The sequence below is a fragment of the Lutibacter sp. genome, assembly GCF_041562875.1.
Lineage (GTDB): Bacteria > Bacteroidota > Bacteroidia > Flavobacteriales > Flavobacteriaceae > Lutibacter.
In genome coordinates, this window is the sequence record NZ_JBFFOE010000016.1 from 1 (window position 1) to 41891 (window position 41891).

The 41891-nt window shown below is 29.9% G+C and carries 32 protein-coding genes, 3 tRNA genes and 1 pseudogene; 21 read left to right on the forward strand and 15 right to left on the reverse strand.

Annotation, left to right across the window (positions count from 1 at the left end; translation table 11 throughout):
• Nucleotides 1-48: 48 nt before the first annotated feature.
• Nucleotides 49-819 (reverse strand): 5'-nucleotidase C-terminal domain-containing protein, encoded by a 771-nt coding sequence (locus tag ABY863_RS03865; protein WP_372792951.1) that lies wholly within the window; start codon nt 817-819, stop codon nt 49-51.
• A 34-nt stretch (nt 820-853) separates the two neighbouring features.
• Here ABY863_RS03865 and ABY863_RS03870 point away from each other — a divergent pair, with 34 nt between their 5' ends.
• The 13 genes from ABY863_RS03870 (at nt 854) to ABY863_RS03930 (ending at nt 13770) form a co-directional block, all read left to right on the forward strand.
• Nucleotides 854-1375 (forward strand): hypothetical protein, encoded by a 522-nt coding sequence (locus ABY863_RS03870; protein WP_372792952.1) that lies wholly within the window; start codon nt 854-856, stop codon nt 1373-1375.
• Complete coding sequence (dapA, locus tag ABY863_RS03875; RefSeq protein WP_372792953.1) at nt 1375-2250, forward strand: 4-hydroxy-tetrahydrodipicolinate synthase; 876 nt, start codon at nt 1375-1377, stop codon at nt 2248-2250. The genes ABY863_RS03870 and dapA overlap by 1 nt, the downstream gene beginning before the upstream one ends.
• Nucleotides 2251-2305: 55 nt before the next feature.
• Nucleotides 2306-2821, forward strand: coding sequence for a ferritin (locus ABY863_RS03880; RefSeq protein ID WP_372792954.1), 516 nt, complete (start codon nt 2306-2308; stop codon nt 2819-2821).
• A 118-nt stretch (nt 2822-2939) separates the two neighbouring features.
• The gene (locus ABY863_RS03885; protein ID WP_372792955.1) at nt 2940-3767 is read left to right on the forward strand and encodes an outer membrane protein assembly factor BamD; all 828 of its coding nucleotides are present in this window, start codon (nt 2940-2942) and stop codon (nt 3765-3767) included.
• Nucleotides 3757-4083 carry a DNA-directed RNA polymerase subunit omega gene (locus ABY863_RS03890; RefSeq protein ID WP_372792956.1) on the forward strand — a complete coding sequence of 109 codons (327 nt, stop codon included), beginning with the start codon at nt 3757-3759 and terminating at the stop codon, nt 4081-4083. The genes ABY863_RS03885 and ABY863_RS03890 overlap by 11 nt, the downstream gene beginning before the upstream one ends.
• Entirely contained in the window at nt 4084-5298 is a 1215-nt protein-coding gene (gene coaBC / locus ABY863_RS03895) for a bifunctional phosphopantothenoylcysteine decarboxylase/phosphopantothenate--cysteine ligase CoaBC (RefSeq protein ID WP_372792957.1), read from the forward strand.
• The gene (locus ABY863_RS03900) at nt 5291-6178 is read left to right on the forward strand and encodes a DUF4835 family protein (RefSeq protein ID WP_372792958.1); all 888 of its coding nucleotides are present in this window, start codon (nt 5291-5293) and stop codon (nt 6176-6178) included. The genes coaBC and ABY863_RS03900 overlap by 8 nt, the downstream gene beginning before the upstream one ends.
• 24 nt (nt 6179-6202) lie before the next feature.
• Complete coding sequence (gene recN, locus ABY863_RS03905; RefSeq protein WP_372792959.1) at nt 6203-7855, forward strand: DNA repair protein RecN; 1653 nt, start codon at nt 6203-6205, stop codon at nt 7853-7855.
• Between the two features lie 50 nt (nt 7856-7905).
• Nucleotides 7906-8769: an enoyl-ACP reductase gene (locus ABY863_RS03910; RefSeq protein WP_372792982.1), complete on the forward strand. Its 864-nt coding sequence runs from the start codon at nt 7906-7908 to the stop codon at nt 8767-8769.
• A gap of 181 nt (nt 8770-8950) precedes the next feature.
• Complete coding sequence (locus ABY863_RS03915) at nt 8951-9826, forward strand: electron transfer flavoprotein subunit beta (RefSeq protein WP_372792960.1); 876 nt, start codon at nt 8951-8953, stop codon at nt 9824-9826.
• A gap of 27 nt (nt 9827-9853) precedes the next feature.
• Nucleotides 9854-10873 carry an electron transfer flavoprotein subunit alpha/FixB family protein gene (locus ABY863_RS03920; protein ID WP_372792961.1) on the forward strand — a complete coding sequence of 340 codons (1020 nt, stop codon included), beginning with the start codon at nt 9854-9856 and terminating at the stop codon, nt 10871-10873.
• A gap of 73 nt (nt 10874-10946) precedes the next feature.
• Nucleotides 10947-12695, forward strand: coding sequence for an acyl-CoA dehydrogenase family protein (locus ABY863_RS03925; RefSeq protein WP_372792962.1), 1749 nt, complete (start codon nt 10947-10949; stop codon nt 12693-12695).
• 121 nt (nt 12696-12816) lie between these two features.
• A complete protein-coding gene (locus ABY863_RS03930; protein ID WP_372792963.1) occupies nt 12817-13770 on the forward strand; it encodes a glycosyltransferase family 2 protein in 954 nt (317 codons plus the stop codon).
• 18 nt (nt 13771-13788) lie between these two features.
• Here the strand turns inward: ABY863_RS03930 and ABY863_RS03935 are convergent, their stop codons facing one another.
• Nucleotides 13789-16323 (reverse strand): ATP-dependent Clp protease ATP-binding subunit, encoded by a 2535-nt coding sequence (locus ABY863_RS03935; RefSeq protein ID WP_372792964.1) that lies wholly within the window; start codon nt 16321-16323, stop codon nt 13789-13791.
• A gap of 257 nt (nt 16324-16580) precedes the next feature.
• On the opposite strand from ABY863_RS03935, the gene gyrA reads away from it, so the two are divergent.
• Complete coding sequence (gene gyrA / locus ABY863_RS03940; RefSeq protein WP_372792965.1) at nt 16581-19112, forward strand: DNA gyrase subunit A; 2532 nt, start codon at nt 16581-16583, stop codon at nt 19110-19112.
• A 10-nt stretch (nt 19113-19122) separates the two neighbouring features.
• On the forward strand, nt 19123-20403 hold the full coding sequence (locus ABY863_RS03945) for a tetratricopeptide repeat protein (RefSeq protein ID WP_372792966.1): 1281 nt from the start codon (nt 19123-19125) through the stop codon (nt 20401-20403).
• A gap of 49 nt (nt 20404-20452) precedes the next feature.
• On the opposite strand, the gene ABY863_RS03950 is transcribed toward ABY863_RS03945, so the two are convergent.
• A complete protein-coding gene (locus tag ABY863_RS03950; RefSeq protein ID WP_372792967.1) occupies nt 20453-21223 on the reverse strand; it encodes an NlpC/P60 family protein in 771 nt (256 codons plus the stop codon).
• A gap of 7 nt (nt 21224-21230) precedes the next feature.
• Nucleotides 21231-22406 carry an acetyl-CoA C-acyltransferase gene (locus tag ABY863_RS03955; RefSeq protein WP_372792968.1) on the reverse strand — a complete coding sequence of 392 codons (1176 nt, stop codon included), beginning with the start codon at nt 22404-22406 and terminating at the stop codon, nt 21231-21233.
• A gap of 263 nt (nt 22407-22669) precedes the next feature.
• Between ABY863_RS03955 and ABY863_RS03960 the strand changes: the two genes are divergently transcribed.
• From ABY863_RS03960 to ABY863_RS03975, 4 genes are all read left to right on the forward strand, one after another.
• Nucleotides 22670-24724: an HD family phosphohydrolase gene (locus ABY863_RS03960; protein WP_372792969.1), complete on the forward strand. Its 2055-nt coding sequence runs from the start codon at nt 22670-22672 to the stop codon at nt 24722-24724.
• 101 nt (nt 24725-24825) lie between these two features.
• A tRNA-Ser gene (locus tag ABY863_RS03965) sits at nt 24826-24909 on the forward strand.
• Nucleotides 24910-24931: 22 nt separating this feature from the next.
• A tRNA-Pro gene (locus tag ABY863_RS03970) sits at nt 24932-25006 on the forward strand.
• A 15-nt stretch (nt 25007-25021) separates the two neighbouring features.
• A tRNA-Arg gene (locus ABY863_RS03975) sits at nt 25022-25095 on the forward strand.
• 352 nt (nt 25096-25447) lie between these two features.
• Here the strand turns inward: ABY863_RS03975 and ABY863_RS03980 are convergent.
• From ABY863_RS03980 to dnaN, 11 genes are all read right to left on the reverse strand, one after another.
• Nucleotides 25448-25924 (reverse strand): hypothetical protein, encoded by a 477-nt coding sequence (locus ABY863_RS03980; RefSeq protein WP_372792970.1) that lies wholly within the window; start codon nt 25922-25924, stop codon nt 25448-25450.
• A 123-nt stretch (nt 25925-26047) separates the two neighbouring features.
• Complete coding sequence (locus ABY863_RS03985) at nt 26048-26179, reverse strand: hypothetical protein (protein WP_372792971.1); 132 nt, start codon at nt 26177-26179, stop codon at nt 26048-26050.
• A 401-nt stretch (nt 26180-26580) separates the two neighbouring features.
• Nucleotides 26581-27357 carry a formate dehydrogenase accessory sulfurtransferase FdhD gene (fdhD, locus tag ABY863_RS03990; RefSeq protein WP_372792972.1) on the reverse strand — a complete coding sequence of 259 codons (777 nt, stop codon included), beginning with the start codon at nt 27355-27357 and terminating at the stop codon, nt 26581-26583.
• The gene (gene fdhF, locus ABY863_RS03995; protein ID WP_372792973.1) at nt 27358-30075 is read right to left on the reverse strand and encodes a formate dehydrogenase subunit alpha; all 2718 of its coding nucleotides are present in this window, start codon (nt 30073-30075) and stop codon (nt 27358-27360) included. It abuts the gene before it with no gap.
• 6 nt (nt 30076-30081) lie between these two features.
• On the reverse strand, nt 30082-31716 hold the full coding sequence (locus ABY863_RS04000; RefSeq protein WP_372792974.1) for an NADH-ubiquinone oxidoreductase-F iron-sulfur binding region domain-containing protein: 1635 nt from the start codon (nt 31714-31716) through the stop codon (nt 30082-30084).
• Nucleotides 31717-31772: 56 nt separating this feature from the next.
• Nucleotides 31773-32948, reverse strand: a complete 1176-nt coding sequence (locus tag ABY863_RS04005) for a class I SAM-dependent methyltransferase (protein ID WP_372792975.1) — start codon at nt 32946-32948, stop codon at nt 31773-31775.
• Entirely contained in the window at nt 32949-33491 is a 543-nt protein-coding gene (locus ABY863_RS04010; protein WP_372792976.1) for a DUF1697 domain-containing protein, read from the reverse strand.
• Entirely contained in the window at nt 33492-34574 is a 1083-nt protein-coding gene (locus ABY863_RS04015) for an AI-2E family transporter (RefSeq protein WP_372792977.1), read from the reverse strand.
• 57 nt (nt 34575-34631) lie between these two features.
• Nucleotides 34632-36335: a gamma-glutamyltransferase gene (gene ggt / locus ABY863_RS04020; RefSeq protein WP_372792978.1), complete on the reverse strand. Its 1704-nt coding sequence runs from the start codon at nt 36333-36335 to the stop codon at nt 34632-34634.
• A complete protein-coding gene (locus ABY863_RS04025) occupies nt 36332-36925 on the reverse strand; it encodes an ACP phosphodiesterase (RefSeq protein WP_372792979.1) in 594 nt (197 codons plus the stop codon). The genes ggt and ABY863_RS04025 overlap by 4 nt, the downstream gene beginning before the upstream one ends.
• 73 nt (nt 36926-36998) lie before the next feature.
• Nucleotides 36999-38114: a DNA polymerase III subunit beta gene (gene dnaN / locus ABY863_RS04030; RefSeq protein WP_372792980.1), complete on the reverse strand. Its 1116-nt coding sequence runs from the start codon at nt 38112-38114 to the stop codon at nt 36999-37001.
• Nucleotides 38115-38342: 228 nt separating this feature from the next.
• Between dnaN and ABY863_RS04035 the strand changes: the two genes are divergently transcribed.
• Nucleotides 38343-40859 (forward strand): PIG-L family deacetylase, encoded by a 2517-nt coding sequence (locus ABY863_RS04035; RefSeq protein ID WP_372792981.1) that lies wholly within the window; start codon nt 38343-38345, stop codon nt 40857-40859.
• A gap of 110 nt (nt 40860-40969) precedes the next feature.
• Nucleotides 40970-41891: pseudogene (locus ABY863_RS04040) on the forward strand (sodium:solute symporter); the annotation flags it as partial.

The following is a 41891-nucleotide window of genomic DNA, read 5'->3' on the forward strand; positions in this document are numbered from 1 at the left end:
GCGGATGCTACAGTTGTTTTTTTTATAAAATTTCTTCTTTTCATTCCTTTATTTTTCAATTCTAAATCTTCCGTCTAAATTCACCTTAATTGTATCTGTTTCTTTAAGATAATCAATAATTGCACTTCTTATTTTATAGTCAATAGGATATAAATTTATTGGATCTTTGAAAAAATTCATGTGATCTCCTCCATTTTGTAAATAATCTGAAGTAAGCACAAAATAAGTTTTATTTTTATCAAGTAATTGGTTTTTTATTTTTAATGTATAACCACTTTTTGTAATAACCAATTGAACATGTTTAGAAATGGGATTTGCTTTATTTTCTTTAATTAAGTATTGAACCAATTCTTCTATTTTTTGTGAAGATAATTCAACAACAACTAAATTATTTTCAAAAGGCATTAAATTAAAGGCGTTTTGAGTTGTGATGTTTCCTTGAGTAATTCCGGCTCTAATTCCGCCATAATTAAATAGTGCAAAATCAATATTTTTCCCATTTCTACTTTTAAATATTGGATTTGCTTTTTCAAAACATAAATCGGCCATTAAATTTCCTAAAGAACTTTCCAATTCTCCATCTGTTCTAACTAAATTGGAAGTTGTATAACTTATTATAGTGTTCATTTCTTTATCAACACTTTCTTTATAAGGTTTTATAAAATCTTCAATTTCTTTTTTGGAGTTAATTCCTTCAGTTACTGGAAGTTGTTTTCCTTCAATTTTAGTTAAGAAATAAGGCTCATTTTTACAGCTTAATACTAGTAAAAGTATAAAAAAGTAAAGAATAAATTTTTTCATTGCTGAAATACTAATCATTTTAATTATTTTTGTGAATCAATCGTAAATATAGATGATTTTTACAGGATTTAAACGAAAAAGCAATCAATTTTTTTTTAACAGAAGGTTAGAAGATTTGCTTAAAAAGGCAACAGCTATTTCTTCAAAAGAAATAAAGCATGTAATTGTATTTTTAGATGCTATTTCAGAAAAAGATAAGATTAAAAAAGATGTTTTGTCTCTGTTAAATATTGCTGAAAGTGATCTGAAAATGGTTGTTTTTCAACAGAAAATTGATAAAGAAGGCAATTCAGAAGATAGTATAACACCCAAAGATTTTGGTTGGTATGGGAAAATTAATTCCGAAAAATTAAAAACCATTTTAACAAAAAAATACGATTTGTTAATTAATTATAGTAAAGTTGATAATTTATACAGCAACTTACTATTATTGCAATGTAAAATAGGTTTTAGAGCGGGGTTTAAACATTTAGACAATCGTTTTTATGATTTATTAATTGACTGCAAACCAACAGATTTAGGTCTGTTTAATAAAGAATTACTAAAGTTTTTAAAAATATTAAAAAAAATATGATGCAAGAATTGATAGGAACAGGAGTCGCATTAGTGACACCTTTTAATGAAGACAAATCAGTAGATTTTGAAGGTTTAAAACGTTTGGTAAACTATCAAATAGACAATGGAGTAAATTATTTAGTTATTTTAGGAACTACTGGAGAACCAGCAACTTTAACTTCAGAAGAAAAAGAGTTAATTAAAGCAACTATTATTAAAGAAAATAATGGAAGATTGCCATTAGTAATTGGTGTTGGAGGAAATAATACGATGGCAATAGTTGAAGAATTAAAATTGACTGATTTGTCTGATTATTGCGCTATACTTTCAGTTTCACCTTATTATAACAAACCTACACAAGAAGGAATTTATCAGCATTTTAAAGCAATTTCAGAAGCTAGTCCACTACCAATAATCTTATATAATGTACCAAGTAGAACGGGTGTTAATGTTTTGCCAAGTACTGTAATTAGAATTGCAAATGATTTTAAAAATATAGTAGCTATAAAAGAAGCGGCGGGAGATATGATTCAGGTTCAGCGTTTAATACAAAACAAACCAGCTGATTTTATGGTAATTTCAGGGGATGATATGATTGCTTTACCTATGGTATTAGCAGGTGGAGTTGGTGTAATTTCTGTAATAGGTCAAGGTTTGCCTAAAGATTTTTCAGAAATGATTCAACTAGGATTAAAAGGCAATGTAAGTGAAGCGAATGCTATACATTATAAAATAATGGAAAGTATAGATTATATTTTTGAAGAAGGGAATCCGGCTGGGATAAAAGCATTATTAAAAACGTTAAATATTTGTACAGAAAATGTTCGTTTACCTTTAGTGAATGCTTCTTATGATTTACAAGAAAAAATAAATACCTTTGCAGCCAACTATTAGAGTTTTTTCTGATAGTTTTTTAATCGTAAATTAACAACATTAAATATAAAATACTATGTTATCAGAAAAAATGCAATCCGTTTTAAATAAGCAAATAAGAATTGAAGCTGAATCTTCTCAAATATATTTGGCAATGGCTTCTTGGGCTGAACAAAAAGGATTAGAAGGTACTTCACAATTTATGTATGGACAATCAGATGAAGAAAGAATGCATATGCTTAAATTATTTAAGTATATAAATGAACGTGGTGGACATGCACAAGTTACTGAGTTAAATGCCCCTTCACTAGAATTTGGTTCTATAAAAGAAATGTTTGAAACCTTATTTAAACATGAAGTATTTGTATCGCAAAGCATCAATGAATTAGTACATATTTCTTTACAAGAAAAAGATTACGCTACTCATAATTTCTTACAATGGTATGTAGCTGAGCAAATAGAAGAAGAAGCACAAGCAAGAACTATTTTAGATAAAATAAATTTAATTGGTGATGATAAAGGTGGTTTATACTTGTTTGATAATGATATTAAGCAACTTACAATTGTAAGCTCTGTTGCTCCAACAGCTTAATTATTAACAAACAATTAAGATTTTTAAGCAATATTTATTCAAAAACAGAGTTATTTTTGTGGTTTAATCAAGTAAAAAATCATTTTAATAATCCATTTTAAATAACTAATTTTGCCAAATGCAAAAAATTAAAATTTATATTTTCATTTTATTGATAGCTGTTGGTGTTTCATCTTGTAGTGAATATCAAAAAGTATTAAATAAAGGTACTGCTGAAAAGCAGTATGAAATGGCTACAAAACTGTATGAATCTCAGAAATACAACAAAGCTATACAATTATTTGAAAAAATCACACCAAGTTATAGAGGGAAACCTCAAATGGAGCGTATTCAATATATGGTTGCGCAAGCGCACTATAACACAAAGCAATACACGTTAGCGGCATATTATTTTGATAAGTTTGTAAAAAACTATCCGAAAAGTTCAAAAATAGAGGAAGCAGCATATTTATCAGCTCATAGTTATTATTCCGCTTCACCTTTATTTAGCTTAGATCAAAAAGACACCTATGAAGCTATTACAGCTTTGCAAAATTTTATTTTTAAATACCCAAATTCGCCTAATATTGCAGATGCAAATAAATATGTAAAGGAGCTAACAGGTAAATTAGAAAAAAAATCATTTGAGATTGCCAGACAATATTATCATACAATGGATTATATTGCTGCAATTGTTGCATTTGATAATTTACTGTCAGATTATTTAGGTACATCCTTTAAAGAAGAAGCATTATATTTCAAATTTAAATCAGCTTATGAATTAGCTATAAAAAGTTATTTCACAAAAAAAGAAGAAAGGCTTAATGAAGCTGTTAAAATGCATGAAAGATTAAAACGAAGCTTCCCAAACTCAAAGTATTTAGAGGAAACTGAAAAATTACTAACAAACGCAACTGAAGAATTAAATTCTTTAACAACATTAAAAACAGAAACTAATGGATTATAAAAACTCAAAAGCTGCAACTACAACTGTAACTTACGACAAAAATGAAATTGAAGCTCCAACTGAAAATATTTATGAAGCTATTACAATTATGGCTAAAAGAGCAGAGCAAATTAGTGTTGATTTAAAAAATGAACTAGTTGAAAAATTAGAAGAATTTGCAACTTACACAGATAGCTTAGATGAGGTTTTTGAAAATAAAGAACAAATTGAAGTTTCTAAATTTTACGAAAAATTACCTAAAGCAACTTCAATTGCCGTTCAAGAGTGGGTTGAAGGTAAAATTTACCACAGAAATCCAGAAAAAATACAAGAGTAAATGTCAGTTTTAAGCGGTAAAAATATACTTTTAGGTGTAACCGCCGGTATTGCTGCTTATAAAACAGCACATTTAGTTCGACTTTTTATTAAAGCAGGTGCACACGTTAAAGTTGTTATGACACCTGCTTCTAAAGATTTTGTAACTCCTCTTACATTATCAACACTTTCCCAAAATCCGGTATATTCAACTTTTTTTGATAAAAGTGATGAAGAAAACGAAGAATGGAACAGTCATGTTGAATTAGGCCTTTGGGCCGATTTTATGATTGTTGCTCCTGCAACTGCAAATACATTGTCTAAAATGGCAAATGGTGTTTGTGATAATTTATTATTAGCTGTATATCTATCTGCAAAATGTAACGTGTATTTTGCACCTACAATGGATTTAGATATGTATAAACATCCAACTACAAAAGCGAATATAAAGAAATTAAAAACCTTTGGAAACGTATTTATAGCACCGTCAAGTGGGTTTTTAGCAAGTGGGTTAGAAGGAGAGGGTAGAATGGAAGAACCTGAAAATATTGTGTCATTTATTGAAAATGATATTGTAAAAGGTTTGCCATTGTACAATAAAAGTGTTTTAATAACAGCAGGTCCAACATACGAAGCAATTGATCCAGTTCGTTTTATAGGAAACCATTCTTCGGGAAAGATGGGATTTGAATTAGCCAAAATGGCGGCTAACTTAGGAGCACAAGTTTATTTAATTTCAGGACCTTCTAATGAAAAAGTTTCACATTCGTTAATTGAGAGAATTGATGTAACCACTGCTGAAGAAATGTATACTGAAGTTCATAAAATATATCCATCAACAACTATTGCAATTCTTTCTGCGGCTGTTGCAGATTACAAACCTAAAGTAGTTTCTGAAAACAAAATAAAAAAATCAGCCAATACAATGACTATTGAATTGGTGAAAACACATGATATATTAGCTTCATTAGGTGAAATTAAAAAAGACCAATTTTTAGTAGGTTTTGCCCTTGAAACTAATAATGAAATTGAAAATGCTACTGCTAAACTGGAGAAGAAGAATTTAGATTTAATTGTATTAAATTCATTACAAGATAAAGGCGCTGGATTTAAAAATGAAACAAATAAAGTAACTATTATTGATAAATTCGAAAAAATTTCAGAATTTAGTCTTAAATCTAAAGCAGATGTTGCCGAAGATATTTTTAATGAAATTTTAAATAGAATTTATGCGTAAAACACTTCAAATACTAGTTATTCTTTTTACTGTTGTTCAATTAAAATCTCAAGAGTTAAATTGCACTATAACAGTAAATTCAGATAAAATACCAGGCTCTAATAAGCAAATATTCACAACGTTAGAAAATTCATTAAATGAATTTGTGAATCAAACTCGTTGGACAAACTCTAATTATAAAGCCCAAGAGCGAATAGAATGTAATTTAACAATAACCATTTTAGAACAAAGTGTAAACGATTTTAAAGGTCATATTCAAATACAATCATCTCGTCCTGTTTATAATTCATCTTATTTAACACCAGTTTTTAATTTTAAAGATGATGATTTCTCGTTTAAATATGTTGAGTTTGAACCATTACAATTTAATGAAAATTCATTTGAGTCTAATTTAGTGTCTATTGTTTCATATTATGTATACACAATTTTAGGTTTTGATGCTGATACATTTTCTTTAAATGGAGGGACACCTTTTTTTACAAAAGCACAAGATATATTGGTTCAGGCACAACAAAGCGGTTATGCTGGGTGGAATCAAAATGATGGAACTGGAACACGTTTTACGTTAATTGATAATTTATTATCACCTACTTATAGCTCGTTTCATACTTCTTTATATGAATATCACTTAAAGGGATTAGATGTTATGGCTGAAGATCAAATTAAAGCAAAGAATAAAATTGCAGAATCAATAGATGGTTTAAAATTAATTTTTGATGCACGGCCAAATGCTTTTTTATTACGTGTTTTTATGGACTCAAAAGCGAGTGAAATAGTAAGTGTATTTTCTGATGGTCCTAGATTTGATACTTTTAAATTAAAAGAAGACTTGCTAAAAATTTCTCCCATTAACGCTGCAAAGTGGAGTGAAATAGAGTAATTTTTTTAAAATTAAATTACAAGAATGCTTACAAACCTTTCTATAAAAAATTATGCTTTAATTGATAGTTTATCTGTTAATTTTAAAGATAAATTATCCATTATTACTGGAGAAACAGGAGCAGGTAAATCTATTCTATTAGGAGCGCTTGGCCTAGTATTAGGGAATAGGGCTGATTCATCAACTTTGAAAGACACAGAGAATAAATGTATTATCGAGGCTCAGTTTTCTATTTCAAATTATTTATTAGAATCATTTTTTAAAGAGAATGCATTAGATTTTGAAAGTGAAACTATTATAAGAAGAGAAATTCTTCCAAGTGGAAAATCGAGAGCATTTATTAATGATACGCCTACAACATTACAAGTTTTACAAGCATTAAGTGAAAAATTAATTGATGTTCATTCACAACATCAAACTTTACAATTATCTAACAGTACTTTTCAATTTGAAATTATTGATGCAATAGCCAATAATTTTGCAAAAATAGAATCCTATAAAAGAGGTTTGGTATTGTTTAATCAGCTTAAAAAAGAATTAAATCAACTAAAAGCTACTCAAGAAAAAGCAAAAGAGCAGTATGAATATAATTTGCATTTGTTTGATGAGTTAAATAAAGCAGTATTAAAAGTTGATGAGCAAGAGGAAATAGAAGAATCATTAGATAAATTAAATAATATTGAAGAGATAAAATTAAATTTATCGGAAGCCCAATCAATTGGATTAAATGACGAAATAGGCCTGCAAACTTTATTAATTTCTTTTACTAATAATTTAAATAAAATTTCAGGGTTTTCAAAAGAATACAAAGAATTATTTGATAGAGCTTTTAGTTTAAAAGTTGAATTTGATGATATTGCAGCTGAAGTTGAAAATTTAAATGAAACGATTGATTTTGATCCTTCGGAATTGGTAAAATTAAATGACAGGTTGCAATTAATTTACAATTTACAAAAGAAACATGGGGTGAAATCAATTGCTGAATTGTTAGTTATTCAGGAAGAACTTTCAGTAAAAGTTGATGCAGTAGAAAATTCTTCAGGAATAATTGCTAAAAAAGAAAATGAAGTTAAAAGTGTTGCAGAAAAAATTGATGAGCTTGCAAAAACAATATTTCAGCAAAGAGAAAAAGCAATCCCAGTTTTAGTTAAGAAATTAGAAAAGAGCTTATCTAATTTAGGAATGGAAAATACGCGCTTTCAATTTAAGTTAACGCATTCTAACCAGTATTTTGTGAATGGTAAAGATGAGTTACAGTTATTGATTTCGGCAAATAAAGGAGTTAATTTTGGGGAACTTAAGAAAATAGCTTCTGGTGGTGAAATGTCTCGAATTATGTTGTCGGTAAAAGCAATTCTTTCAGAATATTTAAAATTGCCAACTATTATTTTTGATGAAATTGATACTGGAGTTTCAGGTGATATTTCTCAAAAAATGGCTGAAATTATGCAGCAAATGAGTGAGAATATGCAAGTAATTTCAATTACACATTTACCACAAATTGCAGCAAAAGGAAAACAACATTATAAAGTTTATAAACAAGATATTGCTAATAATATAGTAACTAAATTAATTGAGCTAACGGAGGATGAGCGTATCAACGAAATTGCAGAAATGTTAGGTGGTAAAAATATCACAACAACAGCTATTGAGCATGCAAAAGAGTTGTTAAGTTAAGAATTTACTATATTTGCAAACTATTTAAAAATAAATCAAATAAAAATACAATTATGTATAATTTACTAAAAGGGAAAAGAGGAATTATTTTAGGAGCTTTAGACTCTAAATCAATTGCTTGGAAGGTTGCAGAAAGAGCACACGAAGAAGGTGCAATATTTGTTTTATCAAATGCACCAGTTGCATTAAGACTTGGAACTATTGCAGAATTGGCTGAGAAAACAGGTTCAGAAGTAATTGCTGCAGATGCTACATCTATTATGGATTTGGAAGATTTAGTAGATGGTGCAGTGAAAATTTTAGGTGGTAAAATTGATTTCGTTTTGCATTCAATAGGAATGTCGGTAAATGTACGTAGAGGAAATCATTATACACATCAAGATTATAACTTTACTAAAACTGGTTTTGATGTTTCAGCTTTGTCTTTTCATAGATTAATGAGCGTTTTATACCAACGAGACGCCATGAACGAATGGGGAAGTATTGTTGCTTTATCATATATGGCAGCACAGCGTGTGTTTCCTGATTATAATGATATGGCCGATAATAAAGCTTATTTAGAATCTGTAGCTCGTAGTTTTGGTTATTTCTTTGGACGTGATAAAAAAGTACGTGTAAATACTATTTCACAATCACCAACACCAACAACTGCTGGAAGTGGTGTAAAAGGTTTCGATGGATTTATTGCATATGCTGAACAAATGTCTCCACTTGGAAATGCAACAGCATTAGAATGTGCAGATTATACAATTAGTTTATTCTCTGACTTAACAAAGAAAGTGACGTTACAAAATTTATTTCACGATGGTGGTTTCTCAAATATGGGAGTAAGCAATGCTATTATGGATAATTTCATGAAAGATTTTCAGCCTGAAGAAACTAAAGTTGTTGAAGAACCTAAGAAAACTAAATAATAATAGTATTTATATAAATATTGAAAAGCGATGATTGAAAAATCATCGCTTTTTTTTGTGCCTAATCTAATTTTTTTTACCATAATTAAGTTAATTTATTCTATTGTATGAGTAATGTCATGTTTTACATGAATTTAAAAATCTATTTTTGGTAGAATTAAACATAAACAAGAATTTTTTTATGAGACCACTTAAAATTATAGTACTAGCAAAGCAAGTGCCAGACACCAGACACGTTGGTCCTGACGCAATGAAGCCAGATGGTACAGTAAATAGAGGTAAACTTTCAACCGTATTCAATCCAGATGATTTACATGCGCTGGAATTGGCATTAAATATAAAAGATAGAGTTCCTGGAACAACAGTAACCATTTTAACCATGGGACCACCAAAAGCAGCAGATATAATTAGAGAAGGTTATTATCGTGGTGTTGATAATGGTATTATGATTTCTGATAGGCGTTTTGGTGGAGCAGATACATTAGCTACAAGTTATACTTTAGTTCAAGGGATTAAAAAATTAGCGCCTTACGATTTAATTTTGGGAGGAAGACAAGCTATTGATGGTGATACAGCTCAGGTTGGACCACAATGTGCCGATAAGCTACAAATTCCGCAGGTAACTTATGTGGAAGAAATTTTAGAAATAAAGGATGATGAAATTATAGCAAGAAGACGTTTAGAAAAAGGTGTTGAAACTGTTTCAGCTCCATATCCTTGCTTAATGACTGTTCATGGATCTTCACCTAAATGCAGATCTAGACACGCTAAAAATGTGATGAAATACAAATATGCCAGATCTAAAACAGAATTAAGATCAGCAGATGAAATGTTGCTTTCATTACATGAAAAGCGCTCATACTTAACTATTCCAGAATGGAGTGTTGAAGATATTGATGCAGATGTAACTAAAATTGGTTTAGCTGGTTCACCAACCAAAGTTAAAAGTGTTGAAAGTATTGTTTTAACAGCAAGTGAAGCAAAAATTTTAACAAGTTCAGATATCGATATTGAAGGAATGATTAAAGAATTAATTGAACATCATACCATTGGGTAATTTATATAAAATTTAAAAGTATTAAGTATGAAAAGTGTAATGGTATATTGCGAAGTTGAAAATCAAATGGTCGCAGATATAAGTCAGGAATTATTATCAGCAGGAAAACGCTTAGCTGAAAAGTTAGGATGCCCGTTAGATGCGATGGTTTTTGGTTCAAGTTTAAACGGAATTGAAAGTCAAATTGCGCCTTTTGGTGTAGATAGATTATTTATAGGAAATAGTATGAGGTTAGAACCTTATAGAACATTGCCTCACGCAGCCTTGGCTTCAAAAATATTAAAAGATGAAGATCCTCAAATTGTGTTGTTTGGGGCAACTTCAGTTGGAAGAGATTTAGCACCAAGATTAGCATCACAGTTAAATTGTGGGTTAACAGCTGATTGTACAATATTAGATATTGGTGATCATTTTGTGAAGAAAGAAAAGAAAGAATATAAAGATTTACTATATGCTATTCGTCCTGCTTTTGGGGGGAGTATTATGGCTAACATTATTAATTGGGATATGCATCCACAAATGGCAACAGTACGTGAAGGTGTCATGAAAAAAGAAATTTTTGATGAACATTATAGTACTGAAGTTATTGAAATTGATGTTAATTCAATTTTAAAAGAAGAAGATTTTTTGGTTAATATTATTGAACGTCATATTCAAAAATCAGGAGTGAACTTAAAAGATGCTCCAATTATTGTTTCAGGAGGTTATGGTGTTGGCTCAAAAGAAAATTTTGATCATTTAATTGAACTAGCAAAATTATTAGGAGGTGAAGTTGGAGGATCAAGAGCTGCTGTTGATGCTGGGTATATTGATCATGATCGTCAAATTGGCCAAACTGGAACTACCGTTCGCCCAAAATTATATATTGCTGCAGGAATTTCAGGTGCAATTCAGCATACTGCCGGTATGCAAGATGCTTCTATGATTATTTCAATAAACAACGATCCAGATGCACCAATTAATAAAATTGCAGATTATGTAATTAATGGAGATGTAGGTGTTGTGGTTCCTAAAATGATTGAATTTTACAAAAAGAACGCAAAATAAAATAGTAATAAAAACAAGTGAATTTTGGTTTGAAATTTTAATTCAAAATTCAAAAATATAAAAAAAGTATAAAATGGATAATTTTTTCAAAGATACTCCAGATTTTAAATTTCATTTGGAACATCCAATCGTTCAAAAAATTGTAAAATTAAAAGAACGCAATTTTGAGGAATCTGAACACTATGATTATGCTCCTTTAAATCATGAAGACGCTATAGACAACTACGGAAAAATATTAGAAATTGTTGGTGAAATTTGTGCCGAGACAATTTCAGTAAATGCAGAGGGTGTTGATATTGAAGGACCTCATATAGAAAATAATGAAGTGGTTTATGCAAAAGGAACTACTGCAGATTATAAAGCATTGTATGATGCAGGTTTAATAGGTATGGGATTACCAAGAAAGTACGGAGGTTTAAATTTTCCGCTACTACCTTATGTAATGGCTGCTGAAATGGTGGCAAGAGCTGATGCTGGTTTTGCCAATATTTGGGGATTGCAAGATTGTGCAGAAACCATTTATGAATTTGGTTCAGAAGAACAACGCGAAAAATATTTACCACGTTTTAATCGAGATGGAGTAACTGCAGCAATGGTTTTAACAGAGCCAGATGCGGGATCTGATTTACAGGCTGTAAAATTAAAAGCCACTTTTGATGAAGATGACCAAACTTGGAAGTTAAACGGTGTAAAACGTTTTATTACTAATGGTGATGCTGATATTTCACTAGTTTTAGCAAGATCTGAAGAAAATACAACAGATGCCAGAGGTTTATCAATGTTTATATATGATAGAAGTGCTCATGCAGTTGAGGTTCGTCATTTAGAGAAAAAATTAGGAATTAAAGGTTCGCCAACGTGTGAATTGGTATTTAAAAATGCACCAGCCGAATTGGTTGGAAAAGAACGTTTTGGATTGATTAAATATGTAATGGCATTGATGAATTCTGCACGATTAGGTGTTGGAGCTCAGTCAGTTGGAATTGCAGATGCGGCTTATAGAGAAGCATTGAAATATGCTGAAGAAAGAGCGCAGTTTGGAAAATATATTTTAAATTTCCCAGCGGTTTATGAAATGCTAACAAATATGAAAATTAAGATTGATGCTTTACGCTCACTCTTATATGAAACCACTAGTTTTGTTGATATTTCAAAAGCATATGAAGATGTAATGAGTGAACGAAAGTTGGAAAGTGAAGAGCGAAATGAAATGAAACATTATATGAAATTGGCGAATGTTTTTACACCGTTAATTAAAATGACAGCAAGTGAAGCGTGTAATAAAATTGCCTATGATTCTCTACAAATTCATGGTGGTACAGGTTTTATGTCTGATTTCCCAATAGAACGTATTTATAGAGATGCTCGTATTACTTCAATTTATGAAGGTACAACACAATTACAAACCATCGCAGCAATAAAAGGTGTTACCACTGGAGTTTTTTTAGAACAAATGAAAGTTTATGAAAGTGAAATTTCTGAAGAAAATGTTATATTAAAAAAATCACTTCAAGAAATGACCGCTGATTTTGAAACCATTTCTAAAAAAGTAATTGATGAGAGTAATATACCTTTATTAGATTTTCATTCAAGACGTTTGGTTGAAATGGCTGGAAATATTATTATGGGATATTTATTGGTTTTAAACAATCAAAGAGATGCTAAATTTACTAAATCGGCAAAATTATATGTGAATTTAGTAAAATCAGAAAACAAAGAAAAATACGATTATATAGCTAATTTTGAAGTTGAAAATTTAGAATTGTATAAAGTAACTGAGGCTCAAATAAATGTTGAAGTTGAAGTAACTGAAGAGGTATAAATAGTTTTAGTTAAAATAGTGTTCAGCCTACTTTGTTTCTTTTCAAAGTAGGTTTTTTTATTGATTATTCGGTATTTGTATTTAGTTAAAATACATTAAATTTGAATTCGCAAAATAATGTATGGAGTTACAATTTTCTATTATCATTCCTGTTTATAATCGTCCTCAAGAAATTGAAGAATTGTTAGCTAGTTTAACAAAACAAAGTTATTCTAAAAACTTTGAAGTTGTTGTAGTTGAAGATGGTTCAGAGAATAGTTCAAAGGAAATAGTTGATAATTATTCGAAGGAGTTAAATCTTAACTATTTTTTTAAAGAAAACAGTGGAGCAGGAGCAAGCAGAAATTTCGGGATGGAAAGAGCTTCTGGAAATTATTTTATCATTTTTGATTCAGATTGTATTATTCCTTCAAATTATTTGGTTGAAGTTGAAAAAGCTTTGATTAAAAAATACACAGATGCTTTTGGTGGAGCAGATGCTGCACATGAATCTTTCACTATCATCCAAAAAGCTATAAATTATAGCATGACTTCCTTTTTAACTACAGGAGGAATCAGAGGAAATAAAAAATCAGTTGATAAGTTTCAACCAAGAAGTTTTAATTTGGGAATTTCAAAAAAAGCATTTGAAAAAACAAAAGGTTTTAGTAAAATGAAAATAGGAGAGGATATTGATTTGACGTTTCGTTTATGGGAAAATAATTTTGAAACACAGTTTATTGAAAATGCTTTTGTGTATCATAAAAGAAGATCTACTTTTCAACAATTTTTTAAGCAAACATTTGCCTTTGGAAAAGGGCGTCCGTTTTTAAATAAAAAGTATCCAGATACAGCTAAAATTACATATTGGTTTCCAACAATTTTTATACTATTTTTTGCAATAGCTCTAATTAGTTTATTTGTTGGAATTAAATTTTTAGCATTATTGTTTGGGATGTACTTTACATTGATATTTTTGGATTCATTAATAAAAAACAAAAATATATCCGTAGCTGTATTAAGTATTTTTACAACACTTATTCAATTTACAGGCTACGGATTTGGTTTTTTAAAAGGATTGTTTTTAAAAAATTAATCTTAAAAAGGTTGAGAATTACTCAGCCTTTTTTTTTCCTTTTTTTATTTTTATAGTTAATTCATTAGTTTTTTCATCTAAATCCATAAAAATAGTATCTCCTTCATTTAATTTTGAATTAACAATTTCTTCAGCTAAAGTATCTTCAATATACTTTTGAATAGCACGTTTTAATGGTCTCGCTCCATATTGTCTATCAAAACCTTTATCTGCAATATAATCTTTAGCTTTATCAGATAAACTAAGATGATAACCTAAATCTTCAATGCGTAAAATAAGTTTTCTTAATTCAATATCAATAATTGAATGAATATCTTCTCGTTCTAAAGCATTAAATACAACAACATCATCAATTCTATTTAAAAATTCTGGAGCAAATGATTTTTTTAAAGCATTTTCAATCATACTTTTAGCATTCGCATCAGCTTGTTCTGTTTTTGAAGCAGTTCCAAAACCAACTCCAGCACCAAAATCTTTTAACTGACGAGAACCAATGTTAGATGTCATGATAATAATAGTATTTCTAAAATCAATTTTTCTTCCAAGACTATCTGTAATATATCCATCATCTAATATTTGAAGTAACATATTAAACACATCAGGATGCGCTTTCTCAATTTCATCTAATAATACAACTGCATAAGGTTTGCGTCTAATTTTTTCGGTTAGTTGTCCGCCTTCTTCATAACCAACATAACCTGGAGGAGCTCCAATTAAACGAGAAATTGCAAATTTCTCCATATATTCACTCATATCAATTCTAACAAGTGCATCTTCATTATCAAATAACTCAGTAGCTAAAACTTTAGCAAGTTGTGTTTTTCCAACACCAGTTTGGCCTAAAAATATAAATGAGCCAATTGGTTTGTTTGGATCTTTTAGTCCAACTCTATTACGCTGAATGGCTTTAACAACTTTAGAAACAGCCTCGTCTTGACCAATAACTTTTCCTTTGATAAGATTTGGTAAATCATGTAATCTTTGGCTTTCGGCTTCTGCAATTCTATTTACAGGAATTCCTGTCATCATAGATACTACTTCCGCAACATTATCTTCCGTTACAATTTCACGATTTAATTTTGAAGCTTCTTCCCATCTTAATTGTTCAGTTAATAATAACCCTTCAATACGTTTTTCATCATCACGTAAACGGGCAGCTTCTTCATACTTTTGACCACTTACAGCAGCTGTTTTATCTTCTTTAATTTTTTCTAATTGAGCTTCTAAACTTAAAACTTCTTTAGGTACTACAATATTGGTGATATGAATACGAGAGCCAGATTCATCTAAAGCATCAATAGCTTTGTCTGGTAAAAAACGATCAGTCATATATCTATTTGTTAATTTTACACAAGCTACAATTGCTTCATCTGTATAAGTAACATTATGGTGATCTTCATATTTATCTTTTATATTTTGTAAAATTTGAATTGTTTCATCAACTGAAGTAGGCTCAACAATTACTTTTTGGAATCTACGTTCTAAGGCTCCATCTTTTTCAATATTTGTTCTAAACTCATCTAAAGTTGTAGCTCCAATACATTGAATTTCACCTCTTGCTAAGGCGGGTTTTAACATATTTGAAGCATCTAAAGAACCCGTTGCGCCACCTGCACCAACTATGGTATGAATTTCATCAATGAACAAAATGATATCATCATTTTTTTCTAATTCATTCATTAAAGCTTTCATTCGTTCTTCAAATTGGCCACGATATTTTGTACCAGCAACTAAACTTGCTAAATCAAGTGAAACTACACGTTTGTTAAATAAAATTCGAGACACTTTACGTTGAACAATACGTAATGCTAAACCTTCGGCAATGGCAGATTTACCAACTCCAGGTTCACCAATTAGCATTGGGTTGTTCTTTTTTCTTCGACTTAAAATTTGAGAAACACGTTCTATTTCTTTTTGGCGTCCAACTACAGGATCTAATTTACCTTCTTCAGCTAAACGCGTTAAATCACGCCCAAAGTTATCTAAAACAGGAGTTCTAGACTTCTTTTCAGTAGGTGCAGACCCTTTACTTTGTTCAAAAGGATTCGATTTAGGTGAATCAAAATCATCATCAGATGAATTTTCTGCTCTTGGCAAATCTATTTCTTCGTTTAAATAAGTTTGCTTAAATACCGTTTTTACATCGTCATAATTTGCTCCAAAATTGTGAAATAATTTTGTGGTAGGATCATTTTCATTACGTAAAATACATAACAATAAGTGCGCTGTATTTACAGATGCACTTTGATATAGCTTTGCTTCTAAAAAAGTAGTTTTTAGTGCTTTTTCAGCTTGTCTTGTTAAGTGTAAACTTTTCTTTTCATTAGCAAAATCAGCAGAAGGATTTGCAGGACTTAAAACCTCGATTTTTTTTCTTAAATGATCAAGGTTTATATCTAATGAATTTAAAATTTCTATTGCTTTTCCAGTTCCTTTTCTTAATAATCCTAATATTAAATGTTCAGTGCCAATAAAATCATGACCCAAACGTAAGGCTTCTTCTTTACTGTATGCAATTACATCTTTAACTTTTGGTGAGAAATTATCGTCCATAATTTTGTATTTATATTGTAAAATTAACGGTTTTTTTTCTTTTTTTTGCACAAAAATAACACCTCTTTTGTTAAATTTAAATTTTTACCCATTTTTGGGGGTTTAAAATTATTGATAATCAGCATGTTATAAGGTTTATTTTTAATGTTTTGATGTTGATAAATATTGAAAAAACAACAGGTTAAATAACTTGTAAAAAAATGAAAAATTGTATATTGCTTTGTTAAAATTTGAAACTAAAATAAATTAAAAAACATATGGCAGACGGAGAAAAATTGATACCTATTAACATTGAAGATGAGATGAAATCTGCTTACATTGATTATTCAATGTCAGTAATTGTTTCAAGAGCGTTGCCTGATGTGCGCGATGGTTTAAAACCAGTGCATAGAAGGGTTTTATTTGGGATGCATGAGTTAGGTATAAAAGCAACAGGGTCTTATAAAAAATCAGCAAGAATTGTTGGGGAAGTACTAGGTAAGTATCATCCGCATGGAGATACTTCTGTTTATGATGCCATGGTACGTATGGCTCAAGATTGGAGTGTGCGATATATGATGGTTGATGGTCAGGGTAACTTTGGGTCTGTTGATGGGGACAGCCCCGCAGCAATGCGTTATACAGAGGTGCGTATGCAAAAAATTTCGGAAGAAATGCTTGCGGATATTGAAAAAGACACTGTAGATCATAGGCTTAACTTTGATGATACATTAAATGAACCAACTGTTTTACCTACAAGAATTCCTACTTTATTAGTAAATGGAGCTTCAGGTATTGCAGTAGGGATGGCGACTAATATGGCGCCCCATAACTTAACCGAAGTTATTAATGGGACACTAGCATATATTGAAAACAGAGATATCGAAATTTCTGAATTAATGCAGCATATTAAAGCCCCTGATTTTCCAACAGGCGGTATTATTTATGGTTATGAAGGTGTTAAAGAAGCTTTTGAAACAGGTAGAGGAAGAATTGTAATGCGTGCAAAGGCTATAATTGAAGAAGTTCAAGGTAGAGAATGCATTATTGTTACTGAAATTCCTTATCAAGTGAATAAGGCAGAAATGATTAAAAAAACTGCGGACTTAGTAAATGAAAAAAAATTAGAAGGCATTGCTAATATTCGTGATGAATCGGATAGAGATGGTATGCGCATTGTCTATGTTTTAAAACGCGATGCAATTCCTAACATTGTTTTAAATAAATTATTTAAATATACGGGCTTACAAACATCATTTAGTGTAAATAATATAGCACTGGTTAATGGGCGTCCACAACAATTAAATTTAAAAGAATTAATACATTATTTTGTTGAACACAGACATGAAGTTGTTGTAAGAAGAACAGAATTTGAACTTAAAAAGGCTGAAGCTAGAGCTCATATTTTAGAGGGATTAATTATAGCGAGTGATAATATTGACGAAGTAATTAAAATAATTAGAGCTTCTTCTAACGCTGATGAAGCAAGAGAAAATTTAATTATTCGTTTCAAATTATCTGAAATTCAATCGAAAGCTATAGTTGAAATGCGTTTACGTCAATTAACTGGCTTAGAGCAAGATAAGCTAAGAGCTGAATATGAAGAAATTATGGCGTTAATTATCGATTTAAAAGATATTTTAGCAAATGAAGGTAGACGTTATGAAATAATTAAGGGAGAATTAATTACTGTTCGTGATAAATATGGAGATGATAGAAGATCTGTAATTGAATATGCAGGAGGAGATTTATCTATTGAAGATATGATTCCTAATTCACAAGTAGTAGTTACAATTTCTCATGCGGGTTATGTAAAACGTACTAATTTAGATGAATATAAAGTTCAAAATAGAGGAGGTAGAGGTCAAAAAGGTGTAGCAACTAGAAATGAAGATTTCTTAGAACATTTATTCATAGGTACAAACCATCAATATATGTTATTCTTTACTCAAAAAGGAAAAGTATTTTGGATGCGAGTTTATGAAATACCTGAAGGAGGAAAAACTTCAAAGGGTAGGGCTATGCAAAATTTAGTTAATATTGAGCAAGATGATGTTGTTAAAGCGTTTTTAGTTACTGAAGATTTGAAAAATGAAGAATATGTAAACAGTCATTATATTATAATGGCTACTAAAAAAGGTCAAGTTAAAAAGACTTCTTTAGAGCAATATTCTAGACCAAGAACTAATGGTATAAATGCAATTACTATTAAAGAGGGTGATGAACTTTTAGAAGCTAAATTAACAACAGGAGACAGTCAAATTATGATTGGTTTAAAATCAGGTAAATCTATTCGTTTTGAAGAAAGTAAAACACGTCCAATGGGTAGAGGAGCTTCTGGAGTTAGAGGAATAACTTTAAGTCATAAAAATGATGAAGTTATTGGGATGATTGCCGTTGATGATATAGAAAGTGATGTATTAGTAGTTTCTGAAAAAGGGTATGGTAAAAGATCAAGTTTAGAGGATTATAGAATTACTAACCGTGGTGGTAAAGGTGTTAAAACTATAAATATTACTGAAAAAACAGGAAGTTTAGTAGCTATTAAAAATGTGACAGATGAAGAAGATTTAATGATTATTAATAAATCTGGAATTACAATTAGAATGGCTGTTGCTGACTTACGTGTCATGGGACGCGCAACACAAGGTGTAAAATTAATCAACATTAAAGAAAACGATTCAATTGCAGCTGTAGCAAAAGTTGCACATGAAGATGAAGAGGAAATTGTTGATGAAATTGAAAATGGCACGGAAATTGAAAATAACAATGAAGAGAATAATAACGAAGAGAATACAAATCAAGAATAACCCAATTAAAATGAGAAAAAAACTATTAATTCTGTCAGCATTTATAATAAGTATGACAGTATTCGGACAAAAAGATGAACTTAAAACTGCTGAAAAAGCAGTGAAATCAAATGACTTTGTAGCTGCATTGGCGGCAATTAATCAGGCAGAAGGATTAATTGCAAATGCCGATCAAAAAACGAAGGCTAAATTTTATTATTTAAAAGGAAAAGCATTATACCAAAATGGTTCTGAAAATTCAGATATCTTAAAAGTAGGAGAAGCTTTCAATCAATTAATTGATTATGAGAAAGAAACAAATAGCCAAAAGTATACAAATGAGTTAAGTGAATTGTTAAATAAATTGATAACTAATGTTGCTGAGAAAGCTTCTGCAGATTATAGTAAAGCTATAGAAACCAAAGAATCAGCAGACTATCTAAGTGCAGCAAAAAAATTCAATCAAGTTTATGCATTAAGCCCAAGAGACACATCTTTTTTAGATAATGCAGCTTTGGTATATTATTTTGGTGAAGATTATGAAACTTCAAAAGAATTATATGAAAAATTATTGGAGTTAAATTATACTGGAATCACTACAATTTATGTTGCAACTAATAAAGAGGATGGAGAAGAAATTACTTTTAATGATAAAAAAGCAATGGACTTACAAGTGAAGTTAGGCATAGTTGAAAACCCTAGGGAAGAAGCTAAAGATTCTCGTAGAGAGTTTATTTTTAAAAACTTAGCTCAAAATTACTCATCTTTAGGTGATAATACAAAAGCATTGGAAGTGATAGCAAGAGGTAGAACAGAATTTCCTGAAAGCTATTCTTTATTGATTGATGAAGCTAATATTTATTATAAATTAGGGGATAATGCTAAATTTAAAGAGAAATTAGAAGAAGCTATTACTATTAATCCAACCGATCCAACTTTATATTACAATGTTGGAGTTATGAATATGGATCAAAAAAATAATGCGGAGGCTATTAAATACTTTGAAAAAGCAATTGAATTAAAACCAGATTATGGAGATGCATATAATAATATTGGTGCAGCAATTATAGAAGAAACAAAGCCTATTATTAATGAAATGAATAAAAGTTTATCAGATTTTAATAAATATGATAAATTACAGGAGCAACAATTTGAAATATACAGAAAAGCAATTCCATATTACGAAAAAGCTTATGAATTAGATGGAAAAAGCATTAGCATTATTCAAACTTTAATGGGCTTATATGAAAATTTAGAAATGACCGAAAAATTGGATGCAATTAGAGCGGTTTATGATGAATTAAAAGGATAATAAACGATTTTTCTTATATAAAAAAAGCTCACATATATGTGAGCTTTTTTTATATAATTTTTTTAATGACTCGTAGCTTATGAGTATGTCTATGTGTATCTATATTAAAAATACCACTATGATCAATTCTATCAATTCTAATTTTTCCATAAGCATGAATGATGTAATTATCTTTCATAATAATACCAACATGAGTAATAACACCTTCATTATTATCAAAAAAGGCTAAATCTCCCGGTTCACTTTCTTCAATAAAGCTTAAAACCTCACCTTGTGTTGCTTGCTGAGTTGCATCACGTAATAATTTATATCCACAAAGTTTGTAAACCATTTGTGTGAAGCCAGAACAATCAATGCCAAATGGTGTTTTTCCTCCATGTAAATAAGGAGAATTCAGGTATTTAAAAGCTATTTTAATTAAAGATTCTTTAGGTAACTTTTCTAAAATAATTGCACCTTCATATTTAAAATTGGTAGCATTAATAAATAAGTTTTGATTGTTGAAAAAAGGTAAGGAAGATCCTAATACTATGGTAGTATAATTTTCATTTTTGTCAGTAGCAAAGTCAATTAATTCAGAAGCTAGTGTTGTCTTTGATTTTTGGATATTTTCATAAGTTTCTTCAGTAATTTCTTCAATTTGTTTGTTATCAACCCATCCTTCATAATTATCAAAAGCACTTCTGATTTTACTCCATTTTTTATTGATTTCTAATATTTTAAAATGTTCACCAAATAATAATTGCGAAACCATTTCGCTTGTATCATTTGATTCAATTCTAAGAGGAACAATACTTAAATTACAAATTCCGTAGTGCATAAATATATTACATTCTTTCAATTACTATTGCACTTGCGCCACCTCCACCATTACAAATAGCAGCGGCCCCTATTTTTGCATTCTTTTGTTCTAAAATAGAAGTAAGTGCTATTACAATTCTTGCGCCAGACATGCCTAATGGGTGGCCTAAGGAAACGGCACCACCATTAATATTAACTTTAGAAGGGTCAAGTCCTAAAATTTTAATATTTGCTAAACCAACTACAGAAAACGCTTCATTAAATTCAAAATAATCTACTTGATCTTGTGTGATGCCAGCTTTTGCTAATGCTTTTGGTAAAGCTTTAGCAGGAGCTGTAGTAAACCATTTTGGTTCATGAGCGGCATCTGCGTAACCAATTATTTTTGCAATCGGTTTTAAATTTAGCTCTTTTGCTTTATCTGCGCTCATTAAAACTAAAGCAGCTGCACCATCATTTAGAGTAGAAGCATTGGCAGCAGTCACAGTACCATCTTTATTAAAAACAGGTCTTAACGTTGGAATTTTATCTATTATTACATTTTTATACTCTTCATCTTCAGAAAAAATAATAGGATTACCTTTTCTCTGAGGAATTTCAACGGGAACTACTTCGTTTGAAAAATTTCCATTTGCCCAAGCTTTGGCAGATTTTTTATATGAGTCTATGGCGAAATTATCTTGATCTTCTCTTGTGAAATTATATTCTGTAGCACATAAATCACCACAAGTTCCCATATGTTTTTGGTCATATACATCCGTTAAGCCATCAACTAAAAGTCCGTCAACTACATTAATATTTCCTAGTTTTGTTGGTATTCTTCCAGAAATATAATGTGGAATGCTGCTCATATTTTCCATTCCTCCTGCAACAATAATTTCAGCATCACCTGTTTTAATTGCTTGAGCTGCAAACATAATAGCTTTCATTCCAGATGCGCAAACTTTATTTATGGTTGTACAAGGAACGATATTAGGGATTCCTGCGAAAATCGCAGCTTGGCGAGCAGGAGCTTGTCCTAAACCAGCAGAAACAACATTCCCCATGAAAACTTCATCAATTAAATTTGGGTCTAAATTTATTTTATTTAAAGCTCCTTTTATAGCGATAGCACCAAGTTTAGGTGCAGAAATATTAGATAAACTACCTAAAAAACTTCCAATAGGTGTTCTAGCAACAGATACAATTACAACTTCTTTCATATAAATCTTAATATAAATCTAATGCGAATTTAAGCAAATTTAAGCAATCTTTTAGCCTTTAAAATGTAGTTTATTACAGATAGTAAATTTGAAATTACAAAATATTGAAATTTTGTTAAGCAAAACAATGAAGAGCATAAACTTTAAATGATGATTTTGAAGGAGGTATCTTATTAACATTTGAAGCAATATTAAAAAATAAAACAGATTGCAAATGCATATAAGATAATAATTGTTATTTTTGAATTGCAAATGCAAACTCCGTGAAAAAATTCATAAATAAATTACTAGTAAATCACTCATTAATATATAAGCTTTTTTTATATATCGCCACTATAGTTTTAGTTGTTTACCTTTTTCCAAAAGGAGGGCAATTTAAATATGAATTTCAAAAGGGTAAACCTTGGCAATATGAGAACTACTATGCCCCTTTTGACTTTGCAATTCAGAAATCTGTAGAAGATATTGAAAATGAAAAAAAGCAAATTAAAGAAACATCAAAAAAGTTTTTTGAATATAATGATGAAATTGCTTCAAAAGTAAAAGATGAAATTGCTAGTAAAATTGATCTGCTTTTGTCTAATTCAGAGTTAACTAAACAAGATAAAAGTGATTTAATTAAAAAATCTATAGCTATTGTAAATGCTATTTATGAATATGGCTACTTAGAAGAATCTGATATTCAATTTACTGAGAATAAGGTTATTACACTTAGAGATGGAAACAAAATGCAAGACATTCAACCTTATAAATTGTTTAAATTTTCTCAAATTTTAGAATTTATTAATTCTAAAATGGGTATATCTCCCCATACTGAAGTACAAAATAGCATTTTAAATATTATTTATGAAGAACTTAAACCAAATGTTAGTTTTGATGAAAATTTCACTCTAAAAGTCTTAGAAGAGAATTTGAAAAAAATTTCATATACGGAAGGATTGGTTTCGGAAAAAGAAAGAATTATATTTAAAGGTGATATTGTTGAAGGGAATAAATTAACCAAATTGAATTCTATAAAAAGTGAGTTTGAATCTCAGGTATGGAGTAAATCAAATTATAATTGGATTGTTTTTGGTTACACAATTTTAGTTGCGTTATCGTTTTTGATGCTATTTCTTTTTTTAAGAAAATATAGGTTAGATATTTTTGAAAATAACAATAAAGTTACCTTTATATTTTTTAATATAATTTTGATAGTACTTTTGTTAACCTTAATTGTGAAGTATGATGCAAAATATATTTATGTTGCACCAATTGTAATATTACCATTAGTTTTAAAAGCTTTTTTTGATGCTAGGCTAGGCTTGTTTGCTCATGTGTTAACTATATTATTATTGGGTTTTATTGTTCCAAATAGTTTTGAATTCATATTTCTGCAAATAATTGCAGGTATAGTAACTATATTAACTATTTCTGAACTTCATAAACGAGCTAATTTATTTATATCTGTGCTTCAAATAACTTTTGTATATTTTTTAGCTTATTTTGCTTTTTCAATTATACAAGAAGGTAATGCTGAAAATTTAGATTGGAACAAATTTCTATATTTTTCTTTAAATGGTGCAGCAACATTATTTGTTTTGCCATTAATTTATATATTCGAAAAAATGTTTGGTTTAGTCTCAGATGAATCATTGAAAGAATTATCAAATACCAATTCGAAGTTATTACATGATTTAGCTGAGAAAGCCCCTGGGACTTTTCAGCATTCACTGCAAGTTGCTAATTTAGCAGAAGCTTGTGCAAATGAGGTAAAAGCAAACTCAATGCTTGTGCGTACTGGTGCATTATATCATGATATTGGTAAAATGGACAATCCAATGTTTTTTACTGAAAATCAATCAACTAATGTAAATCCACATAATGAACTTACACCAAAAGATAGTGCTCAAATAATTATAAGTCATATTATTAAAGGTGTTGAATTGGCAAAAAAACATCATTTACCTGATAGAATAATTGATTTTATTAGAACTCATCATGGGACATCTTTGGTATATTATTTTTATAAAAAAGAGGAAGAATTGAATGGGGGAGTTGCAGACGTTAATTATTTTCAATATCCAGGACCAATACCTTTTTCAAAAGAAACGGCTATATTAATGATGTGTGATGCTGTTGAAGCAGCTTCAAAAAGTATAAAAGAGCCATCTGCCCAAGCTTTCGATAACTTGGTTGAAAAAATAATAAATAAACAAATGGAAGATGGGCAATTTATGAATGCGGATATCACTTTTAAAGAATTACAAACCATTAAAAAGGTGTTAAAGAAGAAGTTAAAGAATATTTATCATTTAAGAATTGAATACCCAGAATAAATAAGTCATATATTTAGTCAAAAAAAGTAAAAAAATGTTGTGTGAATGCATTTCTAATGTTACATTTGCACTCGCAAAAATAAGTTCTTTAGCGTATTTTAGGAGAGGTGCCAGAGTGGTAATGGAGCAGATTGCTAATCTGTCGACGGGTAACTGTCGCCAGGGTTCGAGTCCCTGTCTCTCCGCAAAATTAATGATAACTGTTTTCGGGGTGTAGCGTAGCCCGGTTATCGCGCCACGTTTGGGACGTGGAGGCCGCAGGTTCGAATCCTGCCACCCCGACAATTTTAGAGTTACGGGCTCGTAGCTCAGCTGGATAGAGCACCTCCCTTCTAAGGAGGCGGTCAGAGGTTCGAATCCTCTCGGGCTCACAAAAAACCTTACTAATATTTTAGTAAGGTTTTTTGCATTATATACTTTTTTTGTTTTAATTTATAAAGTTGGACCTTTTTAGTTACTCCATAACTTTTTGTGTTGAAACAATTTATTTGAGTTTGGGATTGATTTAATAGAGGGTCTTTATAAAGTAAATTGATGATAAGTGTAATTGCTGTTTTAAACAGCTAAAGTAAAAATATTCAGTTGAGATATTTTTTTGGGGATAATGATTACGACATTAAAATACAAATTTTGTCTATAATTAATTTGTCTTTTTGTGCATTATAAATGGATAAAATAAATTTTATGTAATTATTAGAGTTATAAATTTAATAGTGTATTAATTTAACCAATTTTTTTTGGATTCTTCATGTTCTCTTCCATTTCCTTTTTTAAATCAACGGCTTGAATATAAATAGCTAATTTACTACGTAAAAAATACAAAATAACAACTACAATTGCAGTAATTGGCACTGTATATATAAAATCTACCTCATCTGCATACTTTTCGCTGTCATTAATAACCGAGAATAATTGAAATAAATAGACTGAAATAGGAATTATAATGGCGTGAACCCACCAGTGTTTGTTAGTTAAAAACCATATTGTTAAAAGTAGGAGAGGTACAAATTTGGATAATAGAAAATAAATATAAGTTTGAACTCTTATATAGTGTCCACCCTTAATTACACCAAATATAGTTTCATAATTTTCAATAGAGTCAGGGATACTTTGGTGTATGTATAATAGATAAGGTGTGATAATTACTATTAAAAGAATAATACTACCTGTCCATAATGAGGTTTTTTTGTTGCTTTTCATGGGGTTAATTTAATCTTGGTTATTTCAAATATACTTTAATTATTTTAATTAATATGGTTTAATAAAAAAACCACAATAATTTTTTTATTGTGGTATCAATGCTTAATGCTAAAAAAATATTATTTATCCTCTTGTAGGTAAAATAATGTACTCTTTTTTAATAGCCGTATTGTCTGTAGAAGTGTAGCTTAAAACTGCAACTGCTACAAAAGCAGATACCATAAGCAATCCGAAAATTAATTTTAATTTTTTCATTTTTAGTAAGAATTAAATGATTAGTAAGAACATCGAATTTACATTTAATCTTACAAATAGGCAAATAAAATCCCACTTTATTTTTAAAAAATTTTAAAAATAAAGAGTTCGAAAAGCTATTTTTTCTTGTTTTTATAGGGGGTAAGCCATTAAAAATAAGATTTAAAATACTTTTTATTTTAGTATATAAAACTTCTATTTTGGAGATTTTAAAAGCAAAATTTGATTTTATCACATTAAAATCGGGTGTTTTAATGTTAAAACCAATAAATTACAAATTCTCTCCGTAAAAATTTGCAATTATAGGGACACTCTTATATATTGTAAATATATAAAAATATTTTAAGCATATAAAATATTTGTAAAAAAATGTATTTTATTGATTAAATCGTGTAGTTTATTTAATTTGAATAAATAGTTGCTTTGTTGCCACGTGAGAAGCCAATTAAACAAATGCCAAACTCTTTTGCAAAGTCTACTGCCAAAGTTGAACAGGCTGAAACAGCCACAACAACTGGGATTTTTGCAATAAATGCTTTAGATATTATTTCATAAGAAACGCGTCCGCTTACCAACATACCTATTGTTTGTTTTAAAGAATTATCGTTTAGTAGCTGACCAATAACTTTATCAACAGCATTATGCCGCCCAATATCTTCCTTTAATGCTAAAATTTGATAGTCTTTATTAAATAATGCAGCAGCATGTGAGCCACCTGATAGGTCAAAGGTTTCTTGTTTTTCTGTCATTTCAGAAAATAGTTGTTTTAATTTTTTGGTGTCAAATGAAAATTTAGGTTTAAGTTTTTTTCCAGTAACTGAAATGTCTTCTAATTTTTGCTTTCCACAAATTCCGCAGGAAGAAACGGATAGTAAAGTACGCTTGTTTAAATACCCTTTTCCAATATAGTTTTTTGGAATTAAAACATTTATGGTAGAAAAACCATTTTCTCTTTTTTCAATAATTTCAAAGTGTAAGTTTTTAATATTCTTATAAATATCTTCGGCATATAACAACCCTCTAATTAATTCAAAATCGTCACCCGGAGTTCTCATAACAACGGTGTAGGGTTCTGAATTAATATTTATTTGTAAAGCTGCTTCAACAACTAAAGCATCATTTACTTTTTTAGAATCGCCATTATTAATTTGTAAACCTTCGTAGTTTAATATTTGCATCTATTTTATTTTTTCAAAATCAACGGCCACAACTTTGTATTCAGGAGTCATTGTTTCCTTATCACCAACACTTCCTGTAATCAAATTTATAAATATTTCAGGTTGATGAAAAGTAGTTCTTAAAACGCCTCTTTTAACATTTTTAGAGTACTTTATGGAGATGTTAACACTTCCTCTATCTGAAAAAACACGAACAGTTTCGTTATCTTCAATTCCTTTAGCTTTTGCATCTCTTGGATACACTTCTAAAACGTCTTTATTTAAAATGGTTTGATTATCTGTTCTGCGTGTCATAGTTCCTGAATTGTAATGTTCCAGTTCTCTTCCAGTAGTAAGTATGAATGGATATTTTTTTCCGTGTGAAACAATTTCAGGGGATTCTTCAAAATCAAAATGATGAAAAGTTCCAATCCCTTTTTTGAAATTTCCATCAATATGAAGCATTTTAGTATCTGTTCCATCTTCTTTTATTGGCCATTGTAAACCATTCTCGCCTAAACGTTCCCAAGTTAAACCTTTCATAAACGGTATTACATCAGCAATTTCTTCAATTATTTTAGCAGCATCGTACGTTAATCCAGTTGGCTGAATGTAACCTAATCTGCTCATCATATCAATTATTATTTGTCCGTCTGGTTTTGTATTTCCAATTGGTTCAATCACTTTATTTACGCGTTGAACACGACGCTCACCATTGGTAAACGTTCCGTTTTTTTCGAAATAAGAGGATGCCGGAAGAACTACATCAGCCATTTCAGAAGTAGCCGTCATAAATAATTCTTGAACTACAATTAATTCTAAATTTTTAAATGCTTTGATACTATGATTTGTATTGGGATCAGTCATAATGGTGTCTTCACCCATAATATAAAGTGCTTTCAATTTTCCATCAATGGCTGCATCTAACATTTCAGGAATTTTTAAACCTTCAAATTCAGGCATTTTTTCTACACCATATTTTTGAGCGTAATAATATTGAACTTCGGAATCGTTAATATCTAAATATCCTGCACCTTGATGTGGTTGAACTCCCATATCAGCAGCTCCTTGTACATTATTTTGTCCACGTAAAGGGTTTAACCCAACACCATTTTTACCAACATTACCAGTCATCATTGCCAAGTTAGAAAGCAGCATCACCGTTTTACTACCTTGAAAATGTTCTGTAACACCTAAACCGTGAAATTCCATAGCTCTATCAGCCTTTGCATACGCAATGGCAGCTTTTCTAACTAATTCTTTAGAAACACCTGTAAGTATCTCTAATTCGCTCATATCAAGAGTTTCCACGTGTTTTTTGAAGTCAATATATTTTTCAGTATAAGAATCTATAAAATGTTGATTTACCAAATTTTCTTTAATAATATAATATGCAATCATATTTAAAATAGCCACATTAGTTCCAGGTCTAATTTGTAAAAAATAAGTTGCTAAATCGGCTAATTTTGTCTTTATAGGATCCACAACAATAGAAGTAACACCTTTCATAAAAGCTTGTTTTATTTTAGCGCCAGTTACAGGATGACCTTTAACTGGATTTGCACCAAATAAGAAAATTGCATCAGCTTGTTTTAAGTCTTCAATAGAGTTTGTAGCTGCACCGGTACCAAACGATTGCTGCATTCCGTAGGCAGTAGGTGCATGGCAAACACGCGCGCAACCATCAATATTATTGGTTCCAACAGCAACACGAATCATTTTTTGCATTAAATAATTTTCTTCATTGGTAGCTCTTGATGAAGAAATTCCTCCAATAGAATTAGCTCCGTATTTATTTTTTATTTCAATTAATTTTGAAGTGATAAAATCATAAGCTTCATCCCAAGTTACTACTTCAAATTTGCCATTCTTTTTAATCATTGGCTCACGAAGTCTATCTGGATGATCATAAAATTGAAACGCAAAACGACCTTTTAAACATGTGTGACCTTGATTTACTTCGGCAGTTTCTGGAGCTTGGATTCCTCTTATTTTTCCATCAATTACTGAAACATCTAATTGGCATCCAACACCACAATACGTACATGTTGTTCTAACTGTTTTATCAGCAATCAACGTTTTTGTTTCAAATTTATCGGTTAATGCTTCTGTAGGGCAAGTTTGTACACAAGCGCCACAAGAAACACAAGCAGATTCATCAAAAGTTGTATCAAATCCTTTAATAATGTTAATTGCAAAACCGCGACCGCTCATTCCTAAAATCATTTCCCCTTGAATTTCTTCACAAGCTCTTACGCATCTATAGCAATTGATGCATTGTGATAAATCGGATTTTATATAAGGATGCCCTTTATCTGGCTCAATATCGAAATGATTTTTGCCTTCAGGATAGCGTATGTTTGGAATTCCAATTTGAGCAATCGTTTCTTGAAAAGGTGTTGCTTTTTTCCCTTCTGAAGGCAAAATTTTATAAGTAGGGTAATCAGTTAAAACCAATTCCACTATATTTTTACGAAGGCGCTTCATTTTATCTGTATTATGATAAATATATAAACCTTCTGGAGTAGGAGTATGGCAAGATGCCATTATTCTTGTTAATCCATCTTTTTCTCTTGCCACTTCAACGGAACAAACTCTGCAAGACCCAAAATTTTCTAATCGGTCATCCTGACACATTGTTGGAATGGCGTTTTTGTTTTTTTCTATTCTACGCACAAACTCTAAGATAGTTTCACCTTCATTAAACTCATATGCTGTATTTTCAATATATGCTTTCATGTTTTTTTAGTTTGAAGTAAAATAGTGTTGAAGTTCCTCATTAAAATACTGCAAAGCATTTTTTATAGGAAGCGGAATTCCTCCACCTAACGCACAAAGAGAACCAATTTCCAAGGTTTCTAATAAATCATCAAATAATATCCTATCTATTTTGTAGTCATCGTTTTGCGCTTTTTGAAGCATTTCCATACCTCTAAAAGAACCAATTCTACAAGGATAACATTTTCCGCAGGATTCATCAGCTGTAAATTCCATCAAATGTTCTAAGAATTTTATCATTGGAAAATTAGAAGGAATTGAAACAATACTTGCATGTCCCAATAAAAAACCATTTGAATTTAACGATTCAAAATCTAAGGTTAAATCCCCAATTTTATGAATAGGTACAATTCCTCCCAGCGGACCACCAATTTGAAAAGCTTTTATATCTTCCTTAAAACCATTTCCAAATTCATGAAAAACGGTATGTAAATCAGTACCCATTTCAATTTCATATATTCCTGGTTTGTTGAAAAAACCATCAAGAGAAACTAATTTAGTTCCGGCAGATTGCTTGGTTCCTAATGAAGCAAAAGCATCTCCGCCATTTTCCAAAATCCAATGAATATTTGCAAAAGTTTCTACATTACTTAACACAGTTGGTTTACCAAATAAACCATATTGTGCAGGATAAGGCGGACGAACACGAACTTCAGGTCGAAGCCCTTCAATAGAATTTAACAATGCAGTTTCTTCTCCACAAACATAAGAACCTTGTCCTGGAATTACTTTGAATTTAAAATCACCAATCAGGTTTTTTTCTTGCAATTCAATTATTGCTTCATTAACTTTTTTAATTGAATCGGGATATTCACCTCTAATATATAAAATCCCAGTATTTGCACCAACAGTTAATCCTGCTACATACATTCCAAACAACACTTTATGTGGTTGATGTTCCATTAAATACATATCTGAATAGGCTCCAGGATCACCTTCATCGGCATTGCAAACAATGTATTTTTGTGTGTTAATTTCTTTTAAAACGGCATCTAATTTAAACCAAAATGGAAATCCAGCTCCACCACGACCACGTAAATTAGAAGCTTTTACTTCTTGAATTACTTGTTGCGGATTGGTTTTAAAATTTTTAGCTAATGAGTAAAAAGAAGTTATATTTTCTATTTTTGAGGTTAAAATTGGAGTTGTATTGTATCCAATGTTATAATCATTTTCTTGATTTCTTGACTGCGCTGGAGATGGCAAAATTTGCTCTAATTCATCAGGAGAACTTGCTGAATATGTATTTCCATTATACATAAAAGCATTGTTTGTATGACAACGACCAACACAAGCTGCGTGACCAATTTCATCTTTAGCAAAGTAGTTATCTAAGTTTTTGTAAAGATTATCTTGTGTTTTAGCCGTCATGCAGGCAGTTCCACTACAAATATGTATTTTTTTATTTCGGTTTTCTTCACGTGTAAAATCGTAAAATGAAGCAGTACCAACCACCACAGAATCGTCAATTAAAAAACGTTTTGCCAATTCTTGAAAATCTTCTTTTGAAGCATTTTTAAGAGATAAATTCGCGATATTTTCGAATAAATTATCCTTTAATTCTTTTCTAAAAGATAATGAGCGTATATTTTTATTTGCCATTTTAAACCAAGTATATTTAGCTAAAAATACTAAAATTATTTGTTTTGTGGTATTGTTTAAATCTTTTTACAAATAATAACTATATGATTATTAGTAATATCTGTGGTAAAAAAGAGATATTGATCGCCTCCATCAATTAATTGTGTTTTTTTACGAATTTGTGCAACAGTTTCGGGAAAATTTCGGGTAGTAATGTTCGCTTTTTTTGAAGGAATTAGTTTTGTTAATTCTTTTTTGTTGTAGGAAATTATATGTTTTATCTCAAAACTTCTTCCAGGAAAATCTATCAAATTTTCAGAAGTATATAAATGAGAATGTTGGTGCAATTTATCAACGTTTAATTTAGTGGATATTTGTTGAAATGCACCAGATTTTAAAATTGCAGCATTTGGTTCAAACAAATACTTTTTTGGTTCAGAATATGTTGCTGTTACTTCACTATATAACTTAAAATTGAATTTTTGAATGCTTGTTTTTTTGAAGTTAATTGTTTTAATGTCAGTTTGTTGATTATAATTTTTTTCTAAAATGAATAACAATTCTTTTACTTCATTTTCAATTGCAACTATATGAATTTCTTTAACAAATTTTAATTCATTTATTGCACTTGTAATATCTAGAATTGGTGAAATTTTCAGTAAAATAGTGTTGCTTTTTTTAAATAAAAGATCTAAATTTTCAGGAATATTAGGTAAACAATCTTCTAATAAAAAAACTTTTCCTTTTACATCATTTCTTCTGGATGGATCGCTATAAATCCAATCGAATTTAGACATTGTTTTTTCTAAATATTCTAATCCATCACCAACAATTGTTTCAATATTTTTCGTTTTTAATTGTTCAAAATTATGAGTTACAATTTGTGATAAACCTTCATTAATTTCACAATGAATTACATTTTTAACATTTTGTGAAAAATAATATGCATCCACTCCAAAGCCTCCAGTGATATCTATTAAGGAATTGCCTGAAACCAAATTAGCTTTATAATTTGCAGTAATTTCAGATGAGGTTTGTTCAATATTTAATTTGTTGGGAAAACAAATATTTGCTGTTTTAAACCAAGTTGGTAATTTAGATTCGCATTTTGATTTTGAAATAATTTGTTCAGCTATTTCTTGGATAGAAATTTCGTCAAACGGACTCCCTTTTAAAATCAGTTTTGTAATATCAGATTTTAAATTAGCATTAATAAATTGCTGAATTTCTTTATTTAAAATAGTAGTATTCAATTATTTATTGCTTAATTCAACGAGTTTAGTAATTGTTCTCCAGTTTCTAGATGTAGCAACAGTTTGTAACTTTTTCTCAATGATATTTATTGTTAATTTAGAATTTCCAGCACCAGCAGGATACTGAATATAAGCACAATTACCAACTATTTTAAGTTCTTCTTTATTTGTTATATATGGTTCAATAAGTTTAATTCCTTCAACAAAATAATTCTCTTTCAAAAGTATTACATACAATGCTTTGGTATCTATTGTTTCATCCTTCAAAAAAGGATTTGAAGTAAAAATATTTCTGAGATTATCTTTTGTTATAACGAGAACTTTAATTGTGTGTCCAAATTCATTTTTTACCTGTTCTACAATTTGTTCTTCAATTTTAGAATTATTTTTTTCTGAAGATTCAAAAATAACATTGCCACTTTGTATGTATGTAATTATATTGTTAAAACCCAGATTTATAAAGAGTTGTTTTAATTCAGCCATTTTAATTTTATAATGACCAGAAACGTTTATACCTCGTAAAAGAGCAATGTAAGTAGTCATTTATAAATTTTTTGTCAGTGATTTTACAATTTTATTGTCAGCTAAAAATGCTTTTAAAATTACTTTAATTACAGTATAAGTTGGAACAGCAACTATCATTCCTGTAATGCCAAACAAAACTCCTCCAATCATAATTACTAAAAATATTTCAAGTGGGTGCGATTTTACACTATTTGAAAATATTAAAGGCTGACTTAAAAAATTATCAATTAATTGGGCAATTAAATAGCCAATCATTACATAAATAGTGGTAGGTAATATTTCAGTTTGAAAATCTTGCCCTAAGTTGCTACTCATAGATAAAAATAACATTAAAACTCCACCAATTAATGGGCCAACATATGGAATTAAATTTAGAAGGGCACATAAAAACGCAATAACTATGGCGTTTTCAATTCCAAAAATAAGTAATGTAATTGTATAGATTATAAACAATATTGTAATTTGAAAAACCAAACCAATAAAATATCTAGACAATAAATTATTGATGGTTGTTAATGATTTTTTTAATTTGCTTTCACTTTTATCATTTACTAATACATAAATGGAGTTTTCCATAATATGTGTGTCTTTCATAAAAAAGAATGTAATGAAAATAATGGAAAATAATCCAATACTAATATTTCCAACAGCGCCGATAACTGAATTAAGAAGGTTTGGTATAGCAGTTACATTTTTGAAAAAATCAGAATGTTTTAATTCATTTAAAATATCAATATCATGTGCTAAAAAATAATCGTTAATTTGATTTAATAAATCTTGAATGTTGGACTGGAGTTGATCAATATTTAATAATGATAAATTTTGGCCTTGCTTTATTATTAAAGGAATAAACATGCTTATTAATCCAGATAAAATTCCTAAAAATAGTAGCATTGTTGTTAGTACTGCCAGAGTATTTGGGAATTTTAATTTACGCTTTAAGAAACGAATGATTGGACTTCCAATTAGTGAAATTACTGCAGCAACTGCAATATATACTATAATTGTTTGAATGCTAAACAAAAAATAGAGCAGTACTAAAACACCAATAATTATGGCAATGGCTTTTAATATTCCGTTTGTAATAGTGTTTGAAGTCATTTTTTAAAATGTTTAAGTGTTTATTGTTGAAAGGCTTAAATTACTTAATATTTTGAATTAAAACCCAACAGCTTTATCATCACCTCTATAATCAGCGCCACCTTCTAATTTTCCATTTGGTAATACTAAAATAGCATCTACTTTTCCTAATATTCTTGAGTTTTCTTGATTAATTTTATATCCTTTTTTTTGTAATTTTTGAACTAAAATACTGTCAAAACCTTTAGGTTCAAAAGTAACTACATCAGGTAACCATTGATGATGAAATCTTGGAGCGTCTACAGCTTCTTGCATTCCTAAATCAAATTCATAAACATTTAAAATAGTTTGCATTACTGAAGTAATAATAGTAGAACCTCCAGGTGAACCAACTGTCATAAATAGCTTATTATTTTTTTCTACAATTGTGGGTGTCATGGAACTTAACATTCTCTTTTCAGGTTGAATTGAATTTGCTTCTGCCCCAATTAGCCCAAACATATTAGGTTCTCCAGGTTTAGAACTAAAATCGTCCATTTCATTATTTAAAAAGAAACCGCCTTCAGAAACATATACTTTTGACCCATAAGCTCCATTTAACGTAGTTGTTACAGAAACCGCATTTCCATAACTATCTACAATCGAATAATGCGTAGTTTCATCACTTTCATAACCAACAATATTTCCGTGAGAAATAGAAGAAGATAGTGTTGCTTTATCCCAAGAGAAATCTTTCATTCTTTCTTGAACATAATCACTTGAAATTAAAGTGTCAATAGGGATTTTAACAAAATCTGGATCTCCTAAATAATAGGATCTATCAGCATAAGCTCTTCTTTCTGCTTCCGTAATTAATTGTATTGCTTCAACGGAATTGTGCCCGAGCGAAGCAATATCATAAGATTCAATTGCCTTGAAGATTTGGGCATTACAAATTCCACCACTTGAAGGTGGTGACATAGAAATAATTTTTAAACTTTTATAGGTAAACACTATTGGGTTTCGCCATTGAGATTTATAGTTTTCTAAATCTTCTTTTGTTATAATACCACCTAGTTTTTGAACATAGTTTACGAGTATTTCGGCTGTTTCACCTTTGTAAAATCCATCTCTTCCTTGTGTTTTAATTCGCTCAAAAGTTTTAGCTAAATTAGGATATTTAATTGTGTCTCCTTCTTTCCATTCTTCATCTAAAACAATCTGATGATTATTAACTTCTGTAAAAAAATGACGATATTTATTCAATCTTTCAGCCTGTTTTTTTGTAACAACAACACCTTTATTTGCTAAGTCAATTGCGGGTTGTATTAATTCTGAAAATGGAATTGTCCCAAATTTTTCATGCACTTTAAACAATCCATCAATAGTTCCAGGTACACCAACTGCCATTGCTCCTAAAGTGCTTTTTCCTTCAATAATATTTCCGTTTTCATCTAAATACATATCTTTTGATGCAGCTAATGGCGCTTTTTCTCTATAATCTAAAGCGCCAGTTTTACCATCATTTGTTCTGTAAACCATAAATCCACCTCCGCCAATATTTCCTGCAAACGGATAAACTACAGTTAAAGCTAAATCTGTAGCAATCATAGCATCAAAGGCATTACCACCATTTTGCATAATTATTGCCCCTATTTTAGAAGCTTCTTCACGAGCACTCACCACCATTGCGCTATCAGCTAAAAAACCAAGATTTTTGTTATTTGGTGTTTTTTCTGTTGAATTTTCTTTGCATTGTATAAATAAGAAAACTATTGAAAGGGATAGAATAAGTTTTTTCATATTGAAAGTAGTGATATTGTTTTTTCTTCAGTAAATTGTTCTAAATCTTCAAAAAATGAAGTGAAATCTTCTTCAAACTCTTTGTAATATAATTTTAAATCTTCAATGGCTAAATCCATTTTTGAAATTCCCTTGGTTCGTTTGTTCATTCCTTGTAAAATTCTTTCAATTCCATCAGTAGAAGCATAAGCTACCAACCAATTATATTCAATCATATAAGGTAGTATATTTTGAATTTTGGCAGGGAATATTTCTATATTTTCTTGTAAATATGAATACACATTTTCAGCATAAACCTTCAACGGAATCTCAGAATATTGTGACCAGTTTTTAGCTAAATAATGATCGTACAATATGTCAATAATAACACCACCATAATGGTTGTAGCGTTCATGTAGACGGCGCTTACTTTTTCTTACAATTGGGTGATTATCAGTATAATTATCAATTTCTCGATGTAATAAAATACCCGCTTTAATTTCGGTTGGGTATTCTTTAAATTTATTTCCTTTCACCGCATCTGCAATAAAATTACCAATGAGAATATTTTTATTGTTTTTAGATAAATATAGGTGTGCTAGAAAATTCATAAAATAAATTTAAACAATGATACAAAAAAAATCCGCTATTGGCGGATTTTAATGTTTGATATTTTGTGAGAATTTAGCTATTTAACATAACAGGCATTACCAACATAGTAATATATTCACCTTCTTCAACACCATCAATTGGAGTTAAAATTCCGGCTCTGTTTGGTAAGGACATTTCAATTAAAATTTCATTTGAAGTTAAATTACTTAACATTTCAGATAAAAATCGTGAGTTAAAACCAATTTGTAAATCATCTCCTTGGTATTCACAAACTAAACGCTCTTCAGCTTTGTTAGAGTAATCAATATCTTCAGCAGAAATGTTTAATTCAGTTCCTGCCATTTTTAAACGAATTTGATGTGTTGTTTTGCTTGAAAAAATGGATACACGTTTTACAGAGTTTAAAAATGTACCTCTGTCAACAGTTAATTTATTTGGATTTTCTTTTGGAATTACAGCTTCATAATTAGGATATTTCCCATCAATTAATCTACAAACTAACACAACATTATCAAAAGTAAATTTTGCGTTTGCATCATTATATTCAATAGTTACATCACTTTCAGAACCTCCTAAAATTCCTTTTAATAAATTTAAAGGTTTTTTTGGCATTATAAATTCAGCAGCTTCAGTTGCAACAACATCAGTTCTTGCATACTTTACTAATTTGTGAGCATCTGTAGCAACAAAAGTTAAACTGTCAGTTGAAAATTGAAAGAAAACTCCACTCATTACTGGTCTTAAGTCATCGTTTCCGGCAGCAAATATTGTTTTTGAAATTGCAGTTGCCAAAATTGAACCAGGTATAACTGTGCTGCTTGGTGATTCAATTGAAATTGATTTTGGAAATTCACTACCATCAAAATAAGCCATGTCATATTTTCCTTGACTAGAACTTATTTCAATATTATTAGCTTCAGTTTTAAAAGTTAAAGGCTGATTTGGAAATGTTTTTAACGTATCTAATAATAAACGTGCTGAAATAGCTACAGAACCTTCAGAGTCAGACTCAACATCAATTGTTGTGCTCATAGTGGTTTCTAAATCCGAAGCAGATATTTTTAATTCGTTTTGGTTTAATTCGAATAAGAAATTATCTAAAATAGGTAAGGTGTTGCTGTTGTTTATAACACCTCCTAAAACTTGAAGTTGTTTTAATAATTGACTACTGGAAACTATAAATTTCATTTATGATTATTTTAATGGAATGAATTACAAATATATTCTAAATATATTGTTATAAAAAAGATTTTTATTAACAGTTTATAATCATTAAATATAGCGTTGAATTAAGCATTAAGTAGGGTGCTTTATTTTTGCTAAAACAGTTATAATTATGTTAATTAGTAGTTTAGAAAAGTGAAGTAGCAAATTTATTTTATATTTGTTTTATTACTAAAAAAATTAACTTTTAATATGAAGAAAATACTTTCAGTTGTATTCTTGTCTTTTTTTTGCTCATTTATTTTAGTTGCGCAAGCACCTAAAAAACTAACTTCAGGTGAAATATTTGAGTCCATTCAAAAGCTTAATTTTTTAGGATCAGTTTTATATATTGCTGCACATCCTGATGATGAAAATACGCGTTTAATCTCTTATTTCGCGAATGATGTAAAAGCACAAACAGCCTATTTAAGTTTAACACGCGGTGATGGCGGTCAAAATTTGGTAGGATCAGAAATTAGAGAATTATTAGGTGTTATTAGAACTCAAGAATTACTGGCTGCCAGAAGAATTGATGGAGGACAGCAATTTTTTACACGCGCTAATGATTTTGGGTATTCTAAACACCCAGATGAAACTTTAGAAATTTGGAATAAAGAGGAAGTTTTAAGTGATGTTGTTTCTGTTATTAGAAAGTTTAAACCTGATGTAATTATCAATAGATTTAATCATAAAACGCCTGGATCTACGCATGGTCATCATACATCTTCAGCCATGCTAAGTGTTGAAGCGTTTGATTTTGCTTCAGACTCAACTTATAAAACGCATTTAAATAATGATGAAATTTGGCAACCAAAACGATTGTTATTTAATACATCGTGGTGGTTTTATGGAAGTGAAGAAAATTTTGAAAAAGCAGATAAAACAAATTTATTAAGTATAGAAATCGGGACTTTTTATGTAAATAAAGGATTGTCTAATAGTGAAATAGCTTCTTTAAGTAGAAGTCAGCATCAATCCCAAGGTTTTGGAAGTACAGGAAGTAGAGGAACTGAAACTGAATATTTAGAATTTTTAAAAGGTGATTTTCCGCAGAATAATAATGTTTTTGATGGAATTGATACTTCTTGGAACCGTGTTGAAGGCGGATATGCAATTGGTAAATTATTAGCTAAAGTAGAGCAGGAGTTTGATTTTAATAATCCTTCTGCAAGTATTTCTGAATTGGTTGAAGCTTATAAATTAATTCAAAATTTAAAAGATGAACATTGGAAACAGCTTAAAACAGCAGAAATTAAGAATGTAATTTTAGCTTGTGGAGGCATTTATTTAGAGGCAGTTGCAAATAATTCCTCAACTACTGCAAATTCAAAAAATACTATAAAAATTGAAGCAATAAATAGAAGTAAGTATCAGGTTTCTTTAAAATCGGTAATAATAAATCCATTAAATGTTGTTGAAAATAAAACTATTGAACTAGCAGAAAATGAATCACAACAATTTTCTATGGAAGTTGAAATTCCTTCAATAATCAATAATACGTTTCCTTATTGGTTAAGTGAAAAAGGTACTTTGGGAATGTATAAAGTAACTGACAGACAATTAATTGGCTTGCCGGAAACTCCGCGAGTATTTTCAGCAGATTTTGAACTGGATTTTAACGGATCTACAATTCCATTTTTAAAAGACGTAGTTTATAAATACAACGATCCAGTAAAAGGAGAAGTATACAAGCCCTTTGAAATTCTTCCAATTGTTTCGGCATCTTTTCACGAGAAAGTAATCATTTTTTCAGATGAAAATTCACAAAAAATTGCAGTAAAGGTAAAAGCAATTAAGAAAAATTTAGAAGGTAAATTAACACTTTGTGTTCCAGAAAAATGGAAAGTTTCACCAGCCTCATTTGAATTTAAATTAAGTCAAAAAGGGGAGGAACAAAGTTTTAATTTTGAGGTAACTCCACCAGAAAATCAATCAGAAGGAATGATTTCTCCAATTGTTGAAATTGGTGGTAAAACGTATACAAATGAATTGGTTGAAATTGATTACAATCATATTCCTTTTCAATCTATAATAATGCCTTCCGAAGCAAAAGTTGTACGGTTAAACATAGAAAAAAAAGGTCAAATTATTGGATATATTCAGGGAGCTGGAGATGCTGTTCCAACCAATTTACGACAAATAGGTTATACTGTTGTTGAACTTAATGAAGATGATATTACACCCGAAAAACTAGCTAATTTTGATGCAGTTGTTTTAGGAATTAGAGCCTATAATACAAATGAGAGAGCTAAATTTTATCAAAAGGATCTACATAATTATGTACAAAAAGGAGGTACATTAATTGCGCAATACAACACAAGTCACAGAGTAATTGTTGATGAAGTTGCACCATATTCTATAAAACTTTCTAGGTATAGAGTTACCGATGAAAATTCTGAAGTAAGAATTATCAATCCAAATCATGAATTATTAAACTATCCTAATAAAATAGTGGCTTCAGATTTTGATGGTTGGGTGCAAGAGCGCGGTTTGTATTTTCCTGATGAATGGGATTCAAAATTTGAGCCAATTATAAGTATGAATGATAAAAATGAATCTCCTAAAAATGGTAGTATTTTAGTTGCAAAATACGGTGAAGGAAATTTTATTTATACAGGATTGAGCTTTTTTAGAGAATTGCCTGCAGGTGTTTCTGGAGCTTATAAATTGTTTGCAAATATGCTTTCAGTTGGGAAAAATAATGTAGATAAACCAATAAAAAACTAACTATGGAACAACCTAAATATGTTTGGAAAAAAGAATATTCAGTTGTTTTAATAGCGAATGCAGTTTATATTATGTTGTTTTATTTAATAATGACTTCCTATTCATAAATTATGGAGCAAATAGACTGGATTGTACTCATAGGAACGTTATTGTTTATAGTATCATATGGAGCTTATAAAACAAAAGGCAGCAAAAATGTAACAGATTATATTAAAGGTGGAAGTGAAGCAAAATGGTGGACAATTGGTCTTTCTGTTATGGCAACACAAGCAAGCGCTATTACCTTTTTATCAACTCCCGGACAAGCTTTTCATAGTGGAATGGGCTTTGTGCAATTCTACTTTGGATTGCCAATAGCAATGGTGGTTATTTGTTTGGTTTTTATTCCAATTTATCACAGATTAAAAGTTTTTACTGCCTATGAATTTTTAGAAGCCAGATTCGATTTAAAAACAAGGAGTTTAGCTGCAATTTTATTTTTAATTCAACGTGGTTTAGCTGCTGGAATCACCATTTTTGCACCTGCTATTATTCTGTCGGCTGTTTTAGGATGGAATTTAGCAATGTTAAATATTATTATTGGTGTTTTAGTTATTATTTATACGGTAAGTGGCGGAACTAAAGCCGTTAGCGTTACGCAAAAACAACAAATGGCTGTTATTTTTGGCGGAATGTTTATTGCATTTTATTTAATTGTAAGTTATTTACCTGCGGATATTTCGTTTTCAAAAGCATTAAAAATTGCTGGTGCAAGTGGTAAAATGAATGTGCTGGATTTCTCTTTTAATTTAGATAATAGATATACTTTTTGGAGCGGAATTATTGGTGGTACTTTTTTAGCACTTTCTTATTTTGGAACAGATCAAAGTCAGGTTCAGCGTTATTTGTCAGGGAAATCTATGAAGGAGATGCAGTTAGGTCTTATTTTTAACGGATTGTTAAAAGTTCCAATGCAATTTTTTATCTTATTGGTTGGTGTTATGGTTTTTGTGTTTTATCAATTTAATGCATCTCCATTAAATTTTAATCCTA

Bases quoted from the DNA above. Each gene is read 5' to 3' on its own strand.
- ABY863_RS03865 (WP_372792951.1), bottom strand. From the start codon at position 819: ATGATTAGTATTTCAGCAATGAAAAAATTTATTCTTTACTTTTTTATA.
- ABY863_RS03870 (WP_372792952.1), top strand. From the start codon at position 854: ATGATTTTTACAGGATTTAAACGAAAAAGCAATCAATTTTTTTTTAAC.
- dapA (WP_372792953.1), top strand. From the start codon at position 1,375: ATGCAAGAATTGATAGGAACAGGAGTCGCATTAGTGACACCTTTTAAT.
- ABY863_RS03880 (WP_372792954.1), top strand. From the start codon at position 2,306: ATGTTATCAGAAAAAATGCAATCCGTTTTAAATAAGCAAATAAGAATT.
- ABY863_RS03885 (WP_372792955.1), top strand. From the start codon at position 2,940: ATGCAAAAAATTAAAATTTATATTTTCATTTTATTGATAGCTGTTGGT.
- ABY863_RS03890 (WP_372792956.1), top strand. From the start codon at position 3,757: ATGGATTATAAAAACTCAAAAGCTGCAACTACAACTGTAACTTACGAC.
- coaBC (WP_372792957.1), top strand. From the start codon at position 4,084: ATGTCAGTTTTAAGCGGTAAAAATATACTTTTAGGTGTAACCGCCGGT.
- ABY863_RS03900 (WP_372792958.1), top strand. From the start codon at position 5,291: ATGCGTAAAACACTTCAAATACTAGTTATTCTTTTTACTGTTGTTCAA.
- recN (WP_372792959.1), top strand. From the start codon at position 6,203: ATGCTTACAAACCTTTCTATAAAAAATTATGCTTTAATTGATAGTTTA.
- ABY863_RS03915 (WP_372792960.1), top strand. From the start codon at position 8,951: ATGAGACCACTTAAAATTATAGTACTAGCAAAGCAAGTGCCAGACACC.
- ABY863_RS03920 (WP_372792961.1), top strand. From the start codon at position 9,854: ATGAAAAGTGTAATGGTATATTGCGAAGTTGAAAATCAAATGGTCGCA.
- ABY863_RS03925 (WP_372792962.1), top strand. From the start codon at position 10,947: ATGGATAATTTTTTCAAAGATACTCCAGATTTTAAATTTCATTTGGAA.
- ABY863_RS03930 (WP_372792963.1), top strand. From the start codon at position 12,817: ATGGAGTTACAATTTTCTATTATCATTCCTGTTTATAATCGTCCTCAA.
- ABY863_RS03935 (WP_372792964.1), bottom strand. From the start codon at position 16,323: ATGGACGATAATTTCTCACCAAAAGTTAAAGATGTAATTGCATACAGT.
- gyrA (WP_372792965.1), top strand. From the start codon at position 16,581: ATGGCAGACGGAGAAAAATTGATACCTATTAACATTGAAGATGAGATG.
- ABY863_RS03945 (WP_372792966.1), top strand. From the start codon at position 19,123: ATGAGAAAAAAACTATTAATTCTGTCAGCATTTATAATAAGTATGACA.
- ABY863_RS03950 (WP_372792967.1), bottom strand. From the start codon at position 21,223: ATGCACTACGGAATTTGTAATTTAAGTATTGTTCCTCTTAGAATTGAA.
- ABY863_RS03955 (WP_372792968.1), bottom strand. From the start codon at position 22,406: ATGAAAGAAGTTGTAATTGTATCTGTTGCTAGAACACCTATTGGAAGT.
- ABY863_RS03980 (WP_372792970.1), bottom strand. From the start codon at position 25,924: ATGAAAAGCAACAAAAAAACCTCATTATGGACAGGTAGTATTATTCTT.
- ABY863_RS03985 (WP_372792971.1), bottom strand. From the start codon at position 26,179: ATGAAAAAATTAAAATTAATTTTCGGATTGCTTATGGTATCTGCTTTT.
- fdhD (WP_372792972.1), bottom strand. From the start codon at position 27,357: ATGCAAATATTAAACTACGAAGGTTTACAAATTAATAATGGCGATTCT.
- fdhF (WP_372792973.1), bottom strand. From the start codon at position 30,075: ATGAAAGCATATATTGAAAATACAGCATATGAGTTTAATGAAGGTGAA.
- ABY863_RS04000 (WP_372792974.1), bottom strand. From the start codon at position 31,716: ATGGCAAATAAAAATATACGCTCATTATCTTTTAGAAAAGAATTAAAG.
- ABY863_RS04010 (WP_372792976.1), bottom strand. From the start codon at position 33,491: ATGACTACTTACATTGCTCTTTTACGAGGTATAAACGTTTCTGGTCAT.
- ABY863_RS04015 (WP_372792977.1), bottom strand. From the start codon at position 34,574: ATGACTTCAAACACTATTACAAACGGAATATTAAAAGCCATTGCCATA.
- ggt (WP_372792978.1), bottom strand. From the start codon at position 36,335: ATGAAAAAACTTATTCTATCCCTTTCAATAGTTTTCTTATTTATACAA.
- ABY863_RS04025 (WP_372792979.1), bottom strand. From the start codon at position 36,925: ATGAATTTTCTAGCACACCTATATTTATCTAAAAACAATAAAAATATT.
- dnaN (WP_372792980.1), bottom strand. From the start codon at position 38,114: ATGAAATTTATAGTTTCCAGTAGTCAATTATTAAAACAACTTCAAGTT.
- ABY863_RS04035 (WP_372792981.1), top strand. From the start codon at position 38,343: ATGAAGAAAATACTTTCAGTTGTATTCTTGTCTTTTTTTTGCTCATTT.